Origin of the sequence: Glycomyces sp. YM15, assembly GCF_016918015.1 — a bacterium.
In the GTDB taxonomy this organism is placed as follows: Bacteria; Actinomycetota; Actinomycetes; order Mycobacteriales; family Micromonosporaceae; genus Glycomyces.
This window is the reverse complement of sequence record NZ_JAERMK010000026.1, coordinates 1-57,258: the sequence shown is the minus strand read 5'-3', so window position 1 is coordinate 57,258 and position 57,258 is coordinate 1. Positions and strand designations below refer to the sequence as shown.

The 57,258-nt window shown below is 69.2% G+C and carries 52 protein-coding genes, 1 tRNA gene and 1 pseudogene (1 of these 54 only partly in view); 38 read left to right on the top strand and 16 right to left on the bottom strand.

The genetic code is table 11. The features are described 5' to 3' along the window. The 3 genes from JHY01_RS22850 to JHY01_RS22840 form a co-directional block, all read left to right on the top strand. Positions 1–1,595, top strand: partial view of a ComEC/Rec2 family competence protein gene (locus JHY01_RS22850; RefSeq protein ID WP_205328013.1) — the 3' portion only. 721 nt of this gene lie to the left of the window's left edge; 1,595 of the gene's 2,316 nt are visible here — the last part of the coding sequence; its start codon lies beyond the left edge, outside the window; the stop codon is at positions 1,593–1,595. Positions 1,596–1,742: 147 nt separating this feature from the next. Then, positions 1,743–2,786, top strand: a complete 1,044-nt coding sequence (holA, locus tag JHY01_RS22845) for a DNA polymerase III subunit delta (RefSeq protein WP_374199580.1) — start codon at positions 1,743–1,745, stop codon at positions 2,784–2,786. Beyond that, positions 2,779–3,030, top strand: coding sequence for a hypothetical protein (locus JHY01_RS22840; protein ID WP_205328011.1), 252 nt, complete (start codon positions 2,779–2,781; stop codon positions 3,028–3,030). Before holA ends, JHY01_RS22840 begins: the two co-directional genes overlap by 8 nt. Before the next feature lie 181 nt (positions 3,031–3,211). On the opposite strand, the gene rpsT is transcribed toward JHY01_RS22840, so the two are convergent. Continuing rightward, positions 3,212–3,484 (bottom strand): 30S ribosomal protein S20, encoded by a 273-nt coding sequence (rpsT, locus tag JHY01_RS27505; RefSeq protein WP_205328010.1) that lies wholly within the window; start codon positions 3,482–3,484, stop codon positions 3,212–3,214. A 258-nt stretch (positions 3,485–3,742) separates the two neighbouring features. Continuing rightward, positions 3,743–4,327: a TetR/AcrR family transcriptional regulator gene (locus tag JHY01_RS22830; RefSeq protein ID WP_205328009.1), complete on the bottom strand. Its 585-nt coding sequence runs from the start codon at positions 4,325–4,327 to the stop codon at positions 3,743–3,745. Between the two features lie 101 nt (positions 4,328–4,428). Here JHY01_RS22830 and JHY01_RS22825 point away from each other — a divergent pair, with 101 nt between their 5' ends. Together JHY01_RS22825 and lepA are read left to right on the top strand one after the other, a co-directional pair. Next, positions 4,429–5,460: a hypothetical protein gene (locus tag JHY01_RS22825; RefSeq protein ID WP_205328008.1), complete on the top strand. Its 1,032-nt coding sequence runs from the start codon at positions 4,429–4,431 to the stop codon at positions 5,458–5,460. Between the two features lie 303 nt (positions 5,461–5,763). Next, complete coding sequence (gene lepA, locus JHY01_RS22820; protein ID WP_275889881.1) at positions 5,764–7,623, top strand: translation elongation factor 4; 1,860 nt, start codon at positions 5,764–5,766, stop codon at positions 7,621–7,623. 57 nt (positions 7,624–7,680) lie between these two features. Here the strand turns inward: lepA and JHY01_RS22815 are convergent, their stop codons facing one another. Next, positions 7,681–8,349, bottom strand: a complete 669-nt coding sequence (locus JHY01_RS22815; RefSeq protein ID WP_205328006.1) for a hypothetical protein — start codon at positions 8,347–8,349, stop codon at positions 7,681–7,683. Positions 8,350–8,378: 29 nt separating this feature from the next. Here JHY01_RS22815 and JHY01_RS22810 point away from each other — a divergent pair, with 29 nt between their 5' ends. Next, positions 8,379–8,588 (top strand): hypothetical protein, encoded by a 210-nt coding sequence (locus JHY01_RS22810; protein ID WP_205328005.1) that lies wholly within the window; start codon positions 8,379–8,381, stop codon positions 8,586–8,588. Here JHY01_RS22810 and JHY01_RS22805 read toward each other — a convergent pair. The 3 genes from JHY01_RS22805 to JHY01_RS22795 form a co-directional block, all read right to left on the bottom strand. After that, complete coding sequence (locus JHY01_RS22805; protein ID WP_205328004.1) at positions 8,585–10,246, bottom strand: alkaline phosphatase; 1,662 nt, start codon at positions 10,244–10,246, stop codon at positions 8,585–8,587. The genes JHY01_RS22810 and JHY01_RS22805 overlap by 4 nt on opposite strands. Positions 10,247–10,376: 130 nt before the next feature. Beyond that, positions 10,377–11,210 (bottom strand): hypothetical protein, encoded by an 834-nt coding sequence (locus tag JHY01_RS22800; RefSeq protein WP_205328003.1) that lies wholly within the window; start codon positions 11,208–11,210, stop codon positions 10,377–10,379. Positions 11,211–11,257: 47 nt separating this feature from the next. Next, positions 11,258–12,049 carry an enoyl-CoA hydratase/isomerase family protein gene (locus JHY01_RS22795; protein WP_205328002.1) on the bottom strand — a complete coding sequence of 264 codons (792 nt, stop codon included), beginning with the start codon at positions 12,047–12,049 and terminating at the stop codon, positions 11,258–11,260. A gap of 12 nt (positions 12,050–12,061) precedes the next feature. On the opposite strand from JHY01_RS22795, the gene hemW reads away from it, so the two are divergent. The 13 genes from hemW to JHY01_RS22730 all read left to right on the top strand — a co-directional run bounded on the left by hemW (position 12,062) and on the right by JHY01_RS22730 (position 24,075). Then, positions 12,062–13,285: a radical SAM family heme chaperone HemW gene (hemW, locus tag JHY01_RS22790; protein WP_374199578.1), complete on the top strand. Its 1,224-nt coding sequence runs from the start codon at positions 12,062–12,064 to the stop codon at positions 13,283–13,285. Positions 13,286–13,435: 150 nt separating this feature from the next. Continuing rightward, a complete protein-coding gene (locus JHY01_RS22785) occupies positions 13,436–14,560 on the top strand; it encodes a CapA family protein (RefSeq protein WP_205328001.1) in 1,125 nt (374 codons plus the stop codon). Positions 14,561–14,678: 118 nt separating this feature from the next. Then, positions 14,679–15,695: a heat-inducible transcriptional repressor HrcA gene (gene hrcA / locus JHY01_RS22780; RefSeq protein WP_205328000.1), complete on the top strand. Its 1,017-nt coding sequence runs from the start codon at positions 14,679–14,681 to the stop codon at positions 15,693–15,695. Positions 15,696–15,710: 15 nt separating this feature from the next. Continuing rightward, positions 15,711–16,844 (top strand): molecular chaperone DnaJ, encoded by a 1,134-nt coding sequence (gene dnaJ / locus JHY01_RS22775; protein ID WP_205327999.1) that lies wholly within the window; start codon positions 15,711–15,713, stop codon positions 16,842–16,844. 153 nt (positions 16,845–16,997) lie between these two features. Next, the gene (locus JHY01_RS22770; RefSeq protein ID WP_205327998.1) at positions 16,998–17,474 is read left to right on the top strand and encodes a hypothetical protein; all 477 of its coding nucleotides are present in this window, start codon (positions 16,998–17,000) and stop codon (positions 17,472–17,474) included. A gap of 20 nt (positions 17,475–17,494) precedes the next feature. Then, positions 17,495–18,220, top strand: a complete 726-nt coding sequence (locus JHY01_RS22765) for a 16S rRNA (uracil(1498)-N(3))-methyltransferase (protein WP_205327997.1) — start codon at positions 17,495–17,497, stop codon at positions 18,218–18,220. A gap of 14 nt (positions 18,221–18,234) precedes the next feature. Next, positions 18,235–18,588, top strand: coding sequence for a histidine triad nucleotide-binding protein (locus JHY01_RS22760; protein ID WP_205327996.1), 354 nt, complete (start codon positions 18,235–18,237; stop codon positions 18,586–18,588). Positions 18,589–18,730: 142 nt separating this feature from the next. Further along, positions 18,731–20,842, top strand: coding sequence for a PhoH family protein (locus JHY01_RS22755; protein ID WP_205327995.1), 2,112 nt, complete (start codon positions 18,731–18,733; stop codon positions 20,840–20,842). Further along, on the top strand, positions 20,820–21,293 hold the full coding sequence (ybeY, locus tag JHY01_RS22750) for an rRNA maturation RNase YbeY (protein ID WP_205327994.1): 474 nt from the start codon (positions 20,820–20,822) through the stop codon (positions 21,291–21,293). Before JHY01_RS22755 ends, ybeY begins: the two co-directional genes overlap by 23 nt. Positions 21,294–21,299: 6 nt before the next feature. Next, complete coding sequence (locus JHY01_RS22745) at positions 21,300–22,604, top strand: hemolysin family protein (protein ID WP_205327993.1); 1,305 nt, start codon at positions 21,300–21,302, stop codon at positions 22,602–22,604. Next, positions 22,597–22,935 carry a cytidine deaminase gene (locus JHY01_RS22740; protein WP_205327992.1) on the top strand — a complete coding sequence of 113 codons (339 nt, stop codon included), beginning with the start codon at positions 22,597–22,599 and terminating at the stop codon, positions 22,933–22,935. Before JHY01_RS22745 ends, JHY01_RS22740 begins: the two co-directional genes overlap by 8 nt. Then, positions 22,928–23,851 (top strand): GTPase Era, encoded by a 924-nt coding sequence (gene era / locus JHY01_RS22735; protein WP_205327991.1) that lies wholly within the window; start codon positions 22,928–22,930, stop codon positions 23,849–23,851. The genes JHY01_RS22740 and era overlap by 8 nt, the downstream gene beginning before the upstream one ends. A 150-nt stretch (positions 23,852–24,001) precedes the next feature. Further along, positions 24,002–24,075, top strand: a tRNA-Met gene (locus JHY01_RS22730). A 749-nt stretch (positions 24,076–24,824) separates the two neighbouring features. Here the strand turns inward: JHY01_RS22730 and JHY01_RS22725 are convergent. Together JHY01_RS22725 and JHY01_RS22720 are read right to left on the bottom strand one after the other, a co-directional pair. Next, a complete protein-coding gene (locus JHY01_RS22725; protein WP_205327990.1) occupies positions 24,825–26,147 on the bottom strand; it encodes a PHB depolymerase family esterase in 1,323 nt (440 codons plus the stop codon). A 404-nt stretch (positions 26,148–26,551) separates the two neighbouring features. Next, positions 26,552–27,535, bottom strand: a complete 984-nt coding sequence (locus tag JHY01_RS22720) for a LacI family DNA-binding transcriptional regulator (protein WP_205328024.1) — start codon at positions 27,533–27,535, stop codon at positions 26,552–26,554. A gap of 300 nt (positions 27,536–27,835) precedes the next feature. Here JHY01_RS22720 and iolC point away from each other — a divergent pair, with 300 nt between their 5' ends. From iolC to JHY01_RS22670, 10 genes are all read left to right on the top strand, one after another. Beyond that, positions 27,836–28,801: a 5-dehydro-2-deoxygluconokinase gene (gene iolC, locus JHY01_RS22715; protein ID WP_205328023.1), complete on the top strand. Its 966-nt coding sequence runs from the start codon at positions 27,836–27,838 to the stop codon at positions 28,799–28,801. Continuing rightward, a complete protein-coding gene (locus tag JHY01_RS22710; protein WP_205327989.1) occupies positions 28,791–29,663 on the top strand; it encodes an aldolase in 873 nt (290 codons plus the stop codon). The genes iolC and JHY01_RS22710 overlap by 11 nt, the downstream gene beginning before the upstream one ends. Then, positions 29,660–30,592 (top strand): 5-deoxy-glucuronate isomerase, encoded by a 933-nt coding sequence (gene iolB, locus JHY01_RS22705; RefSeq protein ID WP_205327988.1) that lies wholly within the window; start codon positions 29,660–29,662, stop codon positions 30,590–30,592. Before JHY01_RS22710 ends, iolB begins: the two co-directional genes overlap by 4 nt. Beyond that, positions 30,582–32,465, top strand: coding sequence for a 3D-(3,5/4)-trihydroxycyclohexane-1,2-dione acylhydrolase (decyclizing) (gene iolD, locus JHY01_RS22700; protein ID WP_205327987.1), 1,884 nt, complete (start codon positions 30,582–30,584; stop codon positions 32,463–32,465). The genes iolB and iolD overlap by 11 nt, the downstream gene beginning before the upstream one ends. 12 nt (positions 32,466–32,477) lie before the next feature. Then, positions 32,478–33,974: a CoA-acylating methylmalonate-semialdehyde dehydrogenase gene (locus JHY01_RS22695; protein ID WP_205327986.1), complete on the top strand. Its 1,497-nt coding sequence runs from the start codon at positions 32,478–32,480 to the stop codon at positions 33,972–33,974. 21 nt (positions 33,975–33,995) lie between these two features. Then, a complete protein-coding gene (locus JHY01_RS22690) occupies positions 33,996–34,916 on the top strand; it encodes a TIM barrel protein (protein ID WP_205327985.1) in 921 nt (306 codons plus the stop codon). Positions 34,917–34,953: 37 nt separating this feature from the next. Continuing rightward, entirely contained in the window at positions 34,954–35,961 is a 1,008-nt protein-coding gene (locus JHY01_RS22685; protein WP_205327984.1) for a Gfo/Idh/MocA family protein, read from the top strand. A gap of 132 nt (positions 35,962–36,093) precedes the next feature. Continuing rightward, positions 36,094–37,584, top strand: a complete 1,491-nt coding sequence (locus JHY01_RS22680; protein WP_205327983.1) for a family 43 glycosylhydrolase — start codon at positions 36,094–36,096, stop codon at positions 37,582–37,584. Between the two features lie 4 nt (positions 37,585–37,588). Then, entirely contained in the window at positions 37,589–39,064 is a 1,476-nt protein-coding gene (locus tag JHY01_RS22675; protein ID WP_205327982.1) for a family 43 glycosylhydrolase, read from the top strand. A gap of 121 nt (positions 39,065–39,185) precedes the next feature. Continuing rightward, positions 39,186–40,220: a TRM11 family methyltransferase gene (locus JHY01_RS22670; protein ID WP_205327981.1), complete on the top strand. Its 1,035-nt coding sequence runs from the start codon at positions 39,186–39,188 to the stop codon at positions 40,218–40,220. A 1,822-nt stretch (positions 40,221–42,042) separates the two neighbouring features. Here the strand turns inward: JHY01_RS22670 and JHY01_RS22665 are convergent. Beyond that, positions 42,043–43,326, bottom strand: coding sequence for a phytase (locus JHY01_RS22665; protein WP_205327980.1), 1,284 nt, complete (start codon positions 43,324–43,326; stop codon positions 42,043–42,045). Positions 43,327–43,382: 56 nt separating this feature from the next. Between JHY01_RS22665 and JHY01_RS28230 the strand changes: the two genes are divergently transcribed. Further along, positions 43,383–43,769, top strand: coding sequence for an HIT family protein (locus tag JHY01_RS28230; protein ID WP_205328022.1), 387 nt, complete (start codon positions 43,383–43,385; stop codon positions 43,767–43,769). Here the strand turns inward: JHY01_RS28230 and JHY01_RS22655 are convergent. The 3 genes from JHY01_RS22655 to JHY01_RS27500 all read right to left on the bottom strand — a co-directional run bounded on the left by JHY01_RS22655 (position 43,732) and on the right by JHY01_RS27500 (position 47,664). After that, positions 43,732–45,750, bottom strand: a complete 2,019-nt coding sequence (locus JHY01_RS22655) for an iron ABC transporter permease (RefSeq protein WP_374199577.1) — start codon at positions 45,748–45,750, stop codon at positions 43,732–43,734. The two genes, JHY01_RS28230 and JHY01_RS22655, sit on opposite strands and share 38 nt — an antisense overlap. Before the next feature lie 65 nt (positions 45,751–45,815). Further along, complete coding sequence (locus JHY01_RS22650) at positions 45,816–46,814, bottom strand: iron-siderophore ABC transporter substrate-binding protein (protein WP_205327979.1); 999 nt, start codon at positions 46,812–46,814, stop codon at positions 45,816–45,818. A 10-nt stretch (positions 46,815–46,824) separates the two neighbouring features. Further along, entirely contained in the window at positions 46,825–47,664 is an 840-nt protein-coding gene (locus JHY01_RS27500) for an ABC transporter ATP-binding protein (protein ID WP_205327978.1), read from the bottom strand. A gap of 263 nt (positions 47,665–47,927) precedes the next feature. On the opposite strand from JHY01_RS27500, the gene JHY01_RS22640 reads away from it, so the two are divergent. Continuing rightward, on the top strand, positions 47,928–48,206 hold the full coding sequence (locus tag JHY01_RS22640) for a helix-turn-helix domain-containing protein (RefSeq protein ID WP_205327977.1): 279 nt from the start codon (positions 47,928–47,930) through the stop codon (positions 48,204–48,206). 61 nt (positions 48,207–48,267) lie between these two features. Here JHY01_RS22640 and JHY01_RS22635 read toward each other — a convergent pair whose 3' ends face one another. Together JHY01_RS22635 and JHY01_RS22630 are read right to left on the bottom strand one after the other, a co-directional pair. Further along, positions 48,268–48,543: a Smr/MutS family protein gene (locus tag JHY01_RS22635; protein WP_205327976.1), complete on the bottom strand. Its 276-nt coding sequence runs from the start codon at positions 48,541–48,543 to the stop codon at positions 48,268–48,270. A 9-nt stretch (positions 48,544–48,552) separates the two neighbouring features. Continuing rightward, positions 48,553–49,476, bottom strand: a complete 924-nt coding sequence (locus JHY01_RS22630; RefSeq protein WP_205327975.1) for a cation diffusion facilitator family transporter — start codon at positions 49,474–49,476, stop codon at positions 48,553–48,555. Positions 49,477–49,876: 400 nt separating this feature from the next. Here JHY01_RS22630 and JHY01_RS22625 point away from each other — a divergent pair, with 400 nt between their 5' ends. The 4 genes and pseudogenes from JHY01_RS22625 to JHY01_RS22610 form a co-directional block, all read left to right on the top strand. After that, positions 49,877–51,145, top strand: coding sequence for an MFS transporter (locus tag JHY01_RS22625; protein WP_205327974.1), 1,269 nt, complete (start codon positions 49,877–49,879; stop codon positions 51,143–51,145). Between the two features lie 10 nt (positions 51,146–51,155). After that, positions 51,156–51,656: a GNAT family N-acetyltransferase gene (locus JHY01_RS22620; protein ID WP_240193130.1), complete on the top strand. Its 501-nt coding sequence runs from the start codon at positions 51,156–51,158 to the stop codon at positions 51,654–51,656. Between the two features lie 384 nt (positions 51,657–52,040). Then, positions 52,041–52,913: a hypothetical protein gene (locus JHY01_RS22615; RefSeq protein ID WP_205327973.1), complete on the top strand. Its 873-nt coding sequence runs from the start codon at positions 52,041–52,043 to the stop codon at positions 52,911–52,913. Beyond that, positions 52,892–53,107: pseudogene (locus tag JHY01_RS22610) on the top strand (ISAzo13 family transposase); the annotation flags it as partial. The gene JHY01_RS22615 and the pseudogene JHY01_RS22610, both read left to right, overlap by 22 nt. A gap of 160 nt (positions 53,108–53,267) precedes the next feature. Here JHY01_RS22610 and JHY01_RS22605 read toward each other — a convergent pair. Beyond that, positions 53,268–54,236, bottom strand: a complete 969-nt coding sequence (locus JHY01_RS22605; protein ID WP_205327972.1) for an AraC family transcriptional regulator — start codon at positions 54,234–54,236, stop codon at positions 53,268–53,270. A gap of 153 nt (positions 54,237–54,389) precedes the next feature. Here JHY01_RS22605 and JHY01_RS22600 point away from each other — a divergent pair, with 153 nt between their 5' ends. Then, positions 54,390–54,818, top strand: a complete 429-nt coding sequence (locus JHY01_RS22600) for a DUF6069 family protein (RefSeq protein WP_205327971.1) — start codon at positions 54,390–54,392, stop codon at positions 54,816–54,818. Between the two features lie 54 nt (positions 54,819–54,872). Here the strand turns inward: JHY01_RS22600 and JHY01_RS22595 are convergent, their stop codons facing one another. Beyond that, a complete protein-coding gene (locus JHY01_RS22595; protein ID WP_205327970.1) occupies positions 54,873–55,637 on the bottom strand; it encodes a VOC family protein in 765 nt (254 codons plus the stop codon). 135 nt (positions 55,638–55,772) lie between these two features. Here JHY01_RS22595 and JHY01_RS22590 point away from each other — a divergent pair, with 135 nt between their 5' ends. Next, entirely contained in the window at positions 55,773–56,147 is a 375-nt protein-coding gene (locus JHY01_RS22590) for a VOC family protein (RefSeq protein ID WP_205327969.1), read from the top strand. A gap of 56 nt (positions 56,148–56,203) precedes the next feature. After that, positions 56,204–56,941, top strand: coding sequence for a hypothetical protein (locus JHY01_RS22585; protein ID WP_205327968.1), 738 nt, complete (start codon positions 56,204–56,206; stop codon positions 56,939–56,941). The last annotated feature ends 317 nt before the right edge of the window (positions 56,942–57,258 follow it).

Below are 57,258 nucleotides of genomic sequence, written 5' to 3'. Positions count from 1 at the left end.
CCGATTTCCGGACGACCGGACTCGTGCACCTCGTGGTGGTCTCCGGATACCACTTGAGCCTGGTGGTCGGCGCGGTCCTGGCGGTGGCCCTGGCGTGCAGGGCCGGTCCGCGCGGCCTGGTGACCTCCGGCGCGATCGCGATCGCCGCGATCGTGGTGGTGGCCGGTCCGCAGCCGAGCGTGCTTCGGGCGGCGGTGATGGCGGGGATGTCACTGCTGGCGCTGGCCGCCGGTCGGCCTCGCGCGGCCATGCCGGGATTGGCCACGGCGGTCCTGGTCGTGGTCCTGGCCGACCCGGACATGGCCGCGCAGGCGGGGTTCGCGCTTTCGGTGGCGGCCTGTGTCGGGTTGCTGCTCTTGGCGTTCCGTTGGGCGAGGCCGCTCGAGCACCGCGGCTGGCCGCAGCCGGTCGCGTTGGCGGTCACGATCCCGCTGGCGACACAGGCGGCGGTCACACCGCTGCTCGTCGGGCTCGGCAGCGGGGTGAGCCTGGTGTCGGTGCCGGTGAACGTGCTGGCGGCCTTGGTGGCCGCGCCGGTCGTGGTGCTTTCGGTGGGCGCTGCCGCGGTGGCGGCCGCGTGGCTTCCGGCCGGCGAAGTGGCGGCGCAGCTGGCGGCTGTCCCGGCGCGGTGGCTGATCTGGTTGGCGCGCAACGGCGCGGAGGTGCCGGGGGCGCTGCTGCCGTTGCCCGGTGGCGTGCGGTGGGGCCTGGGCTCGGCCGCGGCGCTGGCGGTGCTGATCGTGCTGCTGCAGCGCCGCCGCCTGCGCGTCCCGGTCTTGGCGGTCCTCCTTGCCGCGGGGTTGGGGACGGTCCCGGCCTGTCTGACCCGCGGCGGTCCGCCTTCGGGCTGGGTGATCACGATGTGCGATGTGGGGCAAGGCGATGCGCTCGTCCTGCCCGCGGGCGATGCCGTGGTGGTCGTCGATGTCGGGCCCGATCCCGCGTCGGTCGACGCGTGCCTGGACGAGCTGAAGGCGGACCGGATCGCGCTGCTCGTGCTGTCGCACTTCCACATCGACCACACGGCCGGAATCGGCGGTGTGGTGGAGGGCCGCGAGGTCGACGCGATCCTCGCGCCGCCGCCCGGGGAGGCCCGGTACGGGTACGAGTTGGTCGAGGAGCGGGCCGGCGCGGTGCCGGTGCTGGAGGCCGTGCCGGGACAGGCGTTCGAGTTCGGGGCGACGCGGTTGGAGGTGCTGGGGCCGCCTGCGGAGCTGCTGAGCGGCACGCGGTCGGACCCGAACAACAACTCGGTGGCGGTGCGGGCGGACGTGGCGGGGACGAGCGTGCTGCTGACCGGCGATGTCGAGGTCGAAGGCCAGCGCGCCCTGCTGGGCAGCGGGGCGGTGCTCGGCGTGGACGTGTTGAAGATGCCGCATCACGGGTCCTCGTTCCAGGTCCGGGAGTTCCTGGAGACCGCCGATCCGGCGGTCGCGCTTGTCGGAGTGGGGGCCGGAAATGAGTACGGGCATCCCGATCCGGGGGCGCTCGGTGTGCTCGAGGAGCGCGGGGCGCTGGTGTTCCGGACGGACGAGTCGGGCCGGATCACGGTGGTGCGCAACGGCGACGCGTTCGAGGTGACGACGGCGGATTGAGACCGGGATGAAGTCGGCGGGACGGGGCGGGGCGGCATCGGGCCCTACCGAGCGTGCCCGATGGGTCACCTTTCGGGTGAATGGGCGGCGGACGTCCCGGTGCGGATCGGCACGGTCGGGCATGGCAGGGGGGTTGCGCGGGAGACGATGGCCCGGTCGAAACCCGTGGGTCCGCGGGAGGCATGGGAGGATGGTCCGGTGGCTGCACTCGAACCCATCCGCCTGATCCAAGGCGACGACGAATTCCTCGCCGAGCGGGCCGCCGCCGACTTCGTGAAGGCGGTGCGCGCCGAGCTCCCGGAAGGGGAGCCCGCGCCCGCCGTCAACCGCATCGACGGCGGCGACCTCACCGCGGGCGCCTTCGCGGAGCTGACCAGTCCGACCCTGTTCGGTGGCGCGGTCGTCGGCATCATCGAGTCGGGCCAGGACATCGACAAGGGCCTCGCCGCCGCCGTGCTCGCCTTCGCCAAGCAGCCCGCGCCCGGGATCTACCTCGCGGTGTGCCACAACGGCGGCAACAAGGGCAAAGGACTCGCCGAGGGCTTGAAGAAGCTCGACGTCGAGGTGGTGCGCGTCTCCAAGATCAAGCGGCAGCCCGACCGGGTGGCCTTCGTGCGCGGTGAACTGCGCGACGCCGGGGCCTCGCCGCGGTCGGCTTCGGCGGAGATCGCCGACACGATCATTCAGGCCGTCGGCTCCGACCTGCGCGAGCTCGCTTCGGCGTGCGCGCAGCTCGTCGCGGACACCGACGGCAAGATCACGCAGGAGAGCGTGGCCCAGTACTACTCCGGCCGCGCCGAGGTCTCCGGCTTCACCGTCGCCGACGCGACGATCGCAGGGGACACCGCGGAGGCGCTCGGCGCGCTGCGCTGGGCCATGCAGGTCGGGGTCGACGCGGTGCCGATCGCCGACGCGCTGGCGATGGCCGTGCGCAACCTCTCCCGCGTCGCCGCCGAACGGGGCGGGGCGGGGCAGCTCGCCGGTCAGCTCGGCATGGCGCCGTGGCAGATCGAGAAGGCGCGCAAGCAGGCCCGCAACTGGACCGCGGACGCGCTCGCCGAGGCGATGCGGGTGTGCGCGCGACTGAACGGCGAGGTCAAGGGCGGTGCCGATGACCGGGGCTGGGCGCTCGAGCACGCGATCTTGGAGATCACCCGATTGAGCGCCGCGGGGAAGGGCAATCGTGTCTGAGTACCGTCACGGACGAGTGGCGAGGCCGCGTCGGCCCTGGTATGCGCGGGTGCTGCATCTGAAGCACCTGTACCTGTCGAACCTCTGGTGCGTCGTGCTGTTCGAGGGCTCGATCGCGCTGGCGGTGCTCATGGCGCTGACCGAGCTGGTGACGTGGTGGGTGGTGCCGGTGCTGCCGCTCGCGGTGGCGGGCATGGTGAAGCTCAACGACGTGATCGCGGGGTCGCTGGAGCGGCACGGCTGATCGGCGGGCACGCCGACCGTGTTCGGGGCCGGGAGGGGCCGGCGGCCCGAACGGTGCCCGGTGGAGGTGACGGCGCTCGGGTGCCCGTGTCCGGGTCGTGGCGACCGCTGGAGACGCTGAAGGCCCGGGGGCGTGCACCCCCGGGCCTTCTGAAGCTGTGTCGCTGCTCGTTCGCTCGCGTTTAGGCGGCGGCGGAGAGCTTGTTGAAGGACGCGGCCAGCTTGGACTTGCGCTGGGCGGCCTGGTTCTTGTGGATGACACCCTTGGTGGCAGCCTTGTCCAGCTCGCGGCTGGCGGCGCGCAGGTGGGTCTCAGCGGCGGCGACGTCGCCGGTGGCAGACGCCTCACGGAACTTCCGGACGGACGTCTTCAGCGACGACTTCACTGCCTTGTTGCGCATCCGGCGCTTCTCGTTCGTCAGAATGCGCTTTTCTTTGGACTTGATGTTCGCCACGCGTGAAGCCTCAGTTTCGTGATTGCTTGGTTCCTTAATTGATCGCGTCGGAGGCAGAGGGCACTCCGAGCGCCTGTCAACGTTACCAGGAGCCGAGCATCGCACACGCCCTGGGAGCATGACCGCGAACCAGGTTACACGAGGTCGCGGGCATCGTATGAACGCCGGTGCCCGGCTGTAACCCGCGATACCCGAGGACGGGACGCGGGCACGGCTTCGCGTGCGCATCGCTCCTGCGCGGTTCCCGGTCGCGAGTGCTCAGACGGAGGCGCCGCGGGCTCTGAGCGCGGGCAGGACCACCTCGTCGACGATGCTCTCGACCGTCTCGGCGGATACGGCCCCGAAGATGATGAACTCGTTGCGCACCAAGTCGATCGGGAGGCGCCGCAGGCGCTCGGTGAGGTGCTCCCATTCGAGCTCGCCGCGTTCGACGGCGCGGGCGTAGACCGCTCGCTCCAGGAGGTTGGTGAGCTCGTTCACGAGTCTGCCGAGCAGGAGTTCGCGGGCTTCGGGGTCGGCGCTGACATCGGTGAGCATGCCGAGCATCGCGGTCTGGCCGACCATTTGCATCCGCCGGTGCGCCAACGTGATCAACGCAACGGTGTCGCCGCGCAGCGACGCGGTGTCGGGCACCGTCTCGGCTTGCGGAAGCCGGTTCGCGATGCACGCGACCAGGATCTCCATCCGGCTCGACCAGCGGCGATACACGACCGGTTTGCTGGTTCCGGCTCGTCTCGCGACGCCCTCCATCGTGAATCCCGCATAGCCGGCCTCGCGGAACTCCTCGAACGCGGCATCGAGAATCGCCTGCTCGAGTTCTCTGCCGCGACGTCTGGACGCCACCTTGCGCTCCAACCCGACCTCCTCTAGATACTTGCCGTTTCTTATGTTAGCTTGAGTCTAACAAGATACGGTCCGTATCTTGCGGATGATTGGAAACCGTCATGGAAAGCACCCCCAAGCCCACGCCGATCGGCAGGGTGATCGCGATCAGCGCCGGACTCGCACTCATCGTCGGCGTCCTCACGCTCGCGTTCACCTGGCCCTCGGCCGACATGGGACCCAACGAGGTCCCGATCGCCGTCATCGGCCCCGACGAGGCCGTCGCCCAGGTCCAGTCGCAGCTCGACGACGCCCAGCCCGACGGGTTCGACGTCACCGCGGTCGCCGACGCCGCGGAGGCCGAGACCCTCATCGAGGAACGCGAGGTCTACGCGGCCCTCGCGATCGCCCCCGGTTCGGTGGACCTCTACACCGCCTCGGCCGCCTCGCCCACGGTGGCTCGGCTCGTGACCGGGATCGCCGACCAGATCGCGGCGCAGATGAGCCAGGCCGCCGGGCAGCCCGGCAGCGTCCAGGTCAACGCCCAGGACCTCGTGCCGCTGCCCGCCGACGACCCGAACGGCGCCGGACTCGCCGCTTCGGCCTTCCCGATGGCCATGGGCGGCATCGTGATCGCCGCGCTCATCGCGTTCAACGTGCGCGGCTCGGGCCGCCAGGCACTGGCCGCGGTCCTCGCGCCGCCGGCCGTGGGCGCGGGCGTCGCCGCGATCCTGATGTACGTGCTCGAATCGATCGACGGCGACTTCTGGGCGATCACCGGGGCGCTGACGCTCACGATGGCGGCGACCGCGTGGGGCATCCTCGGCCTGGCGAAGCTGCTGGGCCGGACCGGGTTCGTGCTGGGCGCGGTCATCGTGATGCTCGTCGGCAACCCGCTGTCGGGCATGACGAGCTCTCCCGAAATGCTGCCCGCGCCGTGGGGCGCGTTCGGCCAGTTCCTGTCGCCGGGCGCGGGCGGGACGCTGGTGCGCTCGACGGCGTACTTCGACGGCAACGGCGGCGACGCGGCGGCGTGGACGCTCGCCGCATGGGTGGTCGCAGGTGTGCTGCTCTTCACGATCGGTGCCGTGCAGGCCAAAGTCAAAGGCGTGAACGAGGAGGCGAGGGAGCCCGTTTCGGCCGCTGCCGCATAGCGGCGGGAGCCGGGACCGATCGGCGGCTTCGGCCCGCGATGGCGCGGGTCGGGGCCGCCGGACCTGTTTCCGGGCGGACGGTGGCCCTGAGGGCGGCGATTCGCGGCCGCCCCGGTGCGGATGTCGCGTTCCCGCACGGAGGCGGTCGGGAGGTGCCGGCGGCCGCCGCCGTGAGCGGGGCGCCTTTTCTCCCTGGGTGTGCGGGGAGACTCGGGCGGGTAAGGCAGAATTGGCTAGCCACCCCATCCGACTGCGCCATCGTTCGGATCGCAAGCGGGCTTGGCGAAGCTCGCGAGCCATACATTGGTACCGCCGACAAGGAAGGCCACCGTGACCAACGCGCCAGGCTCGACCGCTCCGGAGTCGATCCGGAACTTCTGCATCATCGCGCACATCGACCACGGCAAGTCCACGCTGGCCGACCGCATGCTGCAGATCACCGAGGTCGTCGACGCCCGCCAGATGCGCGCGCAGTACCTCGACCGGATGGACATCGAGCGGGAACGCGGCATCACCGTGAAGTCCCAGGCCGTCCGCATGCCCTGGACCGCCCGCTCCGGCGAGGCCGAGGGCCGGGAATTCGTGCTCAACATGATCGACACGCCCGGCCACGTCGACTTCACCTACGAGGTCTCCCGCTCCCTGGCCGCCTGCGAAGGCGCGATCCTCCTCGTCGACGCCGCGCAGGGCATCGAGGCGCAGACCCTCGCGAACCTCTACCTCGCGATGAGCAACGACCTCACCATCATCCCGGTGCTCAACAAGATCGACCTCCCCTCGGCCGACCCCGACCGGTACGCAGAGGAGATCGCCCACCTCATCGGCTGCGAGCCCGAGGACGTCTTCCGCGTCTCCGGCAAGACCGGCGTCGGCGTCGCCGAGCTGCTGGACGCGGTCGTCGAGCAGATCCCACCGCCCGTGGGCGACGCGGACGCGCCCGCCCGCGCGATGATCTTCGACTCCGTCTACGACGTCTACCGCGGCGTCGTCACCTACATCCGCGTCATCGACGGCAAGCTCAACGCCCGCGACCGCATCCGCATGATGTCGACCCGCGCCGACCACGAGCTCCTCGAGATCGGGGTCATCAGTCCCGAGCCCGTCGTCTCCAAGGCACTGAGCGTCGGCGAGGTCGGCTACCTCATCACCGGTGTGAAGGACGTGCGCCAGTCGAAGGTCGGCGACACCGTCACCCTCAACAAGAATCCGGCCACGCAGGCACTGCCCGGCTACACCGAGGCCAAACCGATGGTCTACTCCGGGCTCTACCCGATCGACGGCTCCGACTACGGCAACCTCCGCGAAGCCCTCGACAAGCTGCAGCTCAACGACGCCGCGCTCCAGTACGAGCCCGAGACCTCCGCGGCGCTCGGCTTCGGCTTCCGCGTCGGCTTCCTCGGCCTGCTGCACCTGGAGATCATCCAGGAGCGCCTCGAACGCGAGTTCAACCTCGATCTGATCTCGACCGCGCCCAACGTGGTCTACCAGGTCGTCAAGGAGGACGGCGAGGAGGTCGAGGTCACGAACCCCTCGGAGTTCCCCGAGGGCAAGATCCACTCGATCACCGAGCCGATCGCCAAGGCCACCATCCTGGCCCCGAAGGAGTACATCGGGACCGTGATGGAGCTGTGCCAGACCAAGCGCGGCGTCCAGACCGGCATGGACTACCTCTCGACCGACCGGGTCGAGATCCGGTACACGCTGCCGCTGGCCGAGATCGTCTTCGACTTCTTCGACCAGCTCAAGTCGCGCACCAAGGGCTACGCCTCGCTCGACTACGACATCGAGGGCTCCCAGGAGTCCGAGCTGGTCAAGGTCGACATCCTGCTTCAGGGCGAGCGCGTGGACGCGTTCGCCGCGATCGTCCACAAGGACCAGGCCTACGCGTACGGCGTGCGTCTCTCCGAGCGGCTCAAGAAGCTCATCCCGCGCCAGCAGTTCGAGGTGCCCATCCAGGCCGCGATCGGCTCGCGCATCATCGCCCGCGAGACCATCCGCGCCCTGCGCAAGGACGTGCTCGCCAAGTGCTACGGCGGCGACATCTCCCGCAAGCGCAAGCTCCTCGAGAAGCAGAAGGAGGGCAAGAAGCGCATGAAGAACATCGGCCGCGTCGAGGTCCCCCAAGAGGCGTTCATCGCCGCACTGCGGACCGACGAGGACTAGACGAACGACGAACAGGGGCGGAGCCGAACGGCTCCGCCCCTGTCTCGTTGCGCTGTCTTACCTCTCCGTCGGATAGCCCGGGGGCGGCGCCTGCGGCGGTCCCGGCGGCTGCTGCGGGTATCCGGGCGGCGGGCCCTGGTGCGGGGGCTTCGGCTGGTTGCCCGGCCGCGACTTCAGGTACTGCTCGACCTCGGGCTGGAACAGCAGGTAGAAGCCGGCGCCGACCGCGCCGAGCTTGGCCAGGCCGAGGAGCGTGCCGAGCGCGGCGTACCAGCCCAGGCCCCAGCCGCCGAAGAAACCGCCGAGCGAGAAGAAGCCGAGGATGCCGAGCCCGATGTACAGCGGGACGCGCGGGTCGGCGGCGCCGAACGTGCCGAGCTTGTCCTTGGTGACGAACCAGGCGATCGCGACCGCGAACGCACCGAGGATGAGACCGAAGACGGCGCCGCCCACGAGGAAGCCCGTGCCGAACCACCAAGGCGCGGTGGCCGACGCGATGAGCGAGAAGACGAAGACCAGCACCGTCGCGGCCGCGTAGACCCACAGCAATTGCGTGAACTGGTTGACCTTCTTGGGGCGGCCGGGGTTTTCCTTGATTCCCCATTCGGCGGCGAAGTCGCCTTGTCCCTGCGGCGGGCCCCCGTACTGCGGCGGCGGTCCGGCCGGCCCGCCACCTGGGGCGGCGCCGTACGGATTCGATTCGGGCGGTTGCGGCGGATACGTCATGGTCGCTGCTCCGGGCAAAAGAGAAGGGCGTGCTTTCACTGCTCACTGTAGCCTTTCGCCGCTCGCTCCGGGGAACGGCGATCCTGCGCAAACCAATGGCGGATATGGCAATTCGTGGCAATTTCGAACGCCATGAAAAAGAACCCGAAATGATCACGGAGGCGAAAAAGGACGACCCGGCCGCGGCGAGCTGCGTCGCCGCGGACCGGGCCGCCCCCGGCGCCCTGCGCCACCGCTAGTTCAGGTAGTCGTCGGCGTTCTCGTCCGAACCGGCGAACGGGCTGGTGTTCGTCGTCATGTTCCCGGTGTCGACCGGTCGGTCATAGGTCCGGTGGAGCGCGCGCTCGCGGTCGGCGATCGTGTACGACCGGCGCGTGTACACGGGCGCGTCCTGCACCGTCACCTGCGGCACGACCTTGAAGTCCACGTCCATCCGGTCGGGCCTGATGACGGTCTCGACATAGCCGCGCTGCGCGTTGCGGAACTTGATGTGCGGGTTGATCTTCAGCGCCGTGTTGTCCTCCGGCACCGAGTCGACGCCGTTGCCGCCCGAGGTGATGGAGGTCGCGACCAGCTCCACGCCGACGGACTCGCCGTCGAGGTCGGGGAACCCGGTCTTGATCTCGCCCGCCCAGTGCGTGTGCACGTCGCCGGTGAGCACCACCGGGTTGCGGACCCCGGCCTCGACCCAGCCGTCGATGAGGCGCTGCCTCGAGGCCGCGTACCCGTCCCAGCCGTCCATGCTGGTGCGCAGGATCGCGTCGTCGGCACTGGAGTCGCGCTGCGTGAAGAACACCTGCTGGCCCAGGAGGTCCCAGCGCGCCCGCGACTCGTGGAAGCCGTCGATCAGCCATTCCTCCTGCGCGGCACCGGTGATGGTGCGCGACTCGTCCCACGCGTCGGCGCAGTTGCTCTGCGTGCCGTCGCCGCAGGCCTGGTCGTCGCGGTACTGGCGCGTGTCCATCATGTGGAAGTTCGCCAGGCGGCCCCAGCGGACGCGGCGGTACAGCTGCATGTCGATGCCCTCGGGCACCGAGGAGCGCCGCAGCGGCATGTTCTCCCAGTACGCCTGGAACGCGGCGGCCCGCCGGGCCAGGAAGTCGACCGGGTCCGGGGTGTCCGAACCGGCCTCCGGGACCTCGTCGGCCCAGTTGTTCTCGGTCTCGTGGTCGTCCCAGATCACCAGCCACGGCGCGGCCGCGTGCGCGAGCTGCAGATCGGGGTCGGTCTTGTACTGGGCATGGCGCTGGCGGTAGGTCGCGAGCGAGACGGTCTCGGGCCCTTCGTGGTCGCGCACGTTCCCGTCGGGGGAGTTGTACACCTTGGCCTTGTACTCGTACTGGTAGTCGCCCAGGTGCAGGATCAGGTCCGGGTGCGACTCGGCCATGTGCCGGTACGCGGTGAAGTAGCCGTGCTCGAACTGGGAGCAGGACGCGAAGGCCATCCGCAGCTCCTCGGGGAGCGCGTGGCGCGGCGGGGCGGTCACGGTGCGGCCGGCGGAGGAGGTCCACTTGCCGGTCTTGAACCGGTAGTAGTACTCGCGGCCGGGTCGCAGGCCCTCGACCTCGATGTGGACGCTGTAGCCGATCTCGGCCGCGGTCTGGACCTGGCCGTGCGCGACGCGGTGGCGGAAGCGCTCGTCGCGGGCGACCTCCCACTTGACGTCGAACGCGGCGTTCGGCATGCCGCCCATGCCGTCTTCGGCGAGGGGGTCCACGGCCAGGCGGGTCCAGAGGACCACGCCGTCGGGTTCGGGGTCGCCGGAGGCGACGCCGAGGGTGAACGGGTCGCTCTGGAGCGTGGCGTGCGTGTTCGTCTGCGCCCAGCCGGTGGCGGGGACCGCTACGGCGGCACCGGCGGCGGATGAGGCGAGCAGGATTCGGCGCGACAGGCGCATATGGACCTCGCTTCGGGGGAGTTGCGCGGGTTTGTGACCCGTACAGCCCAACAAGCGAGCGTGGATGCGCCGGAACCCCTGCAGGTCGCGCCGATGAACCGGCGCCGAACACTGGTGCGCCCGAAGGCGACTATTCGGGCGCGGCGAAGGTGATGATCACGGCCGTGGAGTCGGCGACCTCGACGACCTGTGCCTCGCCGTCGACCTCGGCGTCCGGTTCCGCCCAGGTCGCTTCCCCCGGCGTCCAGACCTGCCCGTTGAACGAGACGGACGCGATCCGGTGGTCGTACGCGCGCGCGACCGCCCACGCCGCCCGGTTCCAGCCCTCGGCCGCGCCGCCGGTCTCGATCACGATCCGCGAATCATCCACATCGGATACTTCGCTGCCCCACTGGTACTCGTACGCCTCGGCGAGGAGCGCCGGGTCGGCCGCCGGATCCACGGCGTTCCCCGAGACGCAGACCAGCCCGGCCTCCTCGCCCCCGGCGAACGCGTCGGCGATCACCTCGGCGTCGCTCTCCCACTGCTCGTACAGCTCCGGGTAGGCGCTGATCTGGACGGCCTGGGCCGCTTCGGCGAGCCGCATGTCCCGCCAGCCGTCAGTGCGCTGGAGCTTCTCGTAGAACTTGAACGAGGCGTACACCGGGTCCATGAGCTCCTCCTCGGAACCCCAGCCCATGCTCGGCCGCTGCTGGAACAGGCCCAGCGAGTCGTCGTGCCCGTAGTTCACGTTGATGAGCTCGGACTCCTGCATGGCCGTGGTGATCGCCACGGCCACGGCGTGCTCGTCCATGCCGTCCCGCATGCCCACCGCCGCGATCGTCGCGGCGTTCGACGCCTGCTCGGCCGTCAGGTGCACCTCGGCCCCGCTGCCCAAGTAGCAGCCGGTCTTGCTGGGGCGCAAAGCGTCCCGGGCGTCGTCGGTGCAGGCCGCAAGGCTCGCGAGGAGGAACAAGGAGGTCAAAGCCGGGACTGCGCGCAACGGTGACTCCGATCAGGTCGGTCGGCGGATCAGCCTACCCAAGAAGGAGGACGCTTCTCAACGAACGAACGGGTGCCTTCTCGGCCCTCTTCGGAGAAGAAATACTCAGCCGTCACGGCAGCCGCCCGCCGCAACTCGCCGCGCAGATCCGGCGTGGCCGTGAGCACCTTGATCCCCGCCTGCGCCGACGGCCCGCCCAGCCGCAGCCGCCCGACCAGGTCGAGGACGGTCGCATCGAGATGCTCCTCATCGACCGCCGCCGAGACCAGACCCCACATCGCGGCCTCCTCGGCGTCGAAGACGTCCCCCTCGTCGACGACGAGCCCACCGCCGACGAGGAACAGCTCCCGCATCCGCGCCTGCGTGATCCGGCGCGCCACCACCGGCCCGATCACCGCCGGGACCACCCCGAGCCGGACCTCGCTGAACGCCATCTCGGCGTCGAAGCGCGCCACCGAGACGTCGGCGGCCGCGATCAGCCCGAGCCCGCCGCCGCGCGCGGCCCCGCGCACCACCGCCACGACCGGCTTCGGCGCCTCCGCGATGTCCGCCAGCGCCTCGGCCAAATGCGCGGCCGGGAGCCCCGCGAGGCCGTGGGCCGCCACGGACTCCTTGAGGTCGGCGCCGGCGCAGAACACCGGCCCGGCGTGGTCGAGCACGATCACCCGCACGTCGCGGTCGGCGACGGCCCGGGCGAGCGCACTGCGCAGCTCGGCGATGAGGTGTATCGAGAGGGCGTTGCGCCGTTCGGGCGCGTTGAGGGTAATGGTCGCCACTGCCTCTTGGGCGCGGTAGGCGATCGGTGCGTCATTGCGTTCCACGCCAGTACCGTAGTGGTCGTGTCCACCGTCTCGCCAGTAGCCGACCCGAATTCGCCCGCCGATTCGATCGCGGCGGCCGCCGCCGACCCCGCGGTCGGCGAAGCCGGGTTCGGCTTCTACGTGCACGTACCGTTCTGCGTCTCCCGCTGTGGCTACTGCGACTTCAACACCTACACCGCCGCTGAACTGGGGGCCGGTGTCTCGCGCGACACGTACGCCTCGATCGTTCGCGCCGAGATCCGCGACGCCGCCGCACGGATGTCAGCGCACGGCCGCGCACCCGAGGTGGACACCGTGTTCTTCGGCGGCGGCACGCCGACGCTGCTCTCCGCCGCCGACCTCGCCGCGATCCTCGCGGAGATCGACGACTCCTTCGGGCTCGCCGAGGGCTACGAGGCCACCACCGAGGCGAACCCCGAATCGGTCGACGCCGACTACCTCGCCGAGCTCTACGACGGCGGCTTCACCCGCCTCTCCGTCGGGATGCAGTCCACCGCCTCGCACGTGCTCAAGATCCTCGACCGCGAGCACTCGCCCCAGAAGGCCCTCAACGCCGTCGAGTACGCCCACAAGGCCGGTTTCGAACATGTCAGCCTCGACCTGATCTACGGCACGCCCGGGGAGACCGCCGCCGATTTCGAGGCCAGCCTGCGGGCGGCCGTGGACGCCGGTGTCGACCACGTCTCGGCGTACGCGCTCATCGTCGAGGACGGGACCGCGCTGGCCCGCCGCATCCGCTCCGGGCAGGTGCCGCAGCCCTCCGACGATGTGGCCGCGGACCGCTACCTCGCCGCCGAAGCGGTGCTCGCCGAGGCCGGATTCCACTGGTACGAGGTCTCGAACTGGGCCAGAAGCGAAGCAGCGCGATGCCGTCACAACCTCCTGTACTGGGAGGGCGGGCACTGGTGGGGTGCCGGGCCGGGCGCGCACTCGCACCTGCCGGGCGTGCGCTGGTGGAACCACAAGCACCCTTCGACGTACGGCGCGGCGCTCGCGGAGGGCCTGCCCGCGGCCGGGCATGAACTGCTCACCGAGGACGACCGGTACCTCGAGCGGATCCTGCTGCGCACCCGCCTCGCGAGCGGGCTCCCGCTGTCGCTGCTTCGCCCCCAAGGCAGGGAAGCGGCCGAACGCGCCGCCGCCGACGGGCTCGCCCGCATGGTGGACGACCGGCTGGAGCTCACGCTCCGCGGTCGCCTCCTCGCCGACGCCGTCGTGAGAGACCTCACCTCTTGAAGGCGTTCGAGCCGGTCAACGTTAGATTCGTGAAGGCGAACCCCATTCGCCTACCGCGCGGACCGCGCGCCTCCCCCTAGAGGCGGCGGCACCCCCCAGGTGACGTCCGCGCACGGACCCCCAAATGAACCCACCCGGAGCCCGCCACCCATGCGCACCACAACGCCCACACTCGCCCGCCGAGGCCTGCTCGTCGCCTCCGTCGCCGGCCTCGCGGCCGTCGCCGCCTGCAGCGAGGAAGAGCCGCCCCCGGTCGAGGACGACGGCGGCCAGGCCGCCGAGGAAGCCCCCACGTCGGCCGCCCCCTCACCCGAGCCGCGCGAGATCACCATCACGCACGTGGGCGACACCATGCCCGGCTCGTACCCGAACCAGATGGCCTCCGACGAAGGCGCGAGCTTCTTCGAAGGCGTCAAGTCCGCCCTCACCGGCGACGTCGTCATCGCCAACCTCGAAGGGGCCCTCGCCACCTACGAGTTCGACAAGTGCGGCGGCGGCTCGTGCACCTACTTCCGCCTCCCCGGCGAATACGCCCAGGTCTTCGCCGACGCGGGCTTCCACGTCCTCAACCAGGCCAACAACCACGGCTGGGACGCCGGACCCGACGGCGCCGCCGACACCCAGGAGGCCATCCGCGAGGCCGGCATGGAAGTCTGCGGCATCAAGGACGAGGTCTGCCTCGTGGAGACCGAGAACGGCCTCACCGTCGGCCTCGTCGGCTTCGCGCCGTACACCTTCTACACCGACAACCGCGACCTCGACGCCGTCGCCGCTCTCGTCGCCTCCGCCAAGGAGCAGGCCGACATCGTCATCGCCACCGCCCACCTCGGGGCCGAAGGCACCGACCACCGCCACGTACCCGAAGGCGAAGAGCACTACCTCGGCGAGAACCGCGGCGACACCCGCGGCTTCGCCCACGCCTGCATCGACAACGGCGCCGACCTCGTCGTCGGCCACGGCCCCCACGTCCTGCGCGGCATGGAGGTCTACAACGGCAAGCTCATCTGCTACTCGCTCGGGAACTTCGGCGGCGGCCAGAACCTCTTCTCCACCGACGGCCCCCTCGGCCGCTCCGCGGTGCTCTCCATCACTCTCCGCGAGGACGGCACCATCGTCTCCGGCCAGATGACCGCCACCCGCATGGACGGCGACGGCTACCCCCGGTTCGACGAGGACAACGGCGCATTCGACGACCTCAACGAGCTCGCCGAGGACTTCGGCGACGACGCGGCCACCGTCGCCGATGACGGCGCGCTCGTTCTCCCCTCTGCCTGACCGCCCACGTAGACTGGCACTCCCGGACCGGGAGTGCCAGACTTGAGTCCGGCCGACTGAACCCGAGTTCGGTCCGGAACACACCGAACGGTTGCACGACAGAGGGGACGTGGCTGCGATGGACGATCGCAAACTCGAAGTGCTGCGCGCCATCGTCGAGGACTACGTGGCCACCCAGGAACCCGTCGGCTCCAAAGCCGTCTCCCAGCGCCACTCCCTCGGCGTCTCCGCCGCCACCGTGCGCAACGACATGGCCTACCTCGAAGAAGCCGGATACATCCAGCAGCCCCACACCTCCGCCGGGCGCATTCCCACCGCCAAGGGCTACCGCCTCTTCGTCGACCGCCTCGGCAAGATCAAACCGCTCTCGGCCGCCGAACGACGCGCCGTGCATCGCTTCCTCTCCGAAGCCATCGACCTCGACGACGTCGTCACCAGAACCGTGCGCCTCCTCGCGCAGCTGACCCACCAGGTCGCCGTCGTCCAGTACCCCAGCCTCAACCGCTCCTCCGTGCGCCACCTCGAACTCGTCTCGCTCACCCCCACCCGGCTCATGGTCGTCATGATCACCGACACCGGCCGCGTCGAGCAGCGCTACGTCGAGATGCCCGCCGAACTCAGCGAGGACGACGTCCTCGAACTGCGACGCCTCGTCAACGAGCAACTGCAGGGCAAACCGCTCGCCGACGCCCCGCGCATCATCGCCGACCTCGCGGGCCTCGCCCGCCCCGAACTGCACGCCACCGCCTCGGCACTGGCGCGCGTGCTCCTGGAGACCGTGGTGGCGCGCACCGAGGAACGCGTCGCCGTCGCCGGCGCCGCGAACCTGACGCGCCCCGGGAACTTCTTCGCCGGGTCCCTGCGGCCCATCCTCGAAGCCCTCGAGGAGGAGGTCGTGCTCATGCAGCTGCTGGGCCGCGCCGACTCCAACGCGCTCCTGACGGTGCGCATCGGCGACGAGAACAACCTCGACGACTTCCGCGAGACCACCGTGGTCACCGCCGGATACGGACCGGGTTCGGTGGTCGGCCACATGGGCGTCCTCGGACCTACCCGCATGGACTACCCGGGCACGATCGCGGCCGTCCGCGCCGTCGCCCGGTACGTGTCCGAGATTTTGGAACAGAACCGCTGACAGGACAGAGCGCACGTGGCTAAGGACTACTACGGCATTCTCGGCGTCGACCGGAACGCCACCGACGACGAACTCAAGAAGGCGTACCGGAAGCTGGCGCGCAAGTACCACCCCGACGTAAGCGAGGAACCCGACGCGCAAGAGCGCCTCCAGGAGATCAACGCCGCCTTCGAGGTCCTCATGGACCCGCAGAAGCGCGCGATCGTCGACGCCGGGGGCGACCCGTTCTCCCGCACCGGAGGCGGCGGCGCCGGAGCCCCGTTCATGGGCTTCGAGGACATCATGGACGCCTTCTTCGGCGGCTCCATGGGCGGCTTCGGCCGCCGCGGTCCCCGCTCGCGCACCCGCCCCGGCAACGACGCGCTCCTGCGCCTCGACCTCGACCTCGAAGAAGTCGCGTTCGGCACCGAGTCGACCCTCACCGTCGACACCGCGATCCTCTGCGACTCCTGCGACGGCACCTGCACCGAAGGCGACGCCGAACCGCAGACCTGCACGACCTGCAACGGCACAGGCGAGGTCCAAGTCGTACAACGTACGATCCTCGGCCAGGTCCGCACCGCACGCCCCTGCTCGGCCTGCTCCGGCTACGGCACGATCATCACCGACCCGTGCCGCAAATGCGGCGGCGAAGGCCGCGTGCGCTCCCGGCGCCGCATCACCGTCAAGGTGCCCGCCGGCGTCGAGGACGGCATGCGCATCCGCCTCTCCGGCGAAGGCGAGGTCGGCCCAGGCGGCGGCCCCGCCGGCGACCTCTACGTCGAGGTCCACGAGAAACCCCACGAGGTCTTCACCCGCGAAGGCTCCGACCTGCGCTGCCGCGTCCGCGTCCCCATGACCCAGGCCGCCCTCGGCACCAAGCTCAACATCCACACCCTCGACGACCAGGTCGAAGTCGAAGTCGCCCCCGGCACCCAGCCCGGCACCATCAAGAAGGTCCGCGGCCACGGCGTCCCCCGCCTCCGCGGCGGCGGCATCCGCGGCGACCTCTTCGTCGAACTCGACGTCCGCACCCCCACCAAGATCGACGCCGAACAGGAAGAACTCCTGAAGAAGCTCGCCAGCCTCCGCGACGAGGAGATCAAAGAGGTCAAAGGCGGCAGCGGGTTTTTTAGCCGTATGCGCGACGCATTCAACGGACACGCGTAGCGGGCAGTTGCACAAGCGGCGCAGCACGGAGACGCGCAGCGGGAACCGTTGAACCCGAAGCGCGGCGACGGACACGCGTAGCGCCCGACGAGCCCCGCCTCCCTCCCCTTCACCACGCGGCAGGGAGGCGGGGCTCAGCTACACTCCGGGCCCGTGATCAACCTCCAGAGCGCCCTTCCGCTCCTCGCGGTCGTACTCGTCGCGGGCCTCATCGTCCTCGTCATCGCCCTGCGGCGCCGCGGCCGCCGCACCCCGCGAGGACCCCGCCTCGACGCCCCCGCGCCGACAGGCGGCCCGCAGATCGGCGACCGCTGGATGGCCGACGTGCCCTTCGAGGATGAACCTCGGCGCTCCAAACAGCGCCCCTGCCTCATCATCGGCTACTCCGGCCGCGGCTACTGGGCCCTCAAATGCACCACCCAGGCCCCCCGAGAAGCCGAATGGCGCGTCTTCGTGCCCGCCGCCCGCTGGGAGCCGGACGCCGACCGCGACGGATACGTCGACCTCGTCCCGTACCACCTCCCCAGGGCCCGCTTCGCGCACGCATTCGGCCGCATCGCCGACCGCGGCCTCTACCGCGACATCACCGGCCGCCTCCGATGGGAACGCGCCGTCGACTTCACCCGCTGACCCCGGACTAAGCTGTCCCGGTGAGCGCACCGGTCTTCCTCGTCGACGCCGTCCCGGCCTCAGGCGACTTCGTACTCGACGGCCCCGAAGGGCACCACGCCGCCGATGTGCAGCGGCTCCAACCCGGCGAGACCCTGCTGCTCACCGACGGCTCCGGCACCGTCGCCACCGCCCGCGTGACCCACACCGAACGCGGCTCCCTGCGCCTCGACATCCTCGAACAGCACACCGTCCCCGCCCCCGACCCGAAACTCACCGTCGTCCAGGCCCTTCCCAAAGGCGACCGCGGCGAACGGGCCGTGCAGATGCTCACCGAGATCGGCGTCGACGAAGTCATCCCCTGGGCCGCCTCACGATCCATCGTCCAATGGAAGGGCCCCCGCGGCGACAAGGCCCGCGCCAAATGGACCGCCACCGCCCGCGAGGCCTCCAAGCAAGCCCGCCGCCCCCGCCTCGCCCACGTCGCCGAACTCCACACCACCAGGCAACTCGTCGCCCGCCTCCGCAACGCGAGCCAGGTCCTCGTCCTCCACGAAGAGGCCGACTTGCCGCTCTCGCAAGTCGCGCTCCCCGCGGCCGGAGAAATCGCCGTCGTCATCGGCCCCGAAGGCTCCATCAGCCCTGACGAACTCAACGCCCTCAAGGAGTTCGGCGAACCGATCCGTCTCGGCGACACCGTCCTGCGCACCTCCACCGCAGGCCCCGCCGCCTTGGCGGTGCTTCAGGCCCGCCTCGGCCGCTGGTGACTAGGATTCCCAGAATGATCGACAGCGACTGCATCTTCTGCAAGATCGTGGCCGGGGACATCCCGTCCACGAAAGTCCTCGAGACCGACCGCGTGTTCGCCTTCCGCGACCTCTACCCGAAGGCCCCCACGCACGTCCTCGTCGTGCCGAAGGACCACTACGCGAACGTCGCCGAACTCACCGCCGCCGACCCGGCGCTCGCCGGAGAGGTCCTGCGCGCGACCGCCGAGGTCGCCGCTGCCGAGGGGGTCGCCGAGTCCGGCTGGCGCCTCTTCTCCAACACCGGCGCAGACGGCGGCCAGGACGTCTTCCACGTCCATTTCCACGTCGCGGGCGGCAAACCGCTCGGACGGATGCTTTCGAACTGAAATCACACCCCGTCCGCGATTACGCGTTGTCTCATGTCGCAGCCGGGAACTACCATTGAGGCATGTCGAACAGCGGCCGGACGGCCGCTGGCACTCTCACTTTGGGAAGCAGGTGGCGAACAGCCCTCAGCGGGCGAAGCCTATGACCGACCGCTCTGACAACGGCCAGCACACATCGACGATCACCGTCGGCGACCAGAGCTCGCTCATGGCACTGCTGGGCCGCGCCGACGAGAACCTCCGCTACATCGAACGCCGCAACCCCGGCGTCGACCTCCACGTGCGCGGAGACACCATCACCCTCACCGGACTCAACGGGGCGCTGGAAGCCACCGAACGACTCGTGAAGGAGCTGCTCGCCTTGGTCGAGAACGGTGAGAGCGTCGACCCGGACATGATCCGGCGCACCGAGAACATGCTCAAGTCCGCTCCCGGCGAGCGACCCGTCGATGTCCTGACGCAGAACATCGTCTCCAAGCGCGGCAAGGCGATCCGCCCCAAGACGCTCGGCCAGAAGCACTATGTGGAGGCGATCGACAACAACACGATCGTCTTCGGCATCGGCCCCGCCGGCACCGGCAAGACCTACCTCGCCATGGCCAAGGCCGTGCAGGCGCTGCAGGCCAAGGAGATCAACCGGATCATCCTCACCCGCCCCGCCGTCGAGGCCGGGGAGAAGCTCGGCTTCCTGCCGGGCACGCTCTTCGAGAAGATCGACCCCTACCTGCGCCCCCTCTACGACGCGCTCCACGACATGATCGACCCGGGCTCCATCCCGAAGCTCATGGAAGCCGGCACGATCGAAGTCGCGCCCCTCGCATTCATGAGGGGCCGTGCGATGCCCCTCTTTACGAACGTCCTGACCCCGGACGGCTGGCGACCGATCGGTGATCTGGAGGTCGGCGATCTCGTCGTCGGCTCGAACGGTGAACCGACTCCGGTGCTTGGTGTCTTCCCTCAAGGGAAGAAGGAGATCTTCCGAGTCATGACCCAGGACGGCGCGTTCACGCTGGCCACAGCTGAACACCTCTGGGCGGTCAAGACAGCCTCGGACAAACGGCGAGGCAAGCCCTACCGAATCCTCGAAACCCAGGAGATGATCGACGATCTCAGGGTCTTCCACCAGCGCAAGTATGAGCTGCCGCTCATCAGCAAGCCGGCGGAGTTCCCCGCGCGCGAGATTCCGATGGACCCCTATGCGCTCGGTCTGCTGCTCGGCGACGGCTGCCTCACGGGCGCGACGACGCCGTCGTTCAGCACCGCCGACCCGGAGCTCGCGGTCGCACTTGAGAATGCGCTCTCGGGCATCGAGGTGCGCCACAAGACTGGACCTGACTACGTGCTCAACCGTGTCGCCGAGCTCGGTGATGTCATCACCATCGTGAACCCAGTGACGGCGGTGCTGCGTGAACTCGAGTTGATCGGCACGAAGTCGCACAACAAGTTCATCCCGGAGGACTACCGCTTCAACACCGCTGAAGTCCGCCTGGCCCTGTTGCAGGGCCTGCTGGACTCCGACGGCGGACCGGTGACCCAGAAGGACCGAACCTGTCGGATCCAGTACACGACCACCTCGATCATCCTGCATGACCACGTGATCGAGCTCGTGCAGTCGCTCGGAGGCATCGCCTACAGTCGCCGCAGGCCAGCTGCAGGACGGAAGCCGGGCCGGGCCAAGGGCCGTGACGTCCTCTATCGCCAGGACGCGCACGTCATCGACATCCGCCTCCCCGAAGGGATCGAGCCGTTCCGGCTCGAGCGCAAGGCGGCGAAGTACCGCGAGTTCGGTGGCGGCGGCCGCCCTATGCGCTTCATCGACTCGATCGAGTACGCGGGCGAAGAGGAAGCGGTATGCATCCAGGTCGCCGCCGAGGACTCGCTCTACGTCACCGAGGACTACCTGGTCACGCACAACACGTTGAATGATTCATTTATCATTCTCGATGAGGCGCAGAACACCACGCCCGAGCAGATGAAGATGTTCCTGACGCGGCTCGGCTTCGGGTCGAAGATCGTCGTCACCGGCGACATCACCCAGGTCGACCTGCCGAACAACGCCACCTCCGGGCTGCGCGTCGTCCGCGACATCCTCGAAGGCGTCGAGGACGTGCACTTCGCCACCCTCCGGGCCGAAGATGTCGTCAGGCACCAGCTGGTCAGCGATATCGTGAACGCCTACGAGAAGTGGGACGCCCGCATGGGCGACCCCAAGAAGGGGCAACGAGGAAACCGTGGGCATCGAGATCATCAATGAGTCCGGCCGGGAAGTCGACGAGTCGGGCATCCGTGCCGTCTCCGACTTCGCCCTGCACGAGATGGGCGTGAACCCGCTCGCGGAACTCTCGATCCTGGTAGTCGACATCGAGCACATGACCGAGCTCAACAAGCGCTGGATGGGCGGCACGGGCCCCACCGACGTGCTCTCGTTCCCGATGGACGACGCCATGCCCGGCCGCCCCGACTCCTCCGAGCCGGGCACGCCGATCCTCGGCGACCTCGTGCTCTCGCCCGAGGTGGCCGAAGCCCAGGCCAAGGACGCCGGGCACTCCACGGCCGATGAGATGCACATGCTCACCGTCCACGGCGTGCTCCACATCCTCGGCTACGACCACGCCGAACCCGAGCAGGCCAAGGAGATGTTCGGCCTGCAGAACCGGCTGCTCGACGCCTGGCGGGCGAAACGCGACGCCGCAGCGGAGAGTTAGGCGAGCATGATCCCGTATTCGCTCCTGGCCGCGGCGGTCGCACTGACCGTCGTAGCCGGGGCCGCGGCCATGATCGACTCGGCCCTCACCGCCGTCTCGCCCGCCCGCGCCGCCGAACTCGCCGAACAGCGCCAGCGCGGCGCCGAATCCCTCGTGAAGATCATCGAGGACCTGCCGCGGCACCTGAACCTGCTCATCCTGCTGCGCCTGGCCTGCGAGGCCGCCGCGATAGCGATAGTCGCCGTCGTGGCCTTCGACTCCTGGCACGATTCGTGGCTGGCCGTGGGCATCTCCGCGGCGATCATGACCGTCGTGTCGTTCGTCGCCATCGGCGTCGGGCCGCGCACGCTCGGCCGCCAGCACGCCTACCCGATCGCGCTCGCCGTCGCGGGTCCCGTCGCTCTGCTCGGTACCGCGCTCGGCCCGTTCGCGAAGCTGCTCATCCTCGTCGGCAACGCGGTCACGCCCGGCAAGGGCTTCCGTGAGGGGCCGTTCGCGACCTCTGAGATCGAGATCCGCGAGATGGTGGACGCCGCCGAGGCCCAGGGCACCGTGGACCACGAGGAGCGCGACATGATCGCCTCCGTGTTCGCCTTGGGCGACACCGTGGCCCGTGAGGTGATGGTGCCGCGCACCGCGATGGTGTGGGTGCCGGCCGACATGCTGGCCGACGAGGCCGAGCAGGTCGCGCTCCGTTCGGGCTTCTCGCGCATTCCGGTCGTGGGGGAGGACCTGGACGACGTGCGCGGCGTGGTCTACCTCAAGGACCTCGTCCGCCTCGACGATCGCGTGAACCCGCACGTCAGCGAGGTCATGCGCGCGGTCTCGTTCGTGCCCGACTCGAAGCCGGTCGACGACCTGCTGCGGGAGATGCAGACCGCGCGCATCCACATCGCGACGGTCGTCGACGAGTACGGCGGCACCGCCGGGCTCATCACCATCGAGGACATCCTCGAGGAGATCGTCGGCGAGATCACCGACGAGTACGACAACGAGCTCCCGCCGGTGGCGTGGCTCGACGACCGCACCGCCCGTGTCACCGCCCGGCTCTCCGTGCAGGACTTGGAGGAGCTGTTCGGTGTCGACCTTCCCGAACTCGACGTCGACACCGTCGCCGGGCTGCTCGCCGCCGAGCTCGGGAAGGTCCCGCTCGCGGGTGACCGGGCGCGGCTGGGCGGGCTCGAACTGACCGCCGAGGGTACCGTTGGCCGCCGCAACCGCATCGAGACGGTCCGCGTCGCGCGCCTGCCCGAGGCCGGCGACGCCCCTGTGGCCGCCGAGAACGATGAGAGGCACAAGATCAATGTCTGACCTGCACGTCGACGCCCTCGACGCCGAGGACGCGAAGCTCGCCACGTTGGCCCGGGGGGCCGCTGGACGAGTCCAGCAGACCACCGGTGCGGCCGTGCGCGACGGTATCGGCCGCACTTACGCCTCGGCGGCCGTCGACCTTCCCTCACTGCGACTCACGGCTCTCCAGGCGGCCGTGGCTCAGGCCTTCGCGGCCGGAGCCGACAAGCTTGAGGCCGCGGTGCTGTTCGGTGCCGCGTCCGACGAGGACGGCATTCAGGCCGCCCGGGAGATCAGTGCCGACCTCACCGTGTGGTCGGTCATTCGCAAAGAGGTGACCCGTCTTGCCTAGCAATGGTCGAAGCTCCGCTTCAAATGAGGCGTTTCGTGCAGGCTTCGCCTGCTTCGTCGGCCGCCCGAACGCGGGCAAGTCCACGTTGACGAACGCGATCATGGGCCAGAAGATCGCCATCACCTCGAAGCGCCCGCAGACCACTCGGCACGTGGTCCGTGCGATTCTGCACCGCCCGGACTCCCAGCTCATCCTGGTCGACACGCCCGGTCTGCACCGTCCGCGGACGTTGCTGGGCGAGCGGTTGAACGATCTCGTCCGCCAGACCTGGTCCGAAGTGGACGTCATCGGCCTGTGTCTGCCGGCCAACGAGAAGCCCGGTCCGGGCGACAAGTTCATCGCCGGTGAGATCGCCAATCTCAGCGCCAAGGTCGTCGCGGTCGTCACCAAGATCGACCTCGTCTCCAAGGACGCGCTCGTGCGGCATTTGACGAACGTGGCCGCGCTGGCGGACTTCGCGGACATCGTGCCGGTCTCGGCGAAGACGGGTGAGAACCTTGACGAGCTCGTCGGCGTCCTTTCGGACAAGCTGCCCGAATCGCCGCAGCTCTACCCGGACGGGATGATCACCGAGGAGCCCGAGCGGGTCATGATGGCCGAGCTCATCCGCGAGGCGGCCCTTGAGGGCGTGCGGGACGAGCTGCCGCACTCCTTGGCCGTGGTCATCGAGGACGTCGAGGACGAGGATTCGGACGGCGGGCCGCGCAAGAAGATCTGGGCCGAGATCTATGTCGAGCGTGACAGCCAGAAGGGCATCATCATCGGCAAGGGCGGCGAGCGCCTCAAGCGTGTCGGCACCAAAGCCCGCAAGGGCATCGCCCAGCTCATCGACAGCCGCGTCTATCTCGACCTTCACGTCCGCGTCGCCAAGGACTGGCAGCGCGATCCGAAGATGCTCGAACGTCTCGGTTTCTGACCTGACGGCACGGTCCGGCCTCGCATTGCGGGAGGCCGGGCCGTTCGCTTTTCCCATTCCTGTGAAACGCCAGGTGAATGCGCGGTGACTGCGCTCACGGACCCCGCTGTGGCAGAGGCTGAATGGGGTCATGTATTCTTTAACTACCGACGCGGGATAGAGCAGCTCGGTAGCTCGCCAGGCTCATAACCTGGAGGTCGGTGGTTCAAATCCGCCTCCCGCTACTGGATGAAAACCCGGTTTCCTCGAAAGAGGGAACCGGGTTTTTTTCATGCCCGTTGTTGGTCGCCCGGCTGAACCATGTTCCTCCAGGATCGCTTGGAAGACCAATCTGCGAGTCCGGTAAATCCGTGGCACGTCTGGGACGACTTCGAGCCGTTTGAGTCGGCGGTCCCGTCGGTCTCGGTCCGGTCGGCAGGGTTGACGTCTTCGCCGGCTCCCATCGAGGAACCGCAGGTTTGTAGCAACCGCTATCCGTGAAGCTAGTCACAGTTACATCCTATGAATGTGACAGGTGGACGTGGAAATTCGGCGCTACTGGGGTTATGGCCTGAAATACTCATTGGAGACCGCCGACTTGATCTGACGTTTCCTCAGGTCAACCCTTGTGCTCGACCGGACCTGCCGCTAGCTTGGTTCATCGACTCCTCCGTACCCGAGGTCCCTGAGAATCCAACATGGAGCCACCCCCGTGACCGCCCCGCGGCAACCCGAAGCACGTTACGGTGCCGAGGCAGGGCGGCGCAGCCCGAATCGGGAACGGGCGCACTGCGAAAGTCCAGCAGAAGGCACCGTTCGACAGCAGAGCGAATCGCCGTCGGTGAGCACCAGGGCCGCATGGCGGCACCGGACTTGCGGGGATCCAAGCCGCACTCCGCTCTCGAACTCGGCCCGCACCGGCGTTGGCTCGAACACGAACTGAACGCCCGACGCTCCAGCGGGCGGCCGCGACCCGGTCGCGGCCGCCCGGGCCCTATCGGAGACTCCAGCGTTGATTGCCGCCACCGTTGCAGGCCCAGAGGACGATCGGGGTGCCGTTGGCGGTCGCACCGCCGCTGGCGTCCAAGCAGAGTCCGTTATGGACGTTCGTGACGGTGCCGTTCGCGTTGACGTTCCATCGCTGGTTCGCGCCGCCCGAGCAGTCCCAGACCACGACCTTGGTGCCGTTGGCCGTACCCCAACCGATCGCGTCGAGGCACTTTCCTCCCACCTTCAACTCACCCGCCGAAGTGCGGGTCAGCTGCTGGTTGACACCGCCGTAGCAGTCCCACAGCTGCGCTTGGGTGCCGTTCGCCGCCGGCGAGCCGGTGACGTCCACGCAGCGGTTCGAGGCGGCGCCCACGATCGCCGTGGTGCCCGCCGGTTGCGCGGCCAGACCGAAGAAGCGCAGCGTCTCGACCTCACGAATCGGCGGGTAGTGGTTGACGCCGGCCAGGCTGTTCGCCTCGACCAGAGCCTGACCTCCGGTGCCGCCGTAGCGGGTGCGGGTCCAGTTCGGCTCCGGGGTGTCGGTGTAGTCGGCGACCTGGTCGGTGCCGTTGACGTTCGTCCACTGGTCGATCTCCTCCTGGAAGTTCGGGTAGCGGAGCGCGTCGTCCTCGGTACCGTGCCAGAGCTGCATGCGCGGCCACGGACCGCTGTAGCCGGGGTTGGCGCCCCGGACCGCGTCACCCCACTGCTGCGGGGTGCGGTCGATCCTGCCTTCGGAGCACTCGGAGTTCCACTGCGAGCCGTTGTCGGTCGCGAAGCACGTGAACGGCACGCCGGCGTACGCCGACCCGGCCTTGAAGAGCTCCGGGTACACCCCGAGCATGACGTTGGTCATCATGGCGCCCGAGGAGAAGCCCGTGGCGAAGACCCGCTCGCGGTCGGCCCCGTGGTTGGCGATCACATAGTCCACCATGGACTTGATGCTGACCGAGTCGCCGCCCGTGCCGCTGAGCGAGGCCGGGGAGGAGACGTCGAAGCACCTGTACTCCCGGGTCACGTTCGGGAGGATCAGGATGTAGCCGTACTGCTCCGCCAGCTCGTCGTACTGCCAGCCGTTGAAGACGTCGGTCGCCGATCCGTTGCACCAGTGGATGCCGACCACGATTGCCGGGTTCGGGGCGACGTTGTCGGGCACGTACAGATGCATGCCGAGGTTGCCGGGGTTGTCGCCGAAGTCGCCGATCTGCGTCAGCTGCGCGGCGTGCGCGGGCTTCGGGGACATGAAGACCGTCAGCGCGGAGGCCAGCACGAGCGCGATCGCGAAGACCGCTGCCGCGCTGCCGCGCCATCGGAGGGCTGTTGCCATTGAGGTATTCCTTGTCTCGAGGTCGCTGCGGCGCTGAGCGCGACGGCCGCGCTCATGATCAGACATCGGATGAATGTGCGGCGCCGGATTCGCATCGTCGCCTTCCATGATTCGTCAGTACGGCGCACTCGCGGCAAAGCAGCAGCGTTTGTTGGATCATCCGCCCAAAAAGATGATGCATGTCGACATGCAAATTTGTCAATAGATTGGATGAATTCGTGACATGAGGGTTGAAGGCGCCTGCCCGGTCTTCGCCTGGCGATTCGCCTCCGTCACGAAAGAACCGGGCGGGGCGGTGTACTCGGCGCTGACCGCACTCGCGCGCCCGGCCCCGCAACCGATCCCCTACGCGGCGACACTGGACGAGGTGGAATCGCAGCGATCGGGGAGTGGGCCGGCCGAGGCTAGCGGGTTCGGGGCGGGGCTGTGGTCGCGCGGATGACGAGTTTGGCGTCGCAGACGGTCTCCCGGGCGGGGAGGGCGCCGTTCTCCAGGCGTTCCACGGCGTTGCGCACGGCGTTCTCGGCGATGCCCGTGGCGTCCTGGCGGACGGTGGTGAGGTTGATGTGGGACAGGTGCGAGAGGTGGGAGTCGTCGTAGCCGACGACCGAGACCTCGCCGGGGACGGCGACGCCGCCGCCGCGCAGCGCGTGCATGAGGCCGATCGCGCAGCGGTCGTTGGCGGCGAGGACCGCGGTCGGCAGCGAGTCTTCGCTGAGGAGGAGTTCCCCGGCGGCGATGCCGGCGTCCTCGTCCTGGGCGCCGGGGATCACCCGGATCTCGTCGGCGAGGCGGTGGCGGCGCATGGCCGCGCGGTAGGCGGTGCGGCGGTCGGCCGAGCCGGGGCCCTTGCCGCCGTCGATGTGCGCGATGCGGCGATGGCCGAGCTCCACGAGGTGGTCGACGGCCTGCCGGATGCCCTTGGCCTCGGCGGTGTGGACGCTGTCGACCTTCGCGGTGGTCGCCTTCCGGCCGACGACGACCGTGGGGACGGCGCCGCCGAGCTTCTCGGTGTCGTGCGATTCGGGGTCGGAGACGAGCAGCACGAGCGCTTCGCAGCGGTGGCCGAGGAGCGCTTCCGTGGCCGCGTGCTCGTCGCGTCCGGGGGCCACGGCGGAGAGCAGCACGTCGTAGCCGAGCTGTTCGGCGGCCGGGTAGATGGCCTTGACGAGTTCGGCGTGGAAGGGCTGTTCGAGATTCATCAGGACCCCGATGGTGCGGCTGCGGCCGCGGGCGAGCATCTGCGCGGCGCTGTCGGGCCGGTAGCCGAGCTCGTCGGCGGCTTTGAGGACCCGCTCGCGGGTGGCCGCGCCCGCGCCGGGGCGGTCGCGCAGGACGAGGGAGACGAGCGTGCGGGAGACGCCGGCCCTCGCGGCGACGTCGGCCATGGTCGCCCGCTGGTGGTTTCGGCCTGCGTTCGGCTGCGGCTCAAGCGTTTCGTCCAACGCCCCTCCCTCTGCTGGTCTGGTTCGGCAATCGAGCGGTAATCCGAGTTTATTTCCGTCCGGCCCGGCGGCTTGACGCGCGGGCCTGGAAGTGAGTATATTCCAAATCACTGTCGCGCGACAGTAACGCGCGACAGTTAAGCGCTTCAGAACTGGCGGAGCCGGACGGCTCGCGAGTCTCGCCGAGAGAGAGGTGTGCCCGTGGCCGCAGCAGCGGACGGCGGAACCTACGACGTCGTCACGATGGGCCGGGTAGGCGTCGACATCTACCCGCAGCAGATCGGCGTCGGCCTCGAGGACGTCGAGACCTTCGCCAAGTTCCTGGGCGGCAGCCCCACGAACGTCGCCGTGGCGGCCGCACGGTACGGGCGCAGCGCCGCCGTGATCACCAAGACCGGCGCCGACCCCTTCGGGACGTTCGTGCGCAAGGCGCTCCGCGGATACGGCGTCGACGATGCGCTCGTCGGGACCTCCGAGCACCTGCCCACGCCCGTCACGTTCTGCGAGATCTTTCCCCCCGACGACTTCCCGCTCTACTTCTACCGCTTCCCGACCGCCCCTGACCTCGACATCCGCCCCGAGGAACTGGATCTCGAGGCCATCCGCAGCGCTGCCGTCTTCTGGGTGACGGTCACCGGGCTCTGCCAGGAGCCCTCGCGTTCGGCCACGCTCGCCGCGCTCGAAGAGCGGAGCCGATTCACGGCTCGCGAGCATCGCCAAGAGGGCGGACGCGGCATCACCGTGCTCGACCTCGACTACCGGCCGATGTTCTGGGACTCGCCCCAGGCCGCCCGCGACTGGGTGAAACTGGCCTTGCCGCACGTCACCGTAGCGGTCGGCAACCGCGAGGAATGCGAGGTCGCCGTCGGCGCCCACGACCGTCCCGCCGACGCCGCCCGGGCGCTCCGCGCGGCGGGCGTCGCTCTGGCCGTCGTCAAGCAGGGCCCGAAAGGCGTGCTCGCCCTTGACGACAGCGGCCAGGTCGAAGTGCCGCCCGCTCCCGTGAACGTGGTCAACGGCCTCGGCGCGGGCGACGCCTTCGGCGGCGCGCTCGTCCACGGCCTGCTCGCCGGGTGGGAGACGGAGCGTGTCATGCGCTTCGCCAACGCGGCGGGCGCGCTCGTCGCCGGCGAGCTCGCCTGCTCCGACGCCATGCCGACCGAATCCGAAGTGGAGCGCAAATTGCAGGAGGCACCCGATGCGGCGTGACGAACTCGCCGGACTGACCCGGACCCGGCTGACCGACCCGGCCGCGATCCGCAAGGCCGCCGACGCCCGCCCGCGCGCGTCGAGCCCGGTCGGGCCGTCCGGGAAGTGCTTCATCATCGCCGCCGACCATCCCGCCCGCGGCGCCCTCGCCACCGGCGGCGATCCGATGGCCATGGCCGACCGCGCCGACCTCCTCGACCGGCTGCGGACCGCGCTGGCGAACCCCGGATGCAACGGCGTGCTGGGCACCGCCGACATCCTCGAAGACCTGCTGCTCCTCGGGGCCCTCGACGGCAAGGTCGTGTTCGGCTCGATGAACCGCGGCGGCCTCGCCGGGGCCGCGTTCGAGATCGACGACCGATTCACCGGGATGAACGCCGATGCCATCGCCCGCATGGGCTTCGACGGCGGCAAGACGCTCACCCGCATCGATTTCCACGACGACCGGACCGCGCCCACCCTCGAGGCGACGGCGCACGCGATCGACGCACTCGCCGAGCGGGGCCTGATCGCGATGATCGAGCCCTTCATCTCCCGCCGCGAAGGAGGGAAGGTCGTGAACGACTTGACGACGGAAGGGGTCGTCAAGTCGGTCGCGATCGCCTCGGGCCTGGGTTCCAGCTCGGCCTACACCTGGCTCAAAGTGCCGACCGCCCCCGACATGGAGCGCGTCGCGGCCGCCTCGACCCTGCCGATGGTCATCCTCGGCGGCGAGGTCGACGACCTCGAAGCACAGCGCGCGCGCTGGGGCGCGTCCCTCGCACTGCCCAATGTGGTCGGCCTTACGGTCGGCCGTTCCCTCCTCTACCCCGCCGACGGCGACGTCGCCGGGGCCGTCGACGCGGTGGTGAGCCTCCTGTGAGCACCTATTACCTTCCTTCACGATCCACTGCGGACGGACCGTACGACACGGTCGTCACCCCCGAATCCGCCGGCTGGGGCTACTCCGGCCTCAAAGTGCTCAAGCTGAGCCCTTCCGGCACAGCGACCTTCACCACCGGCGACGCCGAAACGCTCGTGCTGCCCCTCTCCGGCGGCTGCACCGTCACCTGCGACGGCGAGACCTTCGAGCTCCAGGGCCGCCGGAACGTCTTCAGCCGCGTCACCGACTTCGCTTACGTCCCAAGGGATGCCCAAGTCACCGTGACCAGCGTGGGTGGCGGCCGGTTCGCCCTCCCCTCCGCCCGGTGCGAACGGCGGCTCCCCGCCCGCTACGGCCCGGCCGAGCAGGTCCCGGTCGAGCTGCGCGGCGCCGGCCAGGCCTCGCGCCAGGTCAACAACTTCTGCACGCCCGAGACCTTCGAGGCCGACAAGCTCATCGCATGCGAGGTCATCACCCCCGGCGGCAACTGGTCCTCCTTCCCGCCGCACAAGCACGACGAGGCGGGCGAGCACGAAGCCGAGCTCGAGGAGATCTACTACTTCGAGGTCGCCGACGGACCAGACGGCCCCGGCTTCACAGGACGAACTGACGGCTCGCAAGCTTCGCCAAGGGGCTTCGCCTGGCAGCGCGTCTACGGCACCCCCGAGCGCCCGATCGAGGTCAGCGAAGAGGTCCGCAGCGGCGACGTGGTCGTGATCCCGCACGGCTGGCACGGCCCGAGCGCGGCCGCTCCCGGCTACGACCTCTACTACCTCAACGTGATGGCCGGCCCCGGCGAGGACCGCGCCTGGCTCATCAGCGACGACCCCGCACACGCCTGGGTCCGGTCGACCTGGGCACCTGAGGATCTCGATCCTCGTCTGCCGCTGTCCTCTGCCGTGGAGAAGGAGGGCCGCGATGCCCGCTGAGACCGTACGACTCACGACCTCCCAAGCGCTGGTCCGCTTCCTCGCCGCCCAGCATTCCGAGCGGGACGGCATCGAGCAGCGCCTGATCCCGGGCGTGTGGGGGATCTTCGGGCACGGGAACGTGGCCGGGCTCGGCCAGGCGCTGCTCCAGGCCGCCCGGACCGGCGAGGCCGACCTGCCGTACTACCTGGCGCGCAACGAGCAGGCCATGGTCCACGCCTCGGCCGCGTTCGCGAAGATGAAGAACCGGCTGCAGACCTTCGCGTGCACGGCCTCGACCGGCCCGGGTTCGACCAACATGATCACCGGCGCGGCGCTGGCGACCACGAACCGGCTTCCCGTGCTGCTCCTGCCTTCCGACATGTTCGCCTCCCGGGTCCCCGACCCGGTGCTGCAGCAGCTCGAGGACACCCGGGCCGGGGACGTGACCGTGAACGACGCGTTCCGGCCGGTCTCCAAGTACTTCGACCGGGTGAGCCGGCCTGAGCAGCTGATCCCGGCCGCTCTGGCCGCGATGCGGGTGCTCACCGACCCGGTCGAGACCGGCGCCGTGACCTTGTGCCTGCCGCAGGACGTGCAGGCCGAGGCCTTCGACTGGCCGCTCGAGTTCTTCCGCAAGCGCGTGTGGCGCATCGGCCGCATCATGCCCGAGCCGTCTGCCGTCGAGCGGGTGGCGGCGCTGCTGCGCTCCGCCGAGCGGCCGCTGATCGTCGCCGGAGGCGGCGTGGTCTACAGCGAGGCCGAGGCCGAACTGCGGGCCTTCGCCGAGGCCACCGGCATCCCGGTCGCCGACACGCACGCCGGGAAGGGCGCGGTCCCGTGGGATCACCCCGCGGCCGTGGGCGGACTCGGCTCCACCGGGACCTCGGCCGCGAATACCCTTGCAGCGCAATCGGATGTGGTGCTCGGCATCGGGACTCGCTACTCGGACTTCACGACCGCCTCGCACACCGTGTTCGGCGACCCGGACGTCACCTTCGCGAACCTTAACGTCGCCCGCCTGGACGCCGCGAAGCACGCCGCCGAGATGCTCCTGGCCGACGCGAAGACCGGCCTGACCGCGCTCACCGAGGCGCTGCGGGACTGGAGCGTCGGCGACGAGTACCGGGCCGAGGCGCTGCGCCTCGCCGATCAGTGGCGCGCGACGGCCGACCGGTGCTTCAATGTAGACCACGGCCCGCTGCCCGCGCAGACCGAGATCCTCGGGGCCCTGAACGAGGCGCTCGACGACTCGGACGTGGTGATCAACGCGGCCGGCTCGATGCCCGGCGACCTCCAGATGCTCTGGCGCGCACGCGATCCGAAGGCCTACAACGTCGAATACGCGTACTCGTGCATGGGCTACGAGATCGCCGCCGGGGTCGGCACGAAGATGGCCGCGCCCGACCGCGAAGTGGTCGTGCTCGTGGGCGACGGCTCCTACCTGATGCTCTCCTCCGAGATCGCCACGATGATCTCCGAAGGCCTGAAGGTCATCATCGTCATCGTCCAGAACCACGGGTTCGCCTCGATCGGCGCGCTCTCCGAATCACTCGGCTCCCAGCGCTTCGGCACGAAGTACCGCTACCGCGACGGCGAGTCCGGCCTCCTCGACGGCGACGTGCTCCCGGTCGACCTGGCCGCGAACGCCGCCAGCTTCGGCGCCGAGGTCATCACCGCCGACAACGTCGCGGACTTCCGCAAGGCCATCGCCAGGGCCAAGGCCGGCACCCGGACCACCGTCGTCCACGTCGAGACCGATCTGACCGGCCCGAACCCGCCCGGCTCCGCGTGGTGGGACGTGCCCGTGAGCGAAGTGTCCGAACTCGACTCCACCCGCGCGGCCCGCGCCGAATACGCCCACCACAAGCGCGAGCAGCGCCACTACCTCTAGGGGGATCATCGAATGCACATCATCGAGCACTGGATCGACGGCAAGTCGACCGCCGGGGAATCGGACCGCCTCGCGCCCGTCTGGAACCCCGCGACGGGTCAGGAGCAGGCGCAGGTGCGCCTCGCCTCGCAATCCGACGTGGACGCCGCCGTGCGATCGGCCAAGGCCGCGTTCGCCACCTGGGGCCAGCAGTCGCTGTCCAACCGCTCCCGCGTCATGTTCCGCCTCCGCGACCTCGTGGAGCGCCACGAACTCGAACTCGCGACGATCGTCGCCGCCGAGCACGGCAAGGTCGTCGACGACGCGCGCGGCGAGATCGTGCGCGGCCGCGAGGTCATCGAATTCGCCTGCGGCATCACCTCCGCGCTCAAAGGCGGCTTCTCCAACGACATCTCGCGCGGCGTCGACTCCTACGACTTCCGCCAGCCCATCGGCGTCTGCGCCGGGATCACCCCGTTCAACTTCCCCGTCATGGTCCCGATGTGGATGCACCCCATCGCGATCGCCACCGGCAACACCTTCGTCCTCAAGCCCTCCGAGCGCGATCCCTCGGCCAGCCTGTTCATCGCGCAGCTCTACGCCGACGCCGGACTGCCCGACGGCGTGTTCAACGTCGTCAACGGCGACAAGACCGCCGTCGACGCGCTCCTCGACCACGAGGACGTCGCCGCCGTCTCCTTCGTCGGCTCCACGCCGATCGCCAAGTACCTCCACGAACGCGCCCAGCGGAGCGGCAAGCGCGTCCAGGCCCTCGGCGGCGCGAAGAACCACGCCGTGGTCATGCCCGACGCCAACATGGACTGGGCCGCTTCGCAGCTCACCGCCGCCGCGTTCGGCTCCGCCGGGCAGCGCTGCATGGCCGTCTCCGTCGCCGTCGCCGTGGGCGACGCCGCCGACGAACTCGTGGGCCTCCTCAAGGAGAAGGCCGAAGCGATCGTCGTCGGCGCCGGGGACGACCCCGAGTCCGAGATGGGCCCGGTCGTCACCCAGGCCTCGTGCGACCGCGTCAAGGGCTACATCGAATCCGGTGTCGCCCAGGGCGCCGAGCCCGTCGTCGACGGCCGCGGCCTCCGCGTCGAAGGCCACCCCGGCGGCTTCTTCGTCGGCCCCACCGTCCTCGACCGCGTCACGCCCGACATGGACGTCTACAAGGACGAGGTCTTCGGTCCCCTGCTCGCCGTCGTGCGCGCCGACACGCTCGAAGCGGCAATCGACCTCATCAACGCCAACCCCTACGGCAACGGCACCGCCATCTTCACCTTCGACGGCGGCGCCGTGCGCACCTTCGAACGCGAGGTCAACGTCGGCATGGTCGGCGTGAACGTCCCGATCCCGGTGCCGACCGCGCACTACTCGTTCGGCGGCTGGAAGGACTCCCTGTTCGGCTCCAGCCACATCCACGGCCACGAGGGCGTGCGGTTCTACACCCGCGCGAAAGTCGTGACCTCGCGCTGGCCCAAGCACACCGAGTCCCAGGCCGCCCAGCTCAACTTCCCGACTTCCAGCTAAGCACCGCGAAGGAGACCGTCAATGACGACACAAGCGCTGAACCTCCGGCTCGGATCCGCCCCGGACTCGTGGGGGGTGTGGTTCCCCGAGGACGATCGACAGCTGCCGTACGAGCGGTTCTTGGACGAGCTGGCGGCCGCCGGATATGAGTGGCTGGAGTTGGGTCCGTACGGCTACCTGCCGACCGACCCCGACGTGCTGTCCGAGGAGGTAGGCAGGCGGGGCCTGAAGGTCTCCGGCGGCACGGTCTTCGGCAACCTGCACACCCCCGAGCAGTTCGACGAGACCCTCGCAACCGTCTCCAAGGTCGCGAAGCTGACCGCCTCCCAGGGCGCGAAGCACGTGGTGTTCATCCCGCCGCTCTTCCGCGACGAGAAGACCGACGCGATCAACGACGTCACCGAATGGGACGCCACGCAGTGGAAGACGGTGCACGCCGCGGCGAACCGGATCGGCAAGCAGATGTTCGAGGAGCACGGCGTCACCATCGCCCTGCACCCGCACGCGGACTGCCAGATCATGACCCAGCCGCAGATCGAGACGTTCCTCGACGGCACGGACTCGGACTACGTGTCCCTGTGCCTCGACACCGGTCACGTCGCCTACGGCGGCGGCGACAATGTGGACCTCATCCGCCGCTACGGCGAGCGGATCGGCTACGTCCACATCAAGCAGATGGACCCCGAGATCCTCCGGCAGGTCCGCGAGGAAGGCCTGGGCTTCGGCGAGGCCGTCAAGCGCGGCGTCTGCGTCGAGCCGCCCGCCGGGGTGCCGAACCCCGCCGACATCGTCACCGAACTGTCCGGGCTCGACGCCGAGCTGTTCGTGATCGTCGAGCAGGACCTGTACCCGTGCGAACCCGACGTCCCCTTCCCGATCGCGGTCCGCACTCGCAAGTACCTGGGCGGCTGCGGCCTGGGTGCCGGCCGTCAGCGGTCCTGAACCGCCCCAGACCATTCGAACAGTGAGGACGGAACACATGAGCATCGGCATCGGCCTGATCGGCACCGGCTGGATCGGCGAGCAGCACGTGCATCGGCTGGCGAACGCCGTGTCCGGGGCGCGGGTGGTCGCGGTCTCGGACATCGACCCGGCGTCGGCGGCGAGGGCCGCGGCTCCGGTCGGCGCGCGCGTCATCGACTCGGCCGAGCGACTGATCGCCGATCCGGAGGTCGAGGCGGTGGTCGTGACCTCCTGGGGTCCGGCCCACGCCGAGCAGGTGCTCGCGTGCATCGCCGCGGACAAACCGGTGTTCTGCGAGAAGCCGCTCATCACCGAGATCGCCGACGGCCTGCGGATCCTCAAGGCCGAGCAGGCCGCCGGGCGGCGACTGGTGCAGGTCGGGTTCATGCGCCGCTACGACGCCGGGTACCGACAGATGAAGCGGGTGCTCGACGCGGGCGGGATCGGTGAGCCGCTCATGGCGCACTGCGTGCACCGCAACCCGAACGTGCGCGAGGCCTACACGACCGAGATGGCCGCGAAGGACACCGCCGTGCACGAGGTCGACGCGATGCGCTGGCTGCTCGGTGAGGAGTTCGTCTCGGTGCAGACGATCCTGCCGCGCACGACCACGAAGCGCTTCCCGCATCTGCAGGACCCGCAGATCTTCCTGTTCGAGACCGCTTCCGGCGCGCGCGTCGACGTCGAGGCGTTCGTGAACTGCCAGTACGGCTACGACATCCAATGCGAGATCGTGGGCGAGGAAGGCGCGGTCCGCCTGCCGGACCCGGCCGCGCCCGTGGTCCGCAAGGCCGCCGCGGCGAGTGTCGAAGTGCTGCAGGAGTTCGGCGACCGCTTCGCCGACGCCTTCGACGTCGAGCTTCAGGACTGGGTCGACCACCTGCTCGCGGGCGAGGCGCCGACCGGACCGAACTCGTGGGACGGGTTCGCGGCCACGGTCGTCGTGGACGCGGCGGTGCGTTCGCTCCATTCGGGCGAGATCGTGCCGATCGAACTGCCCGAGCGCCCGGATTTCTACAACTAGCCAGGTCAAGTCCACAGGCGACTCGGCGCCGGCCGGGTCGCCGAAAATAAACCCCGCCCCGGTCTTTTATCGATACACGTGTGCGCGGTAACATCGAAAGATCTCTATTCCTCACAAGAGATCGGTACGCACATGAGACAACAGCACGGGCGGCGCAGATCCTGGTTCGCCGGGCTCGCCGCCGCGATCATCGCGGCGGCGGGCCTCGCCCTCCTCGCCCCCCAGACCGCGAACGCGGCGATCGACACCAACGCGAACTACGTCCTCACCAGCCGGCACTCCGGTCTGGTCTTCGACATCGACGGCCGCTCCACGGCCGACGGCGCCGGCCTCATCCAATGGAACCGCACCGACGCGACCAACCAGCAGTTCAGGTTCGTCGACGCCGGCGGGGGCTACTACCGCATTCAATCCCGGCACAGCGGCAAAGTCCTCGGCCTGCAGAACCAGAACACCGCCGACGGCGCGAACGTCGTCCAGGAGACCAGCACCAACGCCACCGACCAGCAGTGGACGGTCACCGAATCCGGCGGATACGCCTCCTTCGTGAACCGCCTGTCGGGCAAGGCGCTCGACGTCTGGGAATGGTCGACCGCCGCCGGCGGGCGCATCTCCCAGTACACCGCCACCGGCGGCACCAACCAGCAGTGGTCCCTCAGCCCGATCGGCGGCACCCAGCAGCCCGAACCGAACGACTGCGCCAGCGGCCCCACCCAGCCGCCGAGCCTCGGCGGCAGCCTCGGCGCCCACGACCCCGCCCTGTGGGCCGGATGCGCCGGCCAGCCTTGGTTCGTCTACGCCACCGGCGACATCCGCTTCAGCAACGGCAACATCCCGATCCTCCGTTCCACCAACGGCGGCCAGACCTGGCAGCACGCCGGCTACATGTGGAGCACCAAGCCCGCATGGACCTCGCAGCAGATCCCCGGCTCCGAGAACATCTGGGCGCCCGAGATCCACTACGACGCCGCCCAGGGCCTCTACTACCTGTACTACTCGGTCTCGACCTTCGGCTCCCAGCGCTCGGCCATCGGCCTCGCCACCAGCCCGAGCCTCGACCCGTCCGCACCCGGATTCGGCTGGACCGACAAGGGCGTCGTCCTCCAGTCCTACAACGGCAACGCCTACAACGCGATCGACGCGAACATCATCGTCGACGACTCCGGGCGGCACTGGATGGTCTTCGGCTCCTGGCAGCAGGGCATCCACACCGTCGAACTCGACTGGCCCTCCGGCAAACCCAAAGCCGGCGCGACCCCCATCCGCCTGGCCACCAAGAGCGGCGGGATCGAAGGCCCCTCCATGACCTACCGCAACGGCTACTACTACCTCTTCACCTCGATCGGCACCTGCTGCGCCGGAGCGAACTCCACCTACAAGATCACCGTCGGCCGCTCCACCTCGCCGACCGGCCCGTTCGTCGACGCCGCAGGCGTGGACATGCGCAACGGCGGCGGCACCGTCGTCCTCGGCGCGTACGGGAACAACGTCGCCGCGGGCGGCCAGTCGATCCACAGGGGATTCATGGCCTACCACGCGTACGGCTCGGGCGGCGGCTTCGCACTCGACATCGAACAGATCCAATGGAACTCGGCGGGCTGGCCCGTCCTGGACGGGAGCTGACACCATGCCGAACCTCCGCCGACGCTGGCGCGCAATCGTCGCGCTCGCCCTCATCGCCGCCCTGACCGCCTTCGGGCTCGTCGTGGCCTCCCAGGCCCCGGCCCAGGCCGCCGTCACACCCGGCACCTGGTACGTCATCACCAGCGCCCACTCCGGTCTCGCCCTCGACATCAAGGGCGCCTCCACCGCGGCCGGAGCCGAACTCACCCAATGGAACCGCACCGACGCGACGAACCAGCAGTTCCGGTTCATCGACGCGGGCGGCGGCTACCACCGCATCCAGGTCCGGCACACGAACATGGTGCTCGACGTCTACGAATGGAACCCCGACAACGGCGCGACCATCGCACAGTGGACCGACCTCGGCGGCACCAACCAGCAATGGTCGGTCACCGAGCACAGCGACGGCACGTACAGCTTCATCAACCGCTTCTCCGGCAAAGCCCTCGACCTGTGGGAACGGTCGACCGCCACGGGAGCGCGCATCTCGCAGTACACCTACAACGCCGGCACCGGCCAGAAATGGCGGCTCAACACCGTCGGCGGCGGCTCGCAGAACACCCTCGCCAACCCGATCCGCAGCAACGGCGCCGACCCCTGGCTCGAATACTGGGACGGCTACTACTACATGTCCACGACCACTTGGGACTCGACGGTCATCATGCGCCGCGCCACCACCCTGGCCGGACTGAAGACCGCGAGCGACACCGTGGTCTGGAACGACGCCAACGTGCCGAGCCGCTGCTGCTCCCACTGGGCGCCGGAGTTCCATCGCATCAACGGCACCTGGTACCTCATGTACACCTCCGGGAACTCGCAGACGAACCTCGACGGGCAGAAGCTCCACGTGCTGCGCTCGACGAGCTCGACCCCCATGGGGCCCTATGAGTTCATGGGGACGCCGCTGCCGAACCAATGGAACATCGACGGCACCTACCTCGAGGTCAACGGCGGGCTGTACCTGATGTGGAGCGAATGGGTCGGCGCGGACCAGTCGATCCGGATCGCCGCCATGTCGAACCCGTGGACCGTGACCGGTGCCCACGCCACGATCTCACGGCCGAGCGCGAGCTGGGAGACCGTGGGCGCGCGGGTGAACGAGGCCCCGGCCGTGCTCCAGCACGACGGGCGGACGTTCGTGACGTTCTCGGCCTCCTCGTGCAATACCCCGGACTACAAACTGGGGCTGCTCGAACTCACCGGCTCCAACCCGCTCGCCGCCTCCTCGTGGACCAAGAAGTCGACGCCCGTGTTCCAGCAGGGGAACGGCGTCTACGGCCCGGCGCACAACGGGTTCTTCACCTCGCCGGACGGCACCGAGCACTGGCTGGTCTACCACGGGAACACCTCGGCGAGCCAGGGCTGCGGCTCGACGAGGCAGACGCGGGTGCAGGAGTTCACGTTCAACGCGGACGGCACGCCGAACTTCGGCACGCCGCTCGCCGGCGGCGTCCAGTTCCCCGCGCCCTCGGGGGAGTGACCCGCACCGGGCGGCCGCTCGCGCGGCCGCCCGGTGTTTGCTAAGGTCGCGCTAGTCGAGGCCCCGGCCGGCAGGTCGGGGCCTTTCACGTGTCCGATGGTCCTCGAAGGTTTGCAAGTCGATGCAGCAGTACGCGATGTTGATATCGCCCTCCGCCAATCGCGTGTACGCGCGCACCGCCGCCCGGATGGCGGCGAACGAGATCCGGGTCTTCAGCGCCCACGTCCTCGACGGCCGGGTCGAGGAGGTCGAGGAGGCGGTGCTCGGCGGCGTCCCGTACCTCACCTTCCGCTCCGATTCGCTCAGCGCGCGCGATTTCCGGCTGCTCGCGAACCTCTCGTCCCTGTACGCGCTGTTCGCGGTGCGCGGTGCGATGCTCGAACCGATCGCGGTCGAACGGCTCGACCGTTACGACGACGACCTCATCACGATCCTCAAGTACGTGGGCAAGACCAACGAGCAGTTCACGAAGCTGCTGCTCAACGTCACCGCCGCAGTGGCGCTGCCCCCGGACCGCATCCTGGGCGGCGGCGTGAAGGTCCTCGACCCGATGTGCGGGCGCGGCACCAGCCTGAATCAGGCCGCGATGTACGGCTGGGACGCGTTCGGCGTGGAGGTCGACAAGCGCGACTATGAGGCGTACGCCGCGTTCGTGCAGCGCTGGTTGAAGGACAAGCGGCTCAAGCACAAGGCGGTGACCAGCCGCGTCAAGCGCGAGGGCCGCGGCGTCGGCCAGCACACGCGGGTCGAGTTCGCGGCGACGAAGGAGCGCTTCCGCGAGAACGACCTGCAGATCCTCGAGGTCGTGAACGCGGACACCCTGCGCAGCGGCGAGATCTTCAGGAAGCGCGCGTTCGACCTGATCGTCACGGACGCCCCTTACGGTGTGAAGCACGCCGCCGTGAAGGACAACCGTGCCCTGACCAGGCGCCCGACGGAGGTGCTGGAGGGCGCGATCCCGGTCTGGGCCGAGCTGTTGAAGCCCGGCGGCGCGATCGGCCTGTCCTGGAACCTCTACACGACCAGCCGCCCCGAACTCGCGGCGATGCTTGAGGAGGCGGGCCTCGAAGTCGTCGACGACGAACCCTTCCGCGACTTCGAACACCGCGTCGACCAGGCCATCAACCGCGACCTGATCGTCGCCCGCAAGCGCTGACGGATTGCGTCCCCCAGCAGCGGTGCGGTGAAGTGTAGAGGGAGACCGGCCGGCGCGCGGCGTGAGCGAGCCGTTTTCGGGTCGAGGTGCAGACCGTCAACGACGGAATGGCGGTAGCGCGTTCTGAGTTCGTCCTATTGCCGGTCGGGTCGGGTCGGGTCGGGTCGGGTCGAGTCGGATCGGATCGGATCGGATCGGGTCGAGTCGAATCGGGTCGGGTCGGGGCGGCCGGTCCAGGCCAGGCCGTGTGGTCGCGGTTCAACCAGGCAGCGACGGAGCGGCGAGTGCGATGCCCGGCGATCGATGCCGTCGCCCGCGCCGAAGAGGCCGGGCCCGCCGGAGCCATGGCGCCGGCCGTGGGCGGGTTGCGGATTCCATGCGGCGATGGGAAGCGCCCCGTGTGGGGGCTGCCGAGTCGATGCCGTGCCCAGGACGAGCCTCGTGTCGCCAGTCGACGCGATGCCGTGGAGACTGGACGGGCCCCGATGGGGTCAAACGGGCCGATTCCGTGGGAGTCCGGAGTCGGCTCGATGAGGCCAGCGCCGAGCCGATGCACCTTGGTGCCGGGAAGCGCACGACGCGGTCTGTGCGACCAGGCGAACCGGTCCGGGTGCGGGCGTGGCGGTCCAGTGCCGTCTCGATGTACGCCGCTACTCGAACTCCCGTTCCCGCCTTCACGCTGGATGCCGCATTGGCCGCAGGTGCCACCGCAGCGGCGGTCGCGAGCCCGCTTTGGTCGGTTCGTTCTTGTCGGCGCGCGCAAGGCTGAGCCGAGTTCCAAATCCTCATTCGTTTTCACCTCCTTTCGCTGTCGCCGTGGCTGGTCCGCGATCAATGCAGTCTCAGGCCGGTGGTCGTCTCGCCCTCACTGTCGCGACCTTGCCGACACGGTGAGCATGGCCGGTGTGGACGTGCCACCTTCGCCAGCTCCACCGCTTTCCCGAGGGGCCTGAAGGCCCTTGCGGCCTCTGTGCTGGTGGCCGTTGCTGCCTCCCACTGGGGAGTGCGTCCTCCGTTCCTGCTCCTGCTTGGCCGCTGTCCCTCTCGGAAGGTCGTCCTCCGGAGGACACCACGGTTACAGGGCGGTGGTGATGGTTTCCCTGCCCGCCATGAGTCCAGGTGCAGGGTCTCGCTTCCCGGGAGCACCGTGGTGTTCCGGCCGGGAGGGTCCTTCCCCTGCGCACCAAGCTGATGCGAGTGGGAAGGTGTGGGTGCTGCGCGTGTGGCGGTGCTGAGTCGGGTCCTCTGATGCCCGGCCCGGCGGTGTCATTCGCGCTGGCGGTCTTACCGGTGTGTGCCTCGTTCTGGACACTGCCTCCGGTCGAGGTGATCCCGACCGGCGATCTCCCACCCAGCACGTCCCAAGGAAGGGCCGTGGTCCGCTGTGGATCCCGATAGCACGCGGGGATTGAGCGCAATGCCCTGAGAAGGAGCGTCGGCTCGGAATCGGTCCGGTTTGGGTTTCGGCCAGAGGCTTGGCTTAGTCTGCTTGCACCTAATCGCCACCTGTACGTTTTCCGTATCCCTGTGCGTACCTCAATCATCCCTCACACAGCCCCTGACTGTCATCACCCACAGGGATAGAGGGATCTCATGTTTCGCCCCAACCTCACTGTGCGCCAAAGGAACCGACCGCGCCGACCCCCGCAGCCGGGAGTGTCGCCCGCCCCCACACCGCACCCGCCACCCGCGAACCAACCCCGCCCCGAATCCATCTTCTCGTCGCCGCCCGCCTGAACCGCAATCCGCAAACGACCGAAAGGCCGCCGGGTCCTGGGGGCCCCGGCGGCCGGTGCGGATGCGGCTTCGATTCGGTCTCCGCTTAGCGGCGTCCGCGGGCCTGGGCCAGGTCGAGGCCGCTGTCTTCGGCCACGTCCTCCCATTCGAGGTATTTGAAGTTGGTGCTGGACTCGTCGCCGCCTTCAGGGGTGTTGTCGCCGTCCTGGACTACGAGGAGCCCGCCGTCGAAGCCGGGGAGGCTGACGTTGACGACGTCGGCGCCGTCGCTGTGCTGGGTCGAGTCGACGTCGCCCTCGCCGATGGCGAAGGAGCCGAGGTAGTCGTTGCCGCCTTCGATCGCGTAGACCGCGTACGAGTCGTCCCCCTGGCTGGAGGCGAGCAGGTACCCCTTGCCGCGGCCGGTGTAGTAGATGGTGAGGCCTTCGATGTCGGTGCGGAGGACGTCGCCGCCGAAGCCGGGGTTCTCGCCGTACTCGCATTCGTCGGTCTCGGCGTCGTAGGCGCCGGGCAGGCCGAATTCGACTGCGGTGTCGACGAGTTCGGGTTCGCCGGTGAGGTCGGCGCTGATCTTCCAGATGCCCACGAGCTCCTGGCCGAGATAGGCGGTGCCGGTGTACTTGTCGACGACCATGCCCTCGACCTGCGCGTACTGGCCGGGATCGTCGCAGGTGGTCCAGGTGGAGCCGTCCGGCATGGTGAACTCGGCGGGGAGGGCGAGGGTGCGAATCTTCTCCCAGCCCACGGTGTCGCCGTTCGCGACCAGTTTCAGCAGGGCCACTTCGGTCTCGGAGTTGCGGCTGACGAGGGCGTACGCGCCGGTCGCGTCCTGCCAGGTGGTGAGGCCGTACGCGGTGTGCTCGTCGTTGACCTCGGCCTGCGACTCGCTGAAGATCCACCCCGCGCCCGGGTCGGTGACCTCTTCGAGTTCGCCGTCTTCGATGACGAAGATGCCGAGGTCGTCCATGCCGCGGTCGGAGGCGACGGCGAGGTCGACCTTGTCGCCGCCGAGCGCGAAGCCCCGCACGAGGTCGACGTTGTTGTAGCGGCCGGGCGCGTCGTCCTCGCCGGGGGCGGGCTTGGGCGCGATGTGCTGGACCTCTTCGCCTTCGAGGTCGTAGACGTAGAGGCCGGCCTCTTTCGCGGTGGCGATGACGAGGCTGTCCTCGGGGTCGTCCCGGTCCACCCAGATCGCGGGGTCGTCGGCGTCGGCGTCGTCGTCGGCCCAGAGCGCGGGGGTCTCGAGTTCGGCCGTCAGCTCGTCGTCGGACCGGTGGTGGGCCTGGGCGACCGCGCCGCCTTCGAAAACGGCGCACGCGAGCACGGCGGCCGTGCCGAAGGCGGTGAGGGAGATGAGTCGGGAAAGCAAGGAGGCTCCTCGAATCGGGGTTGAATCGTCGATTCGATGTTCAGGCCTCGCCGTGAATCCCGGGTGAACGCCGCTCGACCCGGAGGGCGAATTCCCCGCCGCGGCGAGCGGTCACCTTTGCGCGATGGAGACCTCGCACGAGCCGTCCGGATACCCCGGCCGACGCCTATCGGGCCGTAGGGGAACTGGTACGGGAGGTCGCCGTCGCGATCCGCGCGACGTACGGCTGCGACGGCGTCTCCACGCGCCAGTACAACGAGCCCGCCGGGAACCAGGACGTCTGGCATCTGCACGTCCACGTCTTCCCGCGCTACGAAGGCGACCGGCTCTACGCCTCGAAAGCGCTGCCGGGCTGGGCCGATGCCATGGAGCGGCAGGTGTACGCCGAGCGGCTCCGCGCCTACTTCACATCCGAGTCCGCGTCCGCCACAGGAGCCAGATGAAGTAGGGCGTGCCGATCAACGCGCACACCAGGCCCGCCGGGATCTGGGCGGGCGCGATCACGGTGCGGCCCATGGTGTCCGCGATGCTCACCAGCAGCACGCCGATGAGGACGGACACCGGCAGGACCCGGGTGTGTTTGCTGCCCACCAGGGCCCGAGCCAAATGCGGGGCGACCAGGCCGACGAAGCCGATCACGCCGACCACCGCAACGGCGGCGGCGGTGAGCACGGCGGCCGCGCCCAGCAGGAGCAGCCGGGTCCGTTCGAGGCGCACGCCCAGGACGCGCGGGGTGTCGTCGTCGAGCGCGAGGAGGTCGATGTCCTTGCGGTACAAGACGACCACCGGGACGACCAGCACGAGTGCCACCGCGAGCGGGATGAGCCGCTCAGCCGTGCGCCCGTAGGTGGAGCCCGAAAGCCAGGTCATCGCCTTCGGCGTGTCCCAGGGGTCCGAGGCCAGGATGATCAGTGTGATGACGGCCATCCCGAACGACCAGACGCCGATACCGACGAGCACCAGCCGCCCGGTGTCGAGCCCGCCGCGCCAGGCGATGGCGTACACGACACCGAAGACCGCGAGGCCGCCCGCCGCCGCGACCGCGGTCACGGTCCAAGCCCCCGCGTTCGGCGCCCAAGTGATGAGGGTGACCGCCCCGATCGCGGCTCCTGCCGTCACCCCGAGCAGGCCCGGTTCGGCGAGCGGGTTGCGGGCCACGCCCTGCGTCACGGTTCCCGCGCACGCGAGTGCGGCCCCGGCGAGGATCGCGGCGAGCACCCGCGGGTAGCGCTGGTCGATGATCCACGTGTACGTGGAACCGGTCTTCCCGGCGAGCCAGTTGACCAGGTCGCCGCCGAGGAGCATCGTGTCCCCGGCCATCATGCCGACGACCAGGGCCGCGACCGAAGCCGCCGCGAGTCCGATCACGATGAGCGCGAAGCCGATCCGGCCGCGGTTGGCGGCGCCGTGGAGGATCGCGGGCTTGTCCTCCGATCCGGCGCTGCGGACCGAGCGCGCGAGCCACACCATGACGGCCGCACCGAGCAGGGTCGTGGTGACGCCCACGGGGATGTAGATGCTCGTCTCGGGGTCCACGAACGCCCGCAGTGCGAGGTCGGCGCCGACGATGATGATCGCGCCGCACAGGGCGCTGAACGGGATGAGCGTTCGATGGGCCAGCAGCCCGGGGAGCCGCCGGGCGATCTGGCGGGCCGCGACCGGCGCGGCCAGGCCGACGAAGCCGATCGGCCCCGCCACCGCGACCGCGCACGCGGCCAGCAGGAGTGAGCAGACCACGGCCAGGGTGCGGGTGCGCCGCACGTGGACGCCGAGGCTCGCTGCGGTGTCGTCGCCGAGCCGCAGCAGGTCCAGGCGCCGCCCGAGCACCAGGGCCCCGCCGACGGCGAGGAGCACGATCGGCGCGGACTGCACGACGGGCGCGAACCCGGCCAGACTGAGACTGCCCGAACCCCAGGCGAACAGGCCGGTCGTCGACTCCTCGAAGAGGAGGAGCAGGACCGAGACGAGGGAGTTCGCGGCCATCGCCGTCGCCGATCCGGCGAGGATGAGCCGGGTGGTCGCCGACGCGCCGCCGCCCGCGGCGAGCGCGAGCACCAGGCCCGCCGTCGCCACGGCCCCGACGAACGCCACGCCGATGCCCGAGAGCAGTGGCAGGCTGAGCCCGAACGCCGCGACCGCGGTCACCGCCAGGTAGGCCCCGGCGTTGACCGCGAGCGTGTCCGGGCTCGCGAGCGGGTTGCGCGCCACCGACTGCAGCAGCACGCCGGAGGCGCCGAGCGCGATGCCGACGAGGACCGCGGCCGCCAGCCGCGGCAGCCGGGCGCCTTCGAGGACGTTCCAGACCCCCGGGTCGGCCGTCCCCGCGACCAGCTTCAGCACCTCCATGGCGTCCACTTCGGACGTGCCTTGGGTCAGGTGGAGCGCCGCCAGCACGGCCAGGGCTCCGACAGCGACAGTGAACACCGCCGCGGTGGAAAGGCGTCGGGGCGGCGCCGGCGCCCCGGACCGCACCGGCGGGCTCAGCGTGCTCAACCGCCGTAGACCTCGGCGAGGAAGTCGAGCAGCAGCTCGGACGAGCGGGGGCCGCCGAAGGTCCAGGCGCCCTTGGGGAGTTCGTACAGCGCGCCGTCCTTGACGAACCGGAGGTCGTCGTAGATCGGGTTGCCGACCAGTTCCTCATTGAAGATGTTGTCGTCGAAGGAGTTGTTGTACACCAGGTTCAGCTCGGTGTCGGTGTACGCCGCCAGGCCCTCCACATCGGTGGCCCCGAGGCCCCAGACGCCGTCGGTGGCACCGGTCCAGGCGTTGGTCAGCCCCACTTCCTTGGCGAGCGCGCCGAACAGGGAGCCTTCGCCGAAGGGCCGCACGGAGATCGAGGAACCGTCGATCCAGCCGTCGACGATGAAGACGGGAACGTCGGACTTGCCGCCGGCCTCGACCGCGGCGGCGGTGTCGGCGATCTTCGCCTCGAAGTCGGCCCACAGCGTCTCGGCTTCGGCGTTCTTGCCGGTGAGGTCGGCGATCATGTCGAGGTCGCGCTTCATGCGCGCGAGGTTGTCCTCTTCGTTGGAGCCCTCGGTCACCAGGACCGGGACGAACTCCTCGAGCGGCTCGATGATGGCCTCGTTGTCGTTCTCCAGGATCACCAGGTCGGGGTTGAGCCCGGCGATGGAGTCGATCGAGGCCTCGGCGCGCATGCCCACGTCCGTCACGGTGTCGTCGAGGGGTTCGGCGGCCCCCGCCCAGACGTTGTAGCCCTCGATGTCGGCGACGCCGACGGGCATCACGCCGAGGCTGATGCTCATCTCGACCTCGGACCATTCGAGGATCACCACGCGTTCGGCGGGCGCGTCCAGCTCGACGGTGCGGCCGAGGAAGTCGACGGTGGAGACCGGGCCGGACTCGGCGGACGCCTCGACGTCACCGCCCGCGCCTTCTTCGGTGGTGCCGCAGGCGGAAGCGGCGAGGAGCGCGGCAGCGGCCAGCGCGGCGGGCACAGCGGAGCGCCTGAAGTGGGGGAGTCGCATGGGGATCCTTCTATTCGGTGGTGGTGCCGGCGAACCTGCGGCTGTGCCGGCCGATGGGCCGGGCCGTGAGCAGGCCGGTCACGGGGTCGGCGTCGACGCGGATGGCGATGCCGTAAGCGGTGGTGAGGTTCTCGGCGGTGAGGACCTCCGCCGGGGTGCCGGAGGCCATGACGCGGCCGTCGTGGAGCAGGACCACGCGGTCGGCGACCGCCGCGGCCTGGTCGAGGTCGTGCAGGACGATGCCGACGGCCGTACCGTGCTCGTCGGCGAGGTCGCGCACCAGGTCGAGGATCTCGACCTGGTAGCGCAGGTCGAGGTGGTTGGTGGGTTCGTCGAGGAGGAGCACGGCGGTGTCCTGGGCGAGGCAGGAGGCGAACCAGACGCGCTGGCGTTCGCCGCCGGAGAGCGCTTCGACGCCTTTCTCGGCCATGCCGGCGACGCCGCAGATCTCCATGGCGCGCTGGATCTTCGCGGGACCCTCCTCGTCGCCCTGGCGCCAGCGGCCGCGGTGGGGGTGGCGGCCGTAGCCGACGACGTCGACGACGCGGACGCCGCCGGGGACGGGCCGCGACTGGGCGAGGAGGGAGACGCGCCGTGCGAAGTCCTTGGGGCTCAAGGCGGTCGCGTCGGTGCCGTCGGTGAATTCGACCGAGCCGGCCTCGGCCTTGTGGAGGCGGGCGAGCGAGCGCAGGAGCGTGGACTTGCCGGAGCCGTTGGGGCCCAACAAGGCCGTGACCTGGCCGCCGCGAAGGGCGATGTCGGCGTCGTGGACGACCGTGTCGCCGTAGTAGGCGAGTCGGAGGGCGCGGCCGTTCAAGCCGGGGTCGTTCAAGGCGGGGCCGTCTGGCATGTAGGCAAGGCTAACCTATCTCGCGCCGGCGCGCATCCTGGCAGGTCAGTCCCGTGGCGCGACACGATTCCGCACTCGTCATGGGCGATGAGTGCCATTCGCGCCCAAATGATTCCCCGTCAAGTGAGGAATCGGATACCACGCGTAAGAGTGAATTCCGGCGCGGCACTCTGGACTTGGCGGTGCCGGGTGGGGTCGACTGGTCCTAGGCGTCACCCGGCCGATGCACCCCGTGTCGGCTCGGCGCGCCAGAGAGGACCAACATGACACCGAATGCGAAGGTGGGGCCTTCGAGTGTCGTCATCGACGAGATCTGGACCGTCGAGCGAGTCAAGTCGCTCGGCGTGATGACGAATGTCGAGACGGCCGCGCAGATCCTCGGGATCGGCAGGACGGTCGCGTACCGGCTGGCGAAGGACGGGCAGTTCCCCGTCCAAGTCCTTCGGATCGGCCACAGCTACCGGGTCCCGGTGCTGCGACTGCTCGAACTGCTCGGCGCGCCCGATCCGAGGTCTGAGCGCGACCGGATGCTGATCGACTAGCGACCGCGAAACGAACGGCGGCGCCGCCTCCGGGGAGGAGAGCGGCGCCGCCGTTCGTTCGTTACCGCTTCTTGCGTTTGTCCTTGTGCTGGAAGTGGACGAAGAGCCGACCGAAGTTCTTCGAGTCCTTGTCCACCCGGTGGTACAAGGCCTTGATCTCCTTCTGATCGAGGAACCGCAGCACCTTCTTCTTCAACTGCCCCGAGCCCTTGCCGGGGATGATCTCCACGAGGTCGATCTTCTTCGCGACCGCCTCGTCGATGACGTCCCGCAGCGCCTTCTCGATCTGGTCGCCCTTGTTGAAGATGTCGTGCAGGTCCAGCACCAGTTTGGCCATGATAGAAGCCTAAGCGCCCGTGCGCGGGATGTCCGGCTCGATGTAGATGATCTTCGCCTTCGGCACGGCCGCGCGGATGCGCGCCTCGGCCGCGTCGATCTGCGTGGCGACCTGTTCGCCGGTCTCGGACGCGCCGATGCCGACCTTCGCGGCCACCAGCAGCTCGTCCGGGCCCACGTGCAGGGTCTTGAGGTGGATGAGGGTGTCGCCTTCGCCGTCGTTGATCGCGGTCGTGATCGCGTCGATGTCCTCGAGGGTCGCGGACTCGCCGATGAGCATCGAGCGGATCTCGATCGCCAGCACGATCGCGATGGCCACCAGCAGCACGCCGATGCTCATGGTGCCGAGCGCGTCGAAGAGGATGTCCCCGGTGATCCACGAGAGTCCCACGCCGAACAGGGCCAGGATGAGGCCGACGAGCGCGCCGATGTCCTCCAGGAGGATCACTGGCAGCTCGGGCGAACGCGAGCCCTTGATGAACTGGACCCACGACTGCTTGCCGCGGACGTGGTTCGACTCCTTCACCGCGGTGCGCAGCGAGAACGACTCCAGGATGATCGCCAGGACCAACACGATGACCGCGACCAAGGGGTTCTCAAGGCCGTGGTGGTCATCGCGCTCGGCCATCTTGTGGAAGCCCTCGTACAGGGCGTACACGCCACCGATGGAGAACAGCACGATCGACACGATGAACGCGTAGATGTAGCGCTCACGCCCGTACCCGAACGGGTGGGCCGGGCTCGCGGCCTTGCGCGAGGCCTTGCCGCCGATGAGCAGGAGGACCTGGTTGGAGGCGTCGGCCACCGAGTGGACGCCCTCGGCCAGCATCGACGCCGAACCCGTGATCCCCGCCGCGATGAACTTGCTGACCGCGATCCCGGTGTTGGCCAATAGGGCCGCGACGATCGCTTTGGTGCCGCCTTCTGCTGACATCTGCTCGCCATTCCTTCCGTATGTGTGCGTGACACGCAGAAAGGAGTCTGTCATGGCCCCGCCACACCCGCCGCGACGAGGGCCGCAGCATCCCGCCGGACGCGCAGGACGCCAATGCGACGGAATTCACCATTCCGGATCGCCCGAGACAGCGCTACCCTAGTGAACAGGCGACGCCCCAGAAGAACAGCAAGCTTCTGGTCAGGGCAAACGCACGTACACCGCCAAGGGAACTGCTTTTCAGGAAGCACCGCGTCCCGGCCGAACGCCTCCTCGCGAGGCCCGCAGCCCCTGTACGAGCTGAGCCCGTGTCACCCAGCGCGGACCGAGTGGTGGACCGGTTCCGGCGAATGAGTCCCAGGACTCTGAACCGAACCGAACGCCGCGAAAGGCCACGCCTGTGACCACCCTCGACGACCGCCCGACCTCTTCCACCGTCCAAGCGACGACGCCTGCGACCGGCGTTGTCGCCGCGCCCGAGCGCGCCACGTTCAAGCAGTGGCTCGCCGTCGCCGCCGTCGCCCTCGGCGTCTTCGTCGTCATGACCTCCGAAGTCCTTCCCGTCGGCCTGCTCACCCCCATCAGCGGCGAGCTCGGCGTCAGCGCCGGCACCGCCGGCCTCATGGTCACCGTCCCCGGCCTCGTCGCCGCGATCGCGGCGCCCCTCAGCATCGTCTTCACCCGTCGCCTCGACCGCCGCCTCGTGCTCATCGGCCTGGCCGTGCTGGTCGCCGCCGCGAACGCCGGCGCCGCGCTGGCCGCCGGTTTCGAACTGCTCCTCGCGGCCCGTGTCCTCGTGGGCCTCTCGATCGGCGCGTTCTGGGCCGTCGCGGGCGGCATCGCGCTCCGCCTCGTCCCCGCGCGGGACGTGCCGCGCGCGACCGCCGCGGTCTACGGCGGCATCGGCGCCGCCACGGTGCTCGGCGTCCCCGCCGGGACGCTGATCGGCGACCACTTCGGTTGGCGCGCCGCCGTGTGGGCCCTCGCCGCGCTCGCGCTCATCGCCATGACCGCGATCGCGCTGCTCGTGCCGAAGCTACCGTCGAACACCACGGTCTCGTTCGCGTCGCTGCCGAAGCTGGTGCGCGCCAACAAGGGCGTGCGCGTGGGCCTGGCGCTCACCTTCTTCATCGTCACCGGGCACTTCATCGCCTACACGTTCATCAGCCCGATCCTCCAGGCCAACGGCATCGGTTCGGGCCAGGTCAGCGGCCTGCTCCTCGCGTTCGGCGCGGCGGCGCTCATCGCCACGGTCGCCTCGGGCTCGCTCATCGGCACCCGACTGCGCGGCACGCTCGCGGCGCTCGGCGTCGCGATGGCGCTCGGCATGGCGCTCATGGCGTTCGCGGTCGGCGACCTGTTCTCCGCGACGGCCGTGCTCGTGCTCTGGGGCATCGGCTACGGCCTGGTCTCACCGGTCCTGCAGACCTGGTACATGAACTCGGTGGAGCCGGGCGAGGTCGAGATCGCGACCTCCCTGAACACGGTCATGTTCAACCTGTCGATCGCGGTCGGCTCCTTCGCGGGCGGCTACGTCGTCGACGCGACCGCCCCGGGCGGCGTCCTGTGGATCGGCGCGCTCCTGCTCATCCCGGTCGTCCTCATCGCGGTCCGCGCCCGCAGGAACGCGGCCGCGCAGCCGAAAAGCCGAGATCGTCATCGGGCATAGACTCGTGCGGATGAGTGAGCCCACCGTCCTCGCCGACGGCGCTATCCTGCGCCGCGCCGAGCCACGCGACCTGCCCGAGATCCTCCAGCGGATCTGCGACCTTGCCGAATACGAGCGCGAGCCCCACGCGGTCGAGACGACCGTCGACGATCTCGCCGCGGCCTTGTTCGGACCAGCCCCCGTGGTTTTCGCGCACGTCGTCGAGGCCGAAGGCCGAATCGCCGGCATCGCCGTCTGGTTTCTCAACTTCTCGACCTGGACCGGCAAGCACGGCGTCTACCTCGAAGATCTCTACGTTGACCCCGCTTGCCGGGGATGCGGGTACGGCCTGGCGCTCCTGCGCGAACTCGCCCGTACCTGCACAGCGAACGGCTACCAGCGGATCGACTGGTCGGTCCTCAAGTGGAACGAGCCCTCCATCGCGTTCTATGACGCGCTCGGTGCGGTCCCGATGGACGAATGGGTCGGCTACCGGATCAGCGGCACTGCGCTGAAGGCCCTCAGCGCCTGATCATTCTGCGAAGAGGCCGGCAGGTCACGATGGACCAGATCGGGCGGCCTTGGTGCCGCGTCGGCGGCAGCCCGGTCGACAGGCAGGACGGCGGTGTAGGTGACAATGGCAGACACGAAACCCTTGGGCAAGACCTGAATTCTCAGCAGATCCAGTATCTACCAGAGTTTCTTTGCATCCCAAGGACTCTCGGTCACGCTCCGAATCGCCGGGAATACCTCATTGTTCGAGGGCGTCGCCGGGCTTTCATCCGGTCGAGGGATAGCGCAATTCCAGGGCGACCACATAGAGTGCATAAGAGGCCTTTCGAAGGAATCAGCGACCAATCACACGGTACCAGGTTCATTCTCGACAACTGAGATGCTCGGTCGGAAGGTGGAGCAGATGACCGTAGTCGGTATCCACGACTGGCGCTCGTACGAGGAAACGAAAGACCGATTCCCGATCATTGGCGCGGTCCGCGAATTCGTAGTCGGAGTGCTCCGCCCCGATCAGGACGATCTCGCGGAGAAGATCCGAGGGTTGGCGCAACCCGCGTTGGATGCGGAGCTGATACCGTGGGTCAGCTTCAAGCTGCGCCCAGACGATGTGCGGGCGGGCCGCTGGGACGCCGCCCTGGCGTCTGTCGCGACGGGCGTCCCCGGTGGGGTCAGACTGATCCTCTGGCATGAGCCTGAGAACGATATGACGGCCACCGAATTCACTCAGATGTTCGACCACATCGCAGGTCGAATCCGCTACGAAGGCGGCGACCACGAGATGGTCTACTCCGCGATGACGTATCAGTACGCGCGCAATATCTCCGACCCGGAGGCGTGGTTCCCGGAAAAGGCGGACGTCTACGCGGCGGACGTGTATTCAGGAAAGTCGTTTCCGCTCCCCGCCATCCTCCCGGACCACCCCGGTTTCGCCAATTGGTTCAATGCCCGCCCGGACTTGAACGTACCGTGGTCCATCAGTGAGCGCGGATTCATCACCGGCACAGAATTCAGTGTCCGAGCTGACGCGATTCGCCGTGAGGCGCAGTGGCTGCGGGAATTGCGGGACTGCCGTGATTACATTTATTGGAATACGCCGGGCGGTGAAGGGAACCAGGACATCGTACTCGATGCAGAGTATGGGGAACCCGCCTTGGCTCGGGCTCTGCACCGTATTGCCGATGAGTACGGCTCCGGCTACAGGGACGGCTATCTGCGTGCTATCAACGACGGCACCGCGGCGCTGGCCCGACTGGTGGCGGATTTCGAGCAGCCGTAGCGGCGGCCGGGGCTCGGGAGCTGTTCGCCGGTTCGGGCTCTGAGGGGCGAGTGCGAGCAGTGGGTGCGGGCCGTCCGTCGGCGGTCGAGGCTGATCCGGGTCTGTTGCCGGCGCTGTTGGCCTCAGTGGAACCGGCCGAATGCGGCGATCCGGAGACGGTGCTGCGGTGGACGGTCAAGTCGACCCGGAACCTCATCAGTCCTGCCGAGGATGACACTGAGTCGGTTCTCTATGAGATAGAGCAGGCATGTAGCAGTTTCGGCTACGACTTCTGAGACTCACTCGGCACCAGGTCCAAGATTCGCCCAGAGCCCCTGAAATGCCCGAGTCAGGAGACTTGGGGCAGGCGGCGGATCAGACCGGCAGGGGCTCGCGTTCGAACGCGGGCACCGCCGGTTCGCACGCCGGGCTCTGCTTGCGGAAGCGCCCCGGCGGCTGCCCGAAGTCGCGTTTGAACGCGGCCGCGAACGCGAACTCGGAGGCGTACCCGACCTGCCGGGCCACGGTCGCCAGCGGCGCATCGGTGTCCGAGAGCATCCGCGCGGCGAGCGTCAACCGCCAAGAAGTCAAGTACCCCAAGGGAGGCTGACCGACGAGCTCGGTGAACCGCCGCGAGAAGGCCGACCGTGAGAGCCCGGCGACCTCGCCGAGCGAGCTCACCGACCACTGCCGGGCCGGTTCGGCGTGGATCGCCTGCAGCGCCGCGCCGATCGAGCGGTCGGCGAGGGCCGCCGCCCAGCCGTCGAAACCGCAGTGCCGCGCGTTGCCTTCGAGGACGGCGCGCAGCAGGTACATCAGGACCGCGTCGAGCAGGGCGGACACGAGCGTGTCGCCGCCGCCGCGTTCGGCGCGCAGTTCACCCTCGAGCATGGTGATCGCGCCCGCGAGTTCAGGCCTCGCAAGGGGATCGGCCGGGATGTGGATGAAGTCGGGCATCGCGGCGAGCAGCGGGTGGGTGCGGCCGGGCGCCATCGCGTACGCGAGGCAGACCATGACGTGCGTGGCCGCCGGGTCGTGCGCCGAGCGCAGGATGAGCCCGGCGGGCCCGGCGCCGTCGCATTCGGGCCCGGTCGGGGTGCTGAGCGAGTCGGACACGATCGAGTGGGAGCTGCCGCGGGGCACCACGAGTACGTCGCCTTCCGAGACCTCGATGACCCGGCCGTCCGCGGTGGTCACGAACACGTTGCCGCGCACCATGACCTGGACGCCGAAGCCGTTCGCGTGACTCCGGCGCTGGTCGGAGAACGGCGCGGTGAGGGAGAACCGGGCGGCGAACGGCCTGCCGGTCCGCAGCACGGCCAGTACGTCGCTGAGCACATCCATGCCGCAACCCTAGCCAGTGGATCCGCTGCCCGGCAGGGCCGAAGACGATCGCGTATGAACCGAGGACGTTCGCGGATGGGCGGCCGCCGCCCCCGGCCCTACCTTCGAAAGCGTTCCCCGAACCCGAAAAGCTCAAGGCAGTGGAGTCGACTCATGTCCAAAACAGACGAACAAACGCCCGTGAAGGCCGCCGCCCCGGTCTGGCGCACCCGGCTGCTCGCCCTCGCGGTCACCATGGCCGCCACCGCCCTCGCCTGGGTAGTCGCGAACATCGCAGGGGTCGAGCTCGAAGCGAGCCAGCCCGGCGGGGCGGTGGTGCCGATCGGCCTCGTCAACGTCGCCATGTCCGTGGTGCTCTTCGGCGGCGCGGGCTGGCTCGCCCGCGCGATCCTCGACCGCTTCGCGAAGCGGCGCGCGGTCCTGGTCTGGCGCATCGGCGCCGGCGTGGTCTTCGTCCTGGAGGTGTTCCCGGTGGTCCTCGCCGAGGCGACGGTCGGGATGAAGGTCTTCCTGGCGGTCCTGCACGTGATCGTCGCCGCGATCCTCATCCCCGTCCTCGGCAGGCGACTTCCCGAAGCCTGATGCGGGACAGCGCGAACGCCTCCCGCGAACACCCGCGGGAGGCGTTCGCGGCGCTCACGTGATCGGGTGGAGGTCGATCTCGGGGTCGCGGCCGGTGATGCAGTATTCGAGGCCCGCCGGGTCGCGCATGACCTGCCACCAGTGGTGGCGGCGCACGGCTTCGGCCCCGAGCCCCACGTGCCGCTCGGTCTCCGCATCGATATCGGTGCAGGCCAGGTCCATGTGCGCGGTCGCGCTCCGGCCCCGCTCGGCGAGGTCCAGACGCTGCAGCAGGAACTGGACCGGGAGCTCCGGCGGCGGCAGGAGCCGACGGAACTCCCGAGCATCGGTCGCGGTCTGGCGCCAGCCCGTGAACATCTGCCAGAACGCGAGTTCATGGTCGAAGGCCTGAGGCGGAATGTCGATGCAGAGCTGATCGGTCCGACTCCGCTGCCCGCCAGGCCAATCCAGCGGCGGCGGCACCACGGCCTGACCGTCATGCCCGACGAGGCAGAAAGCGAAACCGGCGGGGGAGCGCAGCACCACGAGTCCCGGCTCCCGGTACACCGCGGACGCCCCGAGCCCGATCGCCCGCTCCGCTTCGGCCTCGACCTCGACCTCGTCCACGTGCAGGTCGAGATGACTGCCGCCCTTGCCGTCCCGGATCCGCTGCACCCGCAGGTACGGGTCGCCTGCCGCCGGAATCAGGGTCGCGAACTCGCCGTCGGGCCCGCGCCGCGCCGACAGGGTCGAATCGGTCACCTTGAGCCAGAACGCGACACCGCTCTCGAAACCGTCGGCCGGAAAGTCCCAGAACGCAGTAGCCCATCGAATCGCCATTGCAGCAGTCTAGAGACTCTGAGGCCTCCTCACGCCTGTTTTTCGGCGATCCGAAGGCTCCCAGGCGAAATCGGTCCGCGACCCGATCTGGTGCCCCTGCGACCCGTTTCCGCCGCCGGGGCGCATACTGCGGCGATGGCCGTAGCTATTCACCACATCGTCATCGACGCCCACGACTTGCCCGGTCTCGCCCGGTTCTGGGCCGCGGTCCTGCGCTGGCAAGTCGTCTCGGAACGCGAACGCGAGGTCATCATCGGCCCGGACCGCAACGCGGCATGGGGGATCTGCTTCATGCCGGTCACCGAACCCAAGCGCGTGAAGAACCGCCTCCACTTCGACCTCAACGCCGATAACGCGGAAGACCGCCTCGCCGAGACAGAACGCATCCTCGCCCTCGGCGCCACCCGGGCCGATGTCGGACAGGCCGGTGACGAGTCCTGGACCGTGCTGGCCGACCCCGAAGGCAACGAGTTCTGCGTCGTCCGCCCCAAACGGGACCTCGTCGGCTGATCGGCCCTGCCGGAAACTCGGTTCCCTTACTGCGCACCGAGTGCTAGACATCGACGATGACCGAAACGCCGCCGCTCACCTTCGACGACGCCGTCCGCATCGCCGAAGCCGACCCCGCCGTGGTCGGCCTCTTCCTCATCGGCTCGAACGCGATGGAGGGCTTGACGACCGAGCACTCCGACCACGACCTCTTCATCATCACCGCCGCAGGAGCCGCCACCGAACTCGAACGGCACGACGGCCTGCGTTCGCCCACTCTCGACCTGAACTTCGTGGCCGTCGACGACCTCCTGAACGACGTCCTGCCCGAGTACGTGCGCTACGCCCTCGCCCGCAGCCGCGTCGTCCTCGACCGCACCGACGGCGAACTCACCGCCTACCTCGAAGGCAAGGCCCGCCTCGACCCGCAGCAGGCCTTCGAACACGCCGACGAGATCCTCGACGCCTACGCGAACTCCCTGTACCGATCGGTGAAGAACCACCGCGACGGCCGCGCGCTGGCGAGCCGCCTCGACGCGGCCGACGGCGTCGGCTATCTCCTCGAGCTGTTGTTCGCTCTCGAACGCCGCCCACGCCCCTACAACAAGTGCCTGGAATGGGAACTCGAGCACCACCCGCTCCCGGGCTGGGAGACCGCCACGCTGCTCGACGCGATCAGCCGCATCGTCGACACTGGCGACACCGACGTCCAGCGCGGCCTCTTCGCCGAGATGGAAGCCAAGGCCCGCAAGGCGGGCCACGCCAAGACCCTCGATGGTTGGGGCGACGACCTCCACCTCATGCGCCCGGTCTGAGCGCTGGCCGCTCCGGGCTCTCGCTTGGTCGAGGGAGGTGGGGGTTGGCCTGGGCAGGTGCCGGGTGCCGGGTGGCCGCGGTCAAATCTGGCAGCGATGAGAGGTGGGAGAGCGGCTGCGGTCGTCGCCGGGTGTCGGGTGGCCGATGGTAGCGGTCAGCGCAGGCGGCGACGAGAGGTCGAGGACGGTAGCGGTCTGTGTCCGGCTCTCGGGCGGGGCGGGTTCGCCGTGCCCGACGCGTGTGCTTCCTTGCCGCGCTGGCGAAGTGAGCACGAACATGAACTGTCCACACAGTACTTTCACTCTTCCGGGTGATG

Bases quoted from the DNA above. Each gene is read 5' to 3' on its own strand.
- holA (WP_374199580.1), top strand. From the start codon at position 1,743: ATGGCCCGGTCGAAACCCGTGGGTCCGCGGGAGGCATGGGAGGATGGT.
- JHY01_RS22825 (WP_205328008.1), top strand. From the start codon at position 4,429: ATGGAAAGCACCCCCAAGCCCACGCCGATCGGCAGGGTGATCGCGATC.
- JHY01_RS22815 (WP_205328006.1), bottom strand. From the start codon at position 8,349: ATGACGTATCCGCCGCAACCGCCCGAATCGAATCCGTACGGCGCCGCC.
- JHY01_RS22805 (WP_205328004.1), bottom strand. From the start codon at position 10,246: ATGCGCCTGTCGCGCCGAATCCTGCTCGCCTCATCCGCCGCCGGTGCC.
- JHY01_RS22785 (WP_205328001.1), top strand. From the start codon at position 13,436: ATGCGCACCACAACGCCCACACTCGCCCGCCGAGGCCTGCTCGTCGCC.
- hrcA (WP_205328000.1), top strand. From the start codon at position 14,679: ATGGACGATCGCAAACTCGAAGTGCTGCGCGCCATCGTCGAGGACTAC.
- JHY01_RS22760 (WP_205327996.1), top strand. From the start codon at position 18,235: ATGATCGACAGCGACTGCATCTTCTGCAAGATCGTGGCCGGGGACATC.
- JHY01_RS22755 (WP_205327995.1), top strand. From the start codon at position 18,731: ATGACCGACCGCTCTGACAACGGCCAGCACACATCGACGATCACCGTC.
- JHY01_RS22745 (WP_205327993.1), top strand. From the start codon at position 21,300: ATGATCCCGTATTCGCTCCTGGCCGCGGCGGTCGCACTGACCGTCGTA.
- JHY01_RS22740 (WP_205327992.1), top strand. From the start codon at position 22,597: ATGTCTGACCTGCACGTCGACGCCCTCGACGCCGAGGACGCGAAGCTC.
- JHY01_RS22725 (WP_205327990.1), bottom strand. From the start codon at position 26,147: ATGGCAACAGCCCTCCGATGGCGCGGCAGCGCGGCAGCGGTCTTCGCG.
- JHY01_RS22720 (WP_205328024.1), bottom strand. From the start codon at position 27,535: ATGGCCGACGTCGCCGCGAGGGCCGGCGTCTCCCGCACGCTCGTCTCC.
- iolC (WP_205328023.1), top strand. From the start codon at position 27,836: ATGGGCCGGGTAGGCGTCGACATCTACCCGCAGCAGATCGGCGTCGGC.
- JHY01_RS22710 (WP_205327989.1), top strand. From the start codon at position 28,791: ATGCGGCGTGACGAACTCGCCGGACTGACCCGGACCCGGCTGACCGAC.
- iolD (WP_205327987.1), top strand. From the start codon at position 30,582: ATGCCCGCTGAGACCGTACGACTCACGACCTCCCAAGCGCTGGTCCGC.
- JHY01_RS22695 (WP_205327986.1), top strand. From the start codon at position 32,478: ATGCACATCATCGAGCACTGGATCGACGGCAAGTCGACCGCCGGGGAA.
- JHY01_RS22690 (WP_205327985.1), top strand. From the start codon at position 33,996: ATGACGACACAAGCGCTGAACCTCCGGCTCGGATCCGCCCCGGACTCG.
- JHY01_RS22685 (WP_205327984.1), top strand. From the start codon at position 34,954: ATGAGCATCGGCATCGGCCTGATCGGCACCGGCTGGATCGGCGAGCAG.
- JHY01_RS22680 (WP_205327983.1), top strand. From the start codon at position 36,094: ATGAGACAACAGCACGGGCGGCGCAGATCCTGGTTCGCCGGGCTCGCC.
- JHY01_RS22675 (WP_205327982.1), top strand. From the start codon at position 37,589: ATGCCGAACCTCCGCCGACGCTGGCGCGCAATCGTCGCGCTCGCCCTC.
- JHY01_RS22670 (WP_205327981.1), top strand. From the start codon at position 39,186: ATGCAGCAGTACGCGATGTTGATATCGCCCTCCGCCAATCGCGTGTAC.
- JHY01_RS22650 (WP_205327979.1), bottom strand. From the start codon at position 46,814: ATGCGACTCCCCCACTTCAGGCGCTCCGCTGTGCCCGCCGCGCTGGCC.
- JHY01_RS27500 (WP_205327978.1), bottom strand. From the start codon at position 47,664: ATGCCAGACGGCCCCGCCTTGAACGACCCCGGCTTGAACGGCCGCGCC.
- JHY01_RS22640 (WP_205327977.1), top strand. From the start codon at position 47,928: ATGACACCGAATGCGAAGGTGGGGCCTTCGAGTGTCGTCATCGACGAG.
- JHY01_RS22635 (WP_205327976.1), bottom strand. From the start codon at position 48,543: ATGGCCAAACTGGTGCTGGACCTGCACGACATCTTCAACAAGGGCGAC.
- JHY01_RS22630 (WP_205327975.1), bottom strand. From the start codon at position 49,476: ATGTCAGCAGAAGGCGGCACCAAAGCGATCGTCGCGGCCCTATTGGCC.
- JHY01_RS22620 (WP_240193130.1), top strand. From the start codon at position 51,156: ATGAGTGAGCCCACCGTCCTCGCCGACGGCGCTATCCTGCGCCGCGCC.
- JHY01_RS22615 (WP_205327973.1), top strand. From the start codon at position 52,041: ATGACCGTAGTCGGTATCCACGACTGGCGCTCGTACGAGGAAACGAAA.
- JHY01_RS22605 (WP_205327972.1), bottom strand. From the start codon at position 54,236: ATGGATGTGCTCAGCGACGTACTGGCCGTGCTGCGGACCGGCAGGCCG.
- JHY01_RS22600 (WP_205327971.1), top strand. From the start codon at position 54,390: ATGTCCAAAACAGACGAACAAACGCCCGTGAAGGCCGCCGCCCCGGTC.
- JHY01_RS22595 (WP_205327970.1), bottom strand. From the start codon at position 55,637: ATGGCGATTCGATGGGCTACTGCGTTCTGGGACTTTCCGGCCGACGGT.
- JHY01_RS22590 (WP_205327969.1), top strand. From the start codon at position 55,773: ATGGCCGTAGCTATTCACCACATCGTCATCGACGCCCACGACTTGCCC.
- JHY01_RS22585 (WP_205327968.1), top strand. From the start codon at position 56,204: ATGACCGAAACGCCGCCGCTCACCTTCGACGACGCCGTCCGCATCGCC.